The sequence below is a fragment of the Pseudomonas sp. 05N36 genome, from assembly GCF_056397385.1.
In genome coordinates, this window is record NZ_JBFTNH010000023.1 from 1 (window position 1) to 57,671 (window position 57,671).

General features: G+C 59.5%; 52 protein-coding genes, 1 tRNA gene and 1 pseudogene (1 of these 54 running past the window's edge). 18 read left to right on the forward strand and 36 right to left on the reverse strand.

Annotated elements, in window-relative coordinates:
* Positions 1–256: 256 nt before the first annotated feature.
* From moaA to AC1DIH_RS23985, 8 genes are all read right to left on the reverse strand, one after another.
* Positions 257–1,249: a GTP 3',8-cyclase MoaA gene (gene moaA / locus AC1DIH_RS23950; protein WP_477773526.1), complete on the reverse strand. Its 993-nt coding sequence runs from the start codon at positions 1,247–1,249 to the stop codon at positions 257–259.
* 25 nt (positions 1,250–1,274) lie between these two features.
* Positions 1,275–2,234: a peptidylprolyl isomerase gene (locus tag AC1DIH_RS23955; protein WP_477773527.1), complete on the reverse strand. Its 960-nt coding sequence runs from the start codon at positions 2,232–2,234 to the stop codon at positions 1,275–1,277.
* 10 nt (positions 2,235–2,244) lie between these two features.
* Positions 2,245–2,925, reverse strand: a complete 681-nt coding sequence (narI, locus tag AC1DIH_RS23960; RefSeq protein WP_216744473.1) for a respiratory nitrate reductase subunit gamma — start codon at positions 2,923–2,925, stop codon at positions 2,245–2,247.
* Positions 2,918–3,673: a nitrate reductase molybdenum cofactor assembly chaperone gene (gene narJ, locus AC1DIH_RS23965; protein WP_477773528.1), complete on the reverse strand. Its 756-nt coding sequence runs from the start codon at positions 3,671–3,673 to the stop codon at positions 2,918–2,920. Before narJ ends, narI begins: the two co-directional genes overlap by 8 nt.
* Before the next feature lie 2 nt (positions 3,674–3,675).
* The gene (narH, locus tag AC1DIH_RS23970; protein WP_477773529.1) at positions 3,676–5,214 is read right to left on the reverse strand and encodes a nitrate reductase subunit beta; all 1,539 of its coding nucleotides are present in this window, start codon (positions 5,212–5,214) and stop codon (positions 3,676–3,678) included.
* Between the two features lies 1 nt (position 5,215).
* A complete protein-coding gene (locus AC1DIH_RS23975) occupies positions 5,216–8,989 on the reverse strand; it encodes a nitrate reductase subunit alpha (RefSeq protein WP_477773530.1) in 3,774 nt (1,257 codons plus the stop codon).
* Between the two features lie 68 nt (positions 8,990–9,057).
* Complete coding sequence (locus tag AC1DIH_RS23980; protein ID WP_477773531.1) at positions 9,058–10,455, reverse strand: NarK family nitrate/nitrite MFS transporter; 1,398 nt, start codon at positions 10,453–10,455, stop codon at positions 9,058–9,060.
* Positions 10,433–11,737: an MFS transporter gene (locus AC1DIH_RS23985; RefSeq protein ID WP_477773532.1), complete on the reverse strand. Its 1,305-nt coding sequence runs from the start codon at positions 11,735–11,737 to the stop codon at positions 10,433–10,435. Before AC1DIH_RS23985 ends, AC1DIH_RS23980 begins: the two co-directional genes overlap by 23 nt.
* A 304-nt stretch (positions 11,738–12,041) precedes the next feature.
* Here AC1DIH_RS23985 and AC1DIH_RS23990 point away from each other — a divergent pair, with 304 nt between their 5' ends.
* From AC1DIH_RS23990 to AC1DIH_RS24005, 4 genes are all read left to right on the forward strand, one after another.
* Positions 12,042–13,844, forward strand: a complete 1,803-nt coding sequence (locus AC1DIH_RS23990; protein WP_477773533.1) for a HAMP domain-containing protein — start codon at positions 12,042–12,044, stop codon at positions 13,842–13,844.
* The gene (narL, locus tag AC1DIH_RS23995) at positions 13,841–14,488 is read left to right on the forward strand and encodes a two-component system response regulator NarL (protein WP_477773534.1); all 648 of its coding nucleotides are present in this window, start codon (positions 13,841–13,843) and stop codon (positions 14,486–14,488) included. Before AC1DIH_RS23990 ends, narL begins: the two co-directional genes overlap by 4 nt.
* Before the next feature lie 86 nt (positions 14,489–14,574).
* Positions 14,575–15,252, forward strand: coding sequence for a Crp/Fnr family transcriptional regulator (locus AC1DIH_RS24000; RefSeq protein WP_477773535.1), 678 nt, complete (start codon positions 14,575–14,577; stop codon positions 15,250–15,252).
* Positions 15,253–15,327: 75 nt separating this feature from the next.
* A complete protein-coding gene (locus AC1DIH_RS24005; protein WP_477773536.1) occupies positions 15,328–15,720 on the forward strand; it encodes a putative zinc-binding protein in 393 nt (130 codons plus the stop codon).
* Between the two features lie 129 nt (positions 15,721–15,849).
* Here AC1DIH_RS24005 and ubiT read toward each other — a convergent pair whose 3' ends face one another.
* The 7 genes from ubiT to norR form a co-directional block, all read right to left on the reverse strand.
* Positions 15,850–16,320, reverse strand: a complete 471-nt coding sequence (gene ubiT / locus AC1DIH_RS24010) for a ubiquinone anaerobic biosynthesis accessory factor UbiT (RefSeq protein ID WP_477773537.1) — start codon at positions 16,318–16,320, stop codon at positions 15,850–15,852.
* Positions 16,314–17,204 carry a U32 family peptidase gene (locus tag AC1DIH_RS24015; RefSeq protein WP_477773538.1) on the reverse strand — a complete coding sequence of 297 codons (891 nt, stop codon included), beginning with the start codon at positions 17,202–17,204 and terminating at the stop codon, positions 16,314–16,316. Before AC1DIH_RS24015 ends, ubiT begins: the two co-directional genes overlap by 7 nt.
* Positions 17,205–17,214: 10 nt before the next feature.
* Entirely contained in the window at positions 17,215–18,210 is a 996-nt protein-coding gene (gene ubiU / locus AC1DIH_RS24020; protein ID WP_054596865.1) for a ubiquinone anaerobic biosynthesis protein UbiU, read from the reverse strand.
* A 214-nt stretch (positions 18,211–18,424) separates the two neighbouring features.
* Positions 18,425–19,660 (reverse strand): molybdopterin molybdotransferase MoeA, encoded by a 1,236-nt coding sequence (locus AC1DIH_RS24025; RefSeq protein ID WP_477773539.1) that lies wholly within the window; start codon positions 19,658–19,660, stop codon positions 18,425–18,427.
* On the reverse strand, positions 19,657–20,211 hold the full coding sequence (gene moaB, locus AC1DIH_RS24030) for a molybdenum cofactor biosynthesis protein B (protein ID WP_103315272.1): 555 nt from the start codon (positions 20,209–20,211) through the stop codon (positions 19,657–19,659). Before moaB ends, AC1DIH_RS24025 begins: the two co-directional genes overlap by 4 nt.
* Positions 20,212–20,311: 100 nt before the next feature.
* On the reverse strand, positions 20,312–20,959 hold the full coding sequence (gene pdxH / locus AC1DIH_RS24035; protein WP_477766115.1) for a pyridoxamine 5'-phosphate oxidase: 648 nt from the start codon (positions 20,957–20,959) through the stop codon (positions 20,312–20,314).
* Between the two features lie 88 nt (positions 20,960–21,047).
* Positions 21,048–22,577, reverse strand: a complete 1,530-nt coding sequence (norR, locus tag AC1DIH_RS24040; protein WP_477773540.1) for a nitric oxide reductase transcriptional regulator NorR — start codon at positions 22,575–22,577, stop codon at positions 21,048–21,050.
* Between the two features lie 154 nt (positions 22,578–22,731).
* Here norR and ytfE point away from each other — a divergent pair, with 154 nt between their 5' ends.
* Entirely contained in the window at positions 22,732–23,406 is a 675-nt protein-coding gene (gene ytfE, locus AC1DIH_RS24045) for an iron-sulfur cluster repair protein YtfE (RefSeq protein ID WP_347929702.1), read from the forward strand.
* 75 nt (positions 23,407–23,481) lie between these two features.
* Here the strand turns inward: ytfE and AC1DIH_RS24050 are convergent, their stop codons facing one another.
* Complete coding sequence (locus tag AC1DIH_RS24050; RefSeq protein WP_477773541.1) at positions 23,482–23,919, reverse strand: hypothetical protein; 438 nt, start codon at positions 23,917–23,919, stop codon at positions 23,482–23,484.
* A 28-nt stretch (positions 23,920–23,947) separates the two neighbouring features.
* Positions 23,948–25,138, reverse strand: coding sequence for an NnrS family protein (locus AC1DIH_RS24055; RefSeq protein WP_477766119.1), 1,191 nt, complete (start codon positions 25,136–25,138; stop codon positions 23,948–23,950).
* A gap of 622 nt (positions 25,139–25,760) precedes the next feature.
* Between AC1DIH_RS24055 and AC1DIH_RS24060 the strand changes: the two genes are divergently transcribed.
* Both AC1DIH_RS24060 and AC1DIH_RS24065 read left to right on the forward strand, forming a co-directional pair.
* On the forward strand, positions 25,761–26,444 hold the full coding sequence (locus AC1DIH_RS24060; protein ID WP_054596857.1) for a Crp/Fnr family transcriptional regulator: 684 nt from the start codon (positions 25,761–25,763) through the stop codon (positions 26,442–26,444).
* Entirely contained in the window at positions 26,441–26,641 is a 201-nt protein-coding gene (locus tag AC1DIH_RS24065) for a protein DnrP (protein ID WP_081013795.1), read from the forward strand. The genes AC1DIH_RS24060 and AC1DIH_RS24065 overlap by 4 nt, the downstream gene beginning before the upstream one ends.
* A gap of 23 nt (positions 26,642–26,664) precedes the next feature.
* Here the strand turns inward: AC1DIH_RS24065 and AC1DIH_RS24070 are convergent, their stop codons facing one another.
* The 18 genes and pseudogenes from AC1DIH_RS24070 to AC1DIH_RS24155 all read right to left on the reverse strand — a co-directional run bounded on the left by AC1DIH_RS24070 (position 26,665) and on the right by AC1DIH_RS24155 (position 41,973).
* Entirely contained in the window at positions 26,665–28,506 is a 1,842-nt protein-coding gene (locus tag AC1DIH_RS24070; RefSeq protein ID WP_477773542.1) for a nitric oxide reductase activation protein NorD, read from the reverse strand.
* 78 nt (positions 28,507–28,584) lie between these two features.
* Positions 28,585–30,012 carry a cbb3-type cytochrome c oxidase subunit I gene (locus AC1DIH_RS24075; RefSeq protein WP_477773543.1) on the reverse strand — a complete coding sequence of 476 codons (1,428 nt, stop codon included), beginning with the start codon at positions 30,010–30,012 and terminating at the stop codon, positions 28,585–28,587.
* A 3-nt stretch (positions 30,013–30,015) separates the two neighbouring features.
* Positions 30,016–30,456, reverse strand: coding sequence for a c-type cytochrome (locus tag AC1DIH_RS24080; RefSeq protein ID WP_216744494.1), 441 nt, complete (start codon positions 30,454–30,456; stop codon positions 30,016–30,018).
* 97 nt (positions 30,457–30,553) lie between these two features.
* Positions 30,554–30,817 (reverse strand): cytochrome C oxidase subunit IV family protein, encoded by a 264-nt coding sequence (locus AC1DIH_RS24085; RefSeq protein WP_019690904.1) that lies wholly within the window; start codon positions 30,815–30,817, stop codon positions 30,554–30,556.
* Positions 30,818–30,828: 11 nt separating this feature from the next.
* Positions 30,829–31,416: a cytochrome c oxidase subunit 3 family protein gene (locus tag AC1DIH_RS24090; RefSeq protein ID WP_477773544.1), complete on the reverse strand. Its 588-nt coding sequence runs from the start codon at positions 31,414–31,416 to the stop codon at positions 30,829–30,831.
* On the reverse strand, positions 31,400–32,203 hold the full coding sequence (locus AC1DIH_RS24095) for a CbbQ/NirQ/NorQ/GpvN family protein (RefSeq protein WP_253912233.1): 804 nt from the start codon (positions 32,201–32,203) through the stop codon (positions 31,400–31,402). The genes AC1DIH_RS24090 and AC1DIH_RS24095 overlap by 17 nt, the downstream gene beginning before the upstream one ends.
* Positions 32,204–32,405: 202 nt before the next feature.
* Positions 32,406–33,794, reverse strand: a complete 1,389-nt coding sequence (hemN, locus tag AC1DIH_RS24100) for an oxygen-independent coproporphyrinogen III oxidase (RefSeq protein ID WP_477773545.1) — start codon at positions 33,792–33,794, stop codon at positions 32,406–32,408.
* Entirely contained in the window at positions 33,778–35,163 is a 1,386-nt protein-coding gene (locus tag AC1DIH_RS24105) for an oxygen-independent coproporphyrinogen III oxidase (RefSeq protein WP_477773546.1), read from the reverse strand. The genes hemN and AC1DIH_RS24105 overlap by 17 nt, the downstream gene beginning before the upstream one ends.
* Before the next feature lie 119 nt (positions 35,164–35,282).
* Positions 35,283–35,726: a CopD family copper resistance protein gene (locus AC1DIH_RS24110; RefSeq protein ID WP_477773547.1), complete on the reverse strand. Its 444-nt coding sequence runs from the start codon at positions 35,724–35,726 to the stop codon at positions 35,283–35,285.
* A gap of 54 nt (positions 35,727–35,780) precedes the next feature.
* A pseudogene (moaE, locus tag AC1DIH_RS24115) lies at positions 35,781–36,226 on the reverse strand (molybdopterin synthase catalytic subunit MoaE).
* 4 nt (positions 36,227–36,230) lie between these two features.
* Positions 36,231–36,476: a MoaD/ThiS family protein gene (locus tag AC1DIH_RS24120; RefSeq protein ID WP_477773548.1), complete on the reverse strand. Its 246-nt coding sequence runs from the start codon at positions 36,474–36,476 to the stop codon at positions 36,231–36,233.
* A complete protein-coding gene (moaC, locus tag AC1DIH_RS24125) occupies positions 36,473–36,958 on the reverse strand; it encodes a cyclic pyranopterin monophosphate synthase MoaC (RefSeq protein WP_477766130.1) in 486 nt (161 codons plus the stop codon). The genes AC1DIH_RS24120 and moaC overlap by 4 nt, the downstream gene beginning before the upstream one ends.
* Before the next feature lie 476 nt (positions 36,959–37,434).
* A tRNA-Gly gene (locus tag AC1DIH_RS24130) sits at positions 37,435–37,510 on the reverse strand.
* 63 nt (positions 37,511–37,573) lie between these two features.
* Positions 37,574–38,134: a CDP-diacylglycerol--glycerol-3-phosphate 3-phosphatidyltransferase gene (pgsA, locus tag AC1DIH_RS24135; RefSeq protein WP_123583870.1), complete on the reverse strand. Its 561-nt coding sequence runs from the start codon at positions 38,132–38,134 to the stop codon at positions 37,574–37,576.
* Positions 38,135–38,167: 33 nt separating this feature from the next.
* Positions 38,168–39,991, reverse strand: coding sequence for an excinuclease ABC subunit UvrC (gene uvrC, locus AC1DIH_RS24140; RefSeq protein WP_477773549.1), 1,824 nt, complete (start codon positions 39,989–39,991; stop codon positions 38,168–38,170).
* 2 nt (positions 39,992–39,993) lie between these two features.
* Entirely contained in the window at positions 39,994–40,635 is a 642-nt protein-coding gene (gacA, locus tag AC1DIH_RS24145; protein WP_019690936.1) for a response regulator transcription factor GacA, read from the reverse strand.
* Positions 40,636–40,770: 135 nt separating this feature from the next.
* Complete coding sequence (locus AC1DIH_RS24150) at positions 40,771–41,205, reverse strand: GNAT family N-acetyltransferase (RefSeq protein ID WP_477773550.1); 435 nt, start codon at positions 41,203–41,205, stop codon at positions 40,771–40,773.
* 9 nt (positions 41,206–41,214) lie between these two features.
* Positions 41,215–41,973 carry a carbon-nitrogen hydrolase family protein gene (locus tag AC1DIH_RS24155; protein WP_477773551.1) on the reverse strand — a complete coding sequence of 253 codons (759 nt, stop codon included), beginning with the start codon at positions 41,971–41,973 and terminating at the stop codon, positions 41,215–41,217.
* 626 nt (positions 41,974–42,599) lie between these two features.
* Between AC1DIH_RS24155 and AC1DIH_RS24160 the strand changes: the two genes are divergently transcribed.
* The 11 genes from AC1DIH_RS24160 (at position 42,600) to AC1DIH_RS24210 (ending at position 57,132) form a co-directional block, all read left to right on the forward strand.
* A complete protein-coding gene (locus tag AC1DIH_RS24160) occupies positions 42,600–43,679 on the forward strand; it encodes a 3-deoxy-7-phosphoheptulonate synthase (RefSeq protein ID WP_477773552.1) in 1,080 nt (359 codons plus the stop codon).
* Positions 43,680–43,941: 262 nt separating this feature from the next.
* Entirely contained in the window at positions 43,942–44,823 is an 882-nt protein-coding gene (locus tag AC1DIH_RS24165) for an esterase/lipase family protein (RefSeq protein WP_477773553.1), read from the forward strand.
* Between the two features lie 131 nt (positions 44,824–44,954).
* Entirely contained in the window at positions 44,955–45,236 is a 282-nt protein-coding gene (locus AC1DIH_RS24170) for a peptidylprolyl isomerase (RefSeq protein WP_100939307.1), read from the forward strand.
* Between the two features lie 137 nt (positions 45,237–45,373).
* The gene (locus AC1DIH_RS24175; protein ID WP_477773554.1) at positions 45,374–47,242 is read left to right on the forward strand and encodes an extracellular solute-binding protein; all 1,869 of its coding nucleotides are present in this window, start codon (positions 45,374–45,376) and stop codon (positions 47,240–47,242) included.
* Entirely contained in the window at positions 47,242–48,300 is a 1,059-nt protein-coding gene (locus AC1DIH_RS24180) for a microcin C ABC transporter permease YejB (RefSeq protein ID WP_477773555.1), read from the forward strand. The genes AC1DIH_RS24175 and AC1DIH_RS24180 overlap by 1 nt, the downstream gene beginning before the upstream one ends.
* Positions 48,300–49,322, forward strand: a complete 1,023-nt coding sequence (locus tag AC1DIH_RS24185; protein WP_477773556.1) for an ABC transporter permease — start codon at positions 48,300–48,302, stop codon at positions 49,320–49,322. The genes AC1DIH_RS24180 and AC1DIH_RS24185 overlap by 1 nt, the downstream gene beginning before the upstream one ends.
* A 40-nt stretch (positions 49,323–49,362) precedes the next feature.
* Positions 49,363–50,943 carry an ABC transporter ATP-binding protein gene (locus tag AC1DIH_RS24190; protein WP_477773557.1) on the forward strand — a complete coding sequence of 527 codons (1,581 nt, stop codon included), beginning with the start codon at positions 49,363–49,365 and terminating at the stop codon, positions 50,941–50,943.
* A gap of 127 nt (positions 50,944–51,070) precedes the next feature.
* Positions 51,071–52,486 carry a sigma-54 interaction domain-containing protein gene (locus AC1DIH_RS24195; protein ID WP_477773558.1) on the forward strand — a complete coding sequence of 472 codons (1,416 nt, stop codon included), beginning with the start codon at positions 51,071–51,073 and terminating at the stop codon, positions 52,484–52,486.
* A gap of 317 nt (positions 52,487–52,803) precedes the next feature.
* A complete protein-coding gene (locus AC1DIH_RS24200) occupies positions 52,804–54,195 on the forward strand; it encodes a GntP family permease (RefSeq protein WP_477773559.1) in 1,392 nt (463 codons plus the stop codon).
* 7 nt (positions 54,196–54,202) lie between these two features.
* The gene (gene hbdH, locus AC1DIH_RS24205) at positions 54,203–54,976 is read left to right on the forward strand and encodes a 3-hydroxybutyrate dehydrogenase (RefSeq protein ID WP_477773560.1); all 774 of its coding nucleotides are present in this window, start codon (positions 54,203–54,205) and stop codon (positions 54,974–54,976) included.
* Positions 54,977–55,176: 200 nt separating this feature from the next.
* Positions 55,177–57,132, forward strand: coding sequence for an acetoacetate--CoA ligase (locus AC1DIH_RS24210; RefSeq protein WP_477773561.1), 1,956 nt, complete (start codon positions 55,177–55,179; stop codon positions 57,130–57,132).
* 17 nt (positions 57,133–57,149) lie between these two features.
* Here the strand turns inward: AC1DIH_RS24210 and AC1DIH_RS24215 are convergent, their stop codons facing one another.
* Positions 57,150–57,671 carry the end of a PilT/PilU family type 4a pilus ATPase gene (locus tag AC1DIH_RS24215; protein WP_477773562.1) on the reverse strand. 597 nt of this gene lie beyond the right edge of the window, so only the last 522 of its 1,119 coding nucleotides appear in the window; the start codon falls outside the window, past its right edge; the stop codon is at positions 57,150–57,152.

Sequence of the window (57,671 nt, forward strand, 5' to 3'; positions counted from 1 at the left end):
CGGCCTTGCCGATGAATTCCTTATTATTGGCGCTTTTGGGTAGAAGGGGTGGGACGAAGTCTCCCACGGTCTGTACTGGCTAGAGTCAGAATCGGGCTTTTAGTCCCACCCACCCCTTCAAGTCTAAACATACAAGCGGGCTTGCTCGCGAAGAGGCCATCACATTCAACATCATTGTTGACTGATAGACCGCTTTCGCGAGCAAGCCCGCTCCCACATTGGATCATCTGTGTTCTTGCGAACCGTGCAGATCAGTTCAACCGCCGCTCATGTTCATGAACCGTACAATCTGCACCTCCCCTTCGGGGCCGAAGTCGTGGCGCAGCGGCTTGCCGCGCAAGGCCTTCTGCACCGCGTTGATCAGGGGCTGGTCATCCAGCGGGTAACGCCGCAGTAATCCGCGTAAATCCAGGGCATCGTCCTGCCCCAGACAGAGCAACAGCTTCCCCTCAACGGTCATCCGCACCCGGTTGCAGCTGCCACAGAAGTTGTGGCTGTTGGGTGAAATGAAACCGATCCGGGTATCGTCATGGCGTTCCAGGCGAACGTAGCGTGCCGGCCCGCCACTGTTTTCGGTGCTGTCGAGCAACCGATGACGACTGGCGATCAATGCCCGCACTTCGTCACTGGAGCAAAACGACTCGCCACGCGCGCGGCCAACATCACCCAAGGGCATTTCTTCGATAAAACTGATATCGATGCGTTGATCGATGGCGTATTGCACCAACGCCGGGACTTCATCGAAGTTGCGCCCCTTCATCACTACGCAGTTCAGTTTGATCCGCTCGAACCCCGCGCCCCGCGCTGCTTCAATGCCACCCAGCACCTGATCGAGATCGCCGTTGCGGGTGATCGCGCGAAACTTCTGCCCGTCCAGGCTATCGAGGCTGATGTTCATCCGCTTGACCCCTGCCTCCGCCAACGGCCTGGCCAAACGGCCCAGTTGCGAGCCGTTGCTGGTCATCACCAGTTCGCGCAAACCGGGTAAAGCGGCGATGTTGCGGCACAGCCCGACAATACCGGGACGGATCAGCGGTTCGCCGCCGGTGAGGCGGATTTTGCGAACACCTTGGCCGACGAACAGCGCCGCCAGACGCTGCAGCTCCTCCAGCGTCAGGACCTGCTGACGCGGCAGAAACGTCATGTTTTTCGCCATGCAATACACACAGCGAAAATCACAACGGTCCGTCACCGACATCCGCAGATAGTCGATCTGCCGTCCAAAACCATCCTGCATGACAGCGTTCATCACATCTCCCCGTTTACCCCAAGGCTCACTGCACTAGCGGTGAGTCGGCGCCCTGCAAGTGAATGCCGCGAATATCCGCCGCACCGATCAGGGTTTGCAGGTATTGCACCAGGGCTTTTTGCCAGACACCTTGCTGCAACTGCGTGCGGATCGCCGTCGACACCACTTCATAGGGCAACGGCATGCCTTCGATCCGCTGGTCGACACTGACCACATGCCAACCGTAACGGCTTTCCAGCGGTTTACTCGCCAGCCCCGGCGCCAGGGTGAACAGCTGACGCTCCAGTTCAGGTACGGTCTGACCCTTGCTGATCTGCCCCAAAGAACCGCTCTGGGCCTTCGACGGGCAGGCCGAATATTTCACGGCCATCTCAGCGAAACTGCYGGGAAAATTCTCCAGCCGCTGCAACAGAATTTCAGCTTGAACATGCGCAAGCGCGCGGGCCTCGGCATCGTCCGGCGCACATTCGAGCAGGATGTGCCGCACCGCCAGCAACGGCGCGCTATGAAAGCGCCCGCGATTGTTTTCGTAGTAACGAAGGCTGGTTTCCTCATCGCACTGAGGCACCTGCACCTCACGCTCAAGCAACAAGCGCGTGGCCGCTTCTTCTTCGTTCTCACCGGAGCCGATTTCCAGCGACACGCCGAGTTCGGCAATGCGTTGCTGCAACAACTCGCGGATCACCAGCGCCCTGGCGGCCAGGTAGACCGCCTCCTCACGGCTTTCCGCCGGGTGATATTGCAGCTCCTGAGCCATCGCTTCCGGGGTGATCGACACCGCGTTGACACTGATGATCGGCCACTCCTGCTCACTGCTGGCGATCAACTGCGCCGGGGCGTCATGGGCCGCCGGCGCAACCGGGAGTGCGTCAAACTGCACCGCCCCGGTCGGCGCGACATCCACAACATCGGGCTCCGCTTGCTTGGAAGAACCGCAGCCACCGCTGCCCCCGTTACCGCCACCACATCCACATCCACCTGACATGATTGTCTCCTCAGAACTTCTGACGAACGATTTGATAACGACGCCCCAAGTACCAGACCGGTGCACTGATCATGTGTACGAGACGGGTGAAGGGGAACAGCACGAACAGGGTCAAACCGAGAAACACATGCAGCTTGTAGGTCAAGCCGACCGGCGCGATGGACGCCGCCGCTTCCATCGGCCGCAACAGCACGGTGTTCTGCGCCCAATCGGCGAGCATCACCATCACCGAGCCGTCCATGTGTTCAGTGGACGCCACAATCGTCAGCAGACCGAGCAGCAACTGCGCCAGTAGCACCAGCAACACCAGAATGTCCGAAGTGCTGGAAGTAGCGCGTACCCGTGGATCGCTCAGCCGCCGATTGACCAGCATCAGTAGGCCAACCAGGCACAACAGACCGAAAAGCCCGCCTGAGACCATTGCCAGCAGTTGCTTGTTCTCAGTGCTGATCACATGGTGGTAAACCGACGCCGGGGTCAACAGGCCGACGAAGTGCCCGGCCAGTATGAACAACACCCCGATGTGGAAAAAGTTGCTCGCCACACGCATGCCGCGCTGGTTGAGCATCTGACTGGAGCCTGCCTTCCAGGTGTACTGCGACAGATCGAAGCGGGCCCAACTGCCAATCAGGCAAATAGCCAGGGCGATGTAGGGATAGATCCCGAACAACAACAGGTTCCATTTAGACATTGCCTACCTCCTTGGCCGGCACGGCGGCCAGCCCTTCATGCTGAAAATCCACCCAGTGCAACGGCACTGCGCTTTCTTCCCGGACCTTGCCCGGTGCGCTTGGCAGCGAACTGCAACGGTCCTGCTGTTCGGCCTGGAGAAAGTCCACGGCCTCCTCTTCCCAGATCTTGTCGAGGGCTTCGAGCGAGTCGTCACGCGGTTCGGCAGCCACCTGCGCCCGCAGGTCGGCCACTGCCTGATGCGGCTCGGAACCGGCAATTTGCAGCAGCGCGCGGAAGCAACTGGCGTACGCGCTTTCACGCTCATCCAGACGCGCCGCGAGCAAGGCCAGCAGGTGCGCAACATCCGCCAGGCCCTCGCGGGCCTCGATGTCTTCGCGAGTAGAAAGGAACTCCAGATACAGCGGGATATAGTCAGGAAGCTCTTTGACGCCGATGGCAAAACCGGCGGCTTCGTATTGCGCCATCATGTCGACCATCGCCTGACCACGGTCACGGGACTCACCGTGCACATGCTCGAACAGCAGCAGCGACAGCGAACGCCCCCTGCCGAACAGCGCACCGTAGTGCTCCTGTCCGTCCATCAGGTCATTGGCGCAGATCAGCTCCAGCAACTCGAACAACGCGCCGCGCTGCTTGGGGCTGATTTCCCTGGACTCAATGATCGCCTGCTCCAGCTCGTCGCGACCGCCAATCAATACATCGGTCGGGTAGTCGAGCAGCAGCGAAATCACTTTGAGAATTTGCATGCTCATTCCTCCCACAACTGGACGGTTTTCAGGATGTCGCGGCGGTTAGCTTTCTTGGCACCGAACATGTTGGTGTCGGAGCTGCCGCTACAGCCGCTGCCGAAACTGAAGCCGCAACCGGAGCGCTCGGCGAAAGCATCGCTCATGGCGTCTTCACGGTGGGCGCTGGGCACCACAAAACGGTCTTCATAGTTGGCGATCGCCAGGTAGCGATACATCTCTTCGACCTGGGCCACGCTCAAGCCGACATCCTTCAGCACTTGCAGGTCCTGGACGCCATCGACTTGCTCGGAGCGTTTGTAGGCGCGCATCGCCAGCAAGCGTTTAAGTGCACGCTTGACCGGTTTTTCATCGCCCGCTGTCAGCAGGTTCGCCAGGTACTTCAGTGGAATACGCAGGCTGTCGACATCCGGGATCACCCCGTTCATGCCCACGGTGCCGGCGGTCGCCGCATTCTGGATCGGTGACAGCGGCGGTACGTACCAGACCATCGGCAAGGTGCGGTATTCCGGGTGCAGCGGCAGTGCCAGCTTCCAGTCCACGGCCATTTTGTAGACCGGCGAACGTTGCGCAGAGTCGATCACCGACTGCGGCACACCATCGGCCAAGGCCTGACGGATCACCGCCGGGTCATTCGGGTCGAGGAAGATCTCCAGTTGTTTCTCGTACAGATCCTGCTCATTGGCGGTGCTCGCCACTTCGCTGATGCGATCAGCGTCATACAGCAGCACGCCGAGGTAGCGGATACGGCCGACACAGGTTTCGGCGCAAACGGTCGGCATCCCGGCTTCGATACGCGGGTAGCAGAAGATGCATTTCTCGGACTTGCCGCTTTTCCAGTTGAAATAGATCTTCTTGTACGGACAACCACTGATGCACATCCGCCAGCCACGGCATTTTTCCTGGTCGATCAGGACGATGCCATCCTCTTCGCGCTTGTAGATCGCCCCGCTCGGGCACGAGGCCGCGCAGGTCGGGTTGAGGCAGTGCTCGCACAGGCGCGGCAGATACATCATGAAGGTGTTTTCGTATTCGCCGTAAATGTCCGCCTGAATCTTGTCGAAGTTCTTGTCCTTGCGGCGCTTGGCGAACTCGGTACCGAGAATCTCCTCCCAGTTCGGGCCCCACTCGATTTTCTCCATGCGCTTGCCGGAGATCAGCGAACGCGGGCGCGCTGTTGGCTGGTGCTCGCCCAGCGGCGCGGTGTGCAGGTGCTGGTAATCGAAGTCAAACGGTTCGTAATAGTCGTCGAGGCTCGGCAGGTCAGGGTTGGCGAAAATGTTCGCCAACACCCGGAATTTCCCGCCGATGCGCGGGTTGATCGTGCCGTTGGCGTTGCGAATCCAGCCGCCCTTCCACTTGTCCTGGTTCTCCCATTCTTTCGGATAGCCAATCCCCGGTTTCGATTCGACGTTGTTGAACCAGGCGTATTCCACTCCTTCGCGGCTGGTCCAGACGTTTTTGCAGGTGAACGAACAGGTGTGGCARCCGATGCAYTTGTCSAGGTTCAGAACCATGCCGATTTGTGAGCGAATCTTCATCTCAGTTCTCCTCGATATCGGTCGGCAGGGGACGTGGCAGGTCATCGCCACTTGAACCATCGAGCCAGTCGACTTTGGCCATCTTGCGCACCACGACGAATTCATCGCGGTTGCAGCCGACCGTGCCGTAATAGTTGAAACCGTAGGCCTGCTGGGCATAGCCGCCGATCATGTGGGTCGGCTTGAGCACCACCCGGGTGACTGAATTGTGGTGGCCGCCACGGGTCTTGGTGGTTTCTGAACCTGGCACGTTCACGATCCGTTCCTGGGCGTGGTACATCATCACCATGCCTTCCTTGACCCGCTGGCTGACCACCGCCCGGGCGGTCAGTGCGCCGTTGGCGTTGAAGCACTCGATCCAGTCGTTGTCCTCGATGCCGGCGCGTTTCGCGTCGACTTCCGAGAGCCAGACAATCGGCCCGCCACGGCTGAGGGTCAGCATCAGCAGATTGTCGCTGTAGGTACTGTGAATGCCCCATTTCTGGTGCGGAGTGATCCAGTTCAGGACGATCTCGGTCTCGCCGTTGCTGCGCTTGCCTTTCACCCCTTCAATGGTCCGGGTGTTGACCGGCGGCCGATAGCTCATCAGTTGCTCGCCGAACGCCTGCATCCACGGGTGATCCTGATAGAACTGCTGACGACCGGTGATGGTGCGCCATGGGATCGCCTCGTGAACATTGGTGTAGCCGGCGTTGTAGCTGACGTGATCGTCTTCGAGCCCCGACCAGGTCGGGCTGGAGATGATCTTGCGCGGCTGCGCCTGAATGTCGCGGAAACGAATCGCCTCATGGGCCTTGGACAACGCCAGGTGACTGTGATCGATGCCGGTGAATTCCGACAACGCGGCCCAGGCCTTTACGGCGACATGGCCGTTGGTTTCCGGCGCCAGGGACAGAATCACTTCCGCAGCATCGATCGCCGTGTCGATTTTTGGTCGCCCGTGACTGATGCCTGCATCGCCTTCGCGATGGTTCAGCTCACCGAGGAATTTCACTTCGTCTTCGGTGTTCCAGCTGATGCCCTTGCCGCCGTTGCCGTGCTTTTCCAGCAACGGACCCAGCGAGGAGAACTGTTTGTAGATGTTCGGGTAGTCACGCTCGACCACATGCAGGTTCGGCGCGTTCTTGCCCGGTACCGGTGCCACGCCGGCGCTTTTCCAGTCGGTGCCGCCAAAGGGTTGGGCCAGTTCGCCGACGCTGTCGTGCATCAGCGGGATGGTCACCAGGTCTTTTTCAACGCCCAGGTGCCCTTCCGACATGCTGGAAAACGCCTTGGCGATGCCTTTGTAGATCTCCCAGTCGGAACGCGATTCCCACGCAGGGTCGATAGCCGCCGACAACGGGTGAATGAACGGGTGCATGTCCGAGGTGTTCATGTCGTCTTTTTCGTACCAGGTCGCGGTCGGCAAGACGATGTCGGAGTAGACGCAAGTCGAGGACATGCGGAAGTCCAGCGTGGTGACCAGGTCAAGCTTGCCGATGGCACCCTCGTCCACCCATTCGGCTTCTTCGGGTTTGCAATCGCCGACCTGGCCGATGTCTTCGTTCATCACTCCGTTTTTGGTGCCGAGCAGGTACTTGAGCATGTACTCGTGGCCCTTGCCCGAGGAGCCCAGCAAGTTCGAACGCCAGATAAACATGTTGCGCGGGAAGTTCACCGGGCTGTCCGGCTGCTCGCAGGAGAAACGCAGCGAACCGTCTTGCAGCGACTTGACCACATAGTCTTTCGGGTCCATGCCGGCCGCCGCGGCATCGCGGCAAATGTGCAGAGGGTTGGTATTGAGTTGCGGTGCGCTGGGCAACCAGCCGGCACGTTCGGCGCGGATGTTGTAGTCCAGCGCATGCTCGGGAAATTGCGACTTATCGGCCAATGGCGAGAGCACATCGTGCATGCTCATTTTCTCGTGACGCCATTGCGAGCTGTGGGCGTAGAAGAAGCTGGTGCCGTTCATTTGACGGGGTGGACGATTCCAGTCCAGGCCGAACGCCAGGGGCAGCCAGCCGCATTGCGGACGGAGTTTTTCCTGGCCAACGTAGTGCGCCCAACCGCCACCGGTCTGACCGACACACCCGCAGAGCATGAGCATGTTGATCAGCCCGCGGTAGTTCATGTCCATGTGGTACCAGTGGTTCATTGCCGCGCCGACGATGATCATCGAGCGGCCCTTGGTCTTGTCGGCGTTGTCGGCGAACTCACGGGCGATCTGGATCGCTTTCTCACGGCTGACGCCAGTGATCTGCTCCTGCCAGGCTGGGGTTCCCGGCACCGAAGCGTCGTTGTAATCCTTGGCGACGTTAGCGCCACCGAGACCGCGGTCGATAGCCAGGTTGGCTGCCGACAGGTCGAACACGGTGGCGACTTTAGCGACGCTACCGTCTGCCAGCACCACGTTATGCACCGGCACACGGCGGTATTGCACGGCATCGCCAGCAACGTGCTGGAAGTGCTCGTGGGATTCGCCGGCAAAATACGGGAACGCCACTTCGGCGACGTCATCGCCAATCAGGCTCAGCTTGAGATCAATCTCACGGCCTTCGCCGCCTTCACGAGGGAGGATGTTCCACTTGCCCTTCTCGCCCCAGCGATAGCCGATGGAACCTTGAGGGGATACCAGTTCACCGTTGACATCCAGGGCGATGGTTTTCCATTCAGGGTTGTTTTCCTGACCGAGGTTGTCGGTCAGGTCACTCGCGCGCAAGAAACGGTCCGGCTGGTAACCGGCACCCGGTGCCTTGTCGGGCATTTGCTTGAGCAGCACCAGCACCGGCAAATCGGTGAAGCGCTTGGCGTAGTCAGTGAAATAAGCGCTCGGTTTGTCCAGGTGGAATTCTTTGAAGATCACATGATTGAACGCCTGGGCCAGCGCTGCGTCAGTGCCTTGTTTAGGGTTCAGCCACAGGTCGGTGAGCTTGGCCACTTCCGAATAGTCGGGGGTGATGGCGACCGTCTTGGTGCCCTTGTAACGGACTTCGGTGAAGAAGTGCGCGTCCGGGGTGCGCGTCTGCGGGACGTTGGAGCCCCAGGCGATGATGTAGTTGGAGTTGTACCAGTCGGCCGATTCCGGCACGTCGGTCTGCTCGCCCCAGACCATCGGCGAAGCCGGTGGCAGGTCGCAGTACCAGTCGTAGAAACTCAGGCAAGCGCCGCCGATCAGCGACAGGTAACGCGAACCGGCCGCATAGCTGACCATCGACATGGCCGGGATCGGCGAGAACCCGACGATGCGATCGGGGCCATATTGTTTGATGGTGTAGACGTTGGACGCGGCAATGATCTCGTTGACTTCCTCCCAGTTGGAACGAATGAAGCCCCCCATGCCGCGCTTGCTTTTATAGGAGTCGGCCTTGACCTTGTCCTCGACGATGCTGGCCCAGGCTTCCACTGGCGCCAGGGTCTGCCGCGCATCACGCCAGAGCTTGAGCAACGGCTTGCGGATTTTCGGGTACTTGAGCCGGTTGGCGCTGTAGATGTACCAGCTATAGCTGGCGCCACGCGGGCAACCACGGGGCTCATGGTTAGGCAGATCGTTGCGGGTACGCGGGTAGTCGGTCTGCTGGGTTTCCCAAGTGATCAAGCCGTTCTTGACGTAGATTTTCCACGAACAAGACCCGGTGCAGTTCACCCCGTGGGTGGAACGCACGATCTTGTCGTACTGCCAGCGCGAACGGTAGACGTTCTCCCAGTCGCGAGACTCTTTGCGGGTCTCGCCGTGACCGTCGGAAAACTCGTTTTGCTTGCGATTGAAAAACCGCAGTTGATCCAGTAAATGACTCACGGTGTGTCCTCTCAGGCTTGCTGCGGAGTTCTGTGCCCCGCCCACGCAATGGTTGGATTCGGGTCGGCTTAGCAGGGGGTTGCGGCGCCTTTGCGCGCGTACCACCACCAGGTCACCACAATGCAGCTCAGGTAAAAGCCGACGAACATGTAGAAAGCCATCTCCGGGCCGCCGGTCTGGGCCATCGAAGTGCCGAAGGATTTGGGAATGAAGAACGCACCGAAGGCGCCGATGGCCGAGCTGAAACCGAGGACGGCGGCCGACTCTTTGCCGGCATCCTTGAGCGCTTGTTCGCGCACGGCGGACGGTTTTCCGGCAGAGGCTTTTTCATGCAGGGTGCGGAAGATCACCGGGATCATCCGGAAGGTGGAGCCATTGCCGACACCGGTGGTGATGAACAGCAGCATGAACAGGCCAAGGAAGCCGTAGAAGTTGCCGCCCGAACCGTTCTGGGGGAGGAAGTGCAATACGCCGAAGACCATCACGATCATCAGCATGAAGTTCCACAAGGTCACTTTCGCGCCACCGAGCTTGTCCGCCAACCAGCCACCCAGCGGGCGTACCAGCGCGCCGACCAACGGGCCGAGGAAGGCGAATTTCAAGGCAATGACGTCCGGAAAGGAAGTTTTGATCAGCAACGGAAACGCCGCGGAAAAACCGATGAACGAACCGAAAGTCGCCAGGTATAACCAGCACATCAGCCAGTTGTGCTTGCGTTTGAAGATCACGGCCTGGTCGCTGAACGAAGCGCGTGCACTGGACAGATCATTCATGCCGAACCAGGCCAGCACCGTCACCAACACAATGAACGGCACCCAGATGAACCCGGCGTTCTGCAGCCACAACTGACCGCCGTCCGGCAACGCTTGCGACGAGCCGCCCATAAAGCCGAACACACCGAAGGTAATCACCAGCGGCACACAGAACTGCATCACCGAAACGCCCAGGTTGCCCAACCCGGCGTTGAGGCCAAGGGCTGTACCCTGCTGAGACTTGGGATAGAAGAAGCTGATGTTGGACATGCTCGAGGCAAAGTTGCCGCCACCAAAACCGCAGAGCAAGGCGATCAATACGAACACGCTGTAAGAGGTGCTCGGGTTCTGCACGGCGAAACCCATCCAGATCGAGGGCAACAACAGCGATGCGGTACTCAGGGCGGTCCAGCGCCGGCCACCGAAAATCGGCACCATGAACGAGTAGAAGACGCGCAGGGTCGCCCCAGACAACCCCGGCAACGCCGCCAGCCAAAACAACTGGTCGGTGGTGAAGCTGAAGCCGATGGCGTTCAAACGCACAATGACCGTGCTCCAGACCATCCACACCGCAAAGGCCAGCAGCAGTGCAGGAATGGAAATCCACAGGTTGCGGGTGGCGGTCTGTTTGCCGCTACGCCCCCAGAATGCGGGGTCCTCGGGGCGCCAGTCATGAATCACCGGGCCTTTGTCAGGCTTTTGCAGAACGGACATGTTCTTCTCCTTGGGCAATGCTGGAAAACGGGGAAGTGGTCACCGGCAGTTCTTTACCGAACACCGGGGTCTTGCGTATTTCGCTGAAGTACATCCAGGTGAGGGAGACCCAGACCACGCCGTACATCAACATGAAGCAGGAAGAGCGCACCCCGGTGAGGTCCACCAGGGCGCCGAACAGAATCGGCAACACGAAACCGCCCAGGCCGCCTGCCAGGCCAACGATGCCGGACACAGCCCCCATGTTTTTCGGGTAGTCATTGGCGATGTATTTGAAAACCGAGGCTTTGCCGAACGCGAAGGCGATGCCCATGACGAATAGCAGCACGGTAAACAGCGCGGGATTCAGGCCGATGTGAAAATCCATCGGACCGTTGAGGGTCTGCACTTGCAGTTGGGTCTGTGGGTACGAGAGCAGGAACAGACAGATCCAGCTGACCCACAACACCCACCAGGTCACGCTTTGCGCGCCCCAGCGATCCGACATCCAGCCGCCGACGGCACGCAGGACCCCGCCGGGCAGGGAAAAACAAGCCGCCAGCAGCGCTGCGCTTTGCAGGCTGAAACCGTATTCCTGCACGTAGTACTTGGTCATCCACAAGGCCAGGGCGACGTAGCCGCCGAAGACGATCGAGTAGTACTGGCAGTAGCGCCACACCGCCGGATCTTTCAGCGAACGCAACTGTTCACGCAAGCTGGCGCCGGCGGCACTACGGTGGTCCTTGTTTTCGGTGCTGACGAACCAGAACAACAGCGCAGTAATGAACAGGATCGCGCTGAAGACCTTTGGCACCAATTGCCAACTGCCGACAGCGATCAGTGCCGGGGCGAGAAACTTGGTCACTGCGGCTCCCGCATTGCCGGCACCAAAGATGCCCATGGCGAAGCCCTGGTTTTCCTTGTCGAACCATTTGGCGACGTAGGCAATGCCCACTGAAAACGAGCCACCGGCCAGGCCGACGAACAAGCCCAGTACCAGGAATTGCCAGTAGGCGGTGGCGTGACTGATCAGGTACAGCGGTGCGACGCAGGACAGCATCAGCAGGAAGAACACGCTGCGACCACCAAAGCGGTCAGTCAGCAGGCCCAGCGGTAAACGCACCAGCGAGCCGGTCAGCACCGGGGTTGCGGCCAAGAGGCCGAACTGGGTTTCGTTGAGCTGGAGCAGTTCCTTGATCGGCACCCCGAGCACCGCAAACATCATCCAGACCATGAAACAGACGGTGAAGGCCAGCGTACTCATGCCCAGCACCAAGCCTTGTCGTATACGCGGTTGGATCACAATGCTCTCCAGTCAGTTAGCCATGGCGGCAGACTAGAGAGGCCAACCCCGCAAAAACTTGATCCACATCAACGAAGCCCATGAGGGCAAGGGGCTATCCTTGCCCGGCCTACCTCCAAGGAGGTAGTTCAAGAAAACCTTGAAACCCTTTATTTATCAGCTTCTTAAGGTTTTCCAGTAACGCCATTGCCGACAGGGAGACGTCGGCAACTCTTTAGAGGTAGCGCACCCGGGACTGGCTGCAAAACCGCACTCCGGGACGCCGTATGCTCAGTTTCCGTGTCTTTCCCCAGGATCAGTGCTGATGATGCGCTGGTTGCGCAGCTCCCTGCCCGCTCGCGCCGGGTTGGCGGTGATCCTCATCGCCATACTCGCCCTTGCCAGTTCATTGAGCGCCGGATTGATCGCCTGGTTCAGTCAGGGCGATGCCGCAGCGATCAACACCGCAGGCTCGGTGCGCATGGAGACTTACCACCTGAGCTGGAAACTGGCCGCTGGCGCAACCGGCGAAGAAATCGCCAGCATCACCGACAGCCTGCAAACTCGCCTCAACAGCCAGTCACTCAAAGCGGTACTGGAAGATGGTCCGACCACGGCTCTGCAAATCAGCTATGGGCAAATCCAGCAACACTGGAACGAGGATTTACGCCCGGCACTCGAACGTGGCGATGTGGCCTCTTTTCAGGCTCTGACCCAGCCTTTCGTTGAACAACTGAACCAGTTTGTCAGCCTGCTGCAGCGCGAAAGCGAACAAAAGCAAGGCTGGCAACAGGCGATCCAGGGCCTGGCCTTGTTCAGCACCATGATCGTCCTGCTGGTTGGGCTATATGAACTGCAGTACGGCGTTGTCACGCCCTTGAAAGAATTGGTGGACGCCACCCAGCGCTTTCGTCGCGGCGATTTCAAGGTGCGGGTCAACCATCAGTCCCAGGACGAACTGGGCCAGTTGGCCACGAGTTTCAACGCCATGGCGGAAACGATCGAAGAATCGCATCGCACGCTTGAGAGCCAGGTCCAGCAAAAAACCCTGAACTTGCAACAAGCCAATGCAGCCCTGGAGCTGCTGTACCAAAGCAGTCGAAACCTGGCCACACGCCTGGCCAACGCCGAAGGCCTGGATGAGTTGATCCGGCGCTTCCAGCAACGCCTGCCCGGCTTGCGTCTGTCGCTGTGTCTACAAGGACACTTGCAGGCACCCGCCCAGCAATTGATCGCCCTGCATGGGGCAAACAGTCGGGATGTTTGCGCCAGCAGCGATTGCGCCACGTGCCAGAAGCACCAAAAAACCAACCCGCAGACTTTCAGCATCAGCAACCAGGGCAGCGAACTGGGGGAGCTCAAGGCGCATTTTGTCGACGGGCATCCGGCGCAAGCCTGGGAAACCCAGTTGATCCAGGCCCTGGCCAACCTGATTGGCACCTCGCTTTCACTCAAACGCCAACGGGAACAGGATCATCGCCTGCTGTTGCTCGAAGAGCGCACGATCATCGCCCGCGAACTGCACGATTCACTGGCCCAGGCCTTGTCCTACATGAAACTGCAAGTCAGCCGCATGCAGACCCTGATGCGCCGTGGCGAACCAGTCGAAACCCTGGAAACCGTCACCGCCGAATTGCGCGAGGGACTGAACAATGCCTACCGCCAGTTACGCGAACTGCTGACCACCTTTCGCTTGCAGATTCACGATGCGGGACTGGTGCAAGAGCTCAAGGACACCGCCGAGGAGTTCTCCCGTCGCGGAGAATTTCAGGTGCACCTGCACGTCGATGCGCTGGCCTTTCAGCTCTCCGCCAGCGAGCAAATCCACATTTTGCAGATCACCCGCGAGGCACTCTCCAACTGCCTGCGCCACGCCCACGCGCAAAACGCCTGGTTACAACTGCGCCAGGACGGCGAAACCGTCAGGCTCATCGTCGAAGACGACGGGCGCGGCTTCAGCGGCAACGTCGACCAGCGTGAACACCACGGCCTGAACATCATGGACGAACGAGCTCGCAGCTTGCACGGCCAATTGCAGATATTTTCCAGGGAGCCGCAAGGCACCCGTGTCCAACTGGAATTCCAGCCGGAGTTTCTCGGGCAGCAAACAGAAGGTAGCGTCACATGAGCCCGTCACAACAACACACCATCCTGCTGGTAGACGATCATCCGATGATGCGTCACGGCATCCGCCAGATGCTCGAACTCGAAGATGATTTCAAGATCGTCGGCGAAGCCGGCAACGGCGAAGAAGCACTCAGCCTCATTGAGCCGCTGCAACCGGATCTGGTTTTGCTCGATAACAACATGCCGCAGATGAATGGCATTGAAACCCTGCGCCGATTACGTGCGATGCATTACACCGGCAAGGTGCTGCTGTTCACTGTCTCGGATGCTGAAGACGATATTCGCGATGCACTGCGCCTGGATGCCGACGGCTATCTGCTCAAGGACATGGAGCCCGAACTGTTGATTCAGTACATCCGTGATGCACTGAACGGCGCGTTGGTGGTCAGCCCGGGGCTGACCCAAGTCATGGCCCAGGCGCTGCGTGCTCCTGCGCGTCAGGCGGTGGTGGAACTGACCGAACGTGAGCGGCAGGTGCTGAAAATCATCGCCAGCGGCTTCAGCAACAAAGTCATCGGGCACAAGCTCGGCATCACCGAAGGGACGGTCAAGGTTCACGTCAAGAACCTGCTGCATAAACTCGGCTTGCGTTCGCGGGTCGAGGCGGCGGTGTGGGCCATGGAGCATCTGCGCAACGCCGGCTGACGGGTATTCCTCTTTGGAGGTAGGCCTGCAGAGGCATAGGTCATCCAGGCCGCGCCCTCTACTATGACCGTCAGCGGAGGTACGCCATGCTGACCCACCCTTCCATCATTTTAACGTTGCGCCGTCATCACCTGTTCAGCCAATTGCCGGAGAAAGTCTTCGAGGAAATCTGCAGCCTGGCCATGCTCAAGCACCTGAGTTGTCACTGCACACTCATGCACCAGGGGGACCCGGCCAAGCGTTTTTTCCTGCTGGTCAGCGGTCAGATCAAGTTGTACCGGCTCACCGGCGAAGGTCAGGAAAACCTCGTAGAGATCATCCAGCCCGGCCAGACGTTTGCCGAAGCCTTGCTGTTCAGCCAGGCCCGACTCTATCCAGTGAGCGCCACCGCGCTGAAAGACAGCGTGCTGGTCAGTATCGAGGGCAACCATTACCGCAACGCCCTGGAGGACCAGCCGAAGGTTTGCCTGGCGATTCTGGCCAGCATGAGCGTTCACTTGCACCTGCGTTTGCGGGACATAGACACGTTGACGCTGGCGAGCGCGAGCCGTCGGGTCATCAATTTCCTGCTCCAGGAACGCCATCCCGTCACTGGCCAGATCGTCTTGCAAGTATCCAAACGCCTGGTGGCGTCAAAACTGGGGATTCAGCCGGAAACCTTTTCGCGGATTTTGCATCGGTTGGTCGAGTGCGGCCTGATTGCGATGGAACGACGCAATATCCGCATCCTCGCCAAAGAAGAGGCGCTGGCGGCGTTCCAGTAGGCAGAATTGACCGCAATCAATTGAGTAACGTCATGCGCCTTGCACACTGTAAGAGACCATCAATGGAGAGTGTCAATGCCCCCCTCAACTTTGCCTTTGGTTTACTCCTGCTCAGGCTGCTCCAACGTCGCCCAACTGGCCAACACCCTGGCCGTGCGGCTGGATCGCAGCGGCCTGGCTGAAATGTCCTGCATCGTCGGTGTCGGAGGGCATGTGCCAGCGTTGCTCAACAAGGCGCGCTCGGGGCGCCGGATCTTTGCGCTGGACGGCTGCCCGCTGCGATGCGTCGAAAACTGCCTCAAGCAACATGGCCTGCATGCTGATGTGCACCTGATCCTCAGCCACCATGGGCTGCGCAAACGCCATGGCGAAGACTGCACGCAGGCGCAGAGTGATGAGTTGTTTGAGGGGATCAGGCAGTTGATTGCCAGTGATACTCGCCAGCATGAAACCGACAGGAAACGATAGTCTGAGGGCCAACGAAAATCCAATTGTGGGAGCGAGCCTGCTCGCGATGAGGGAGTGGCAGTCGACATCAATGTTGAATGTAACGGCCTCATCGCGAGCAGGCTCGCTCCCACACTTAATCTACGTTGGTCATCCCGCCGCCAGGCCCTTCCCCGCCCGCTCCAGATTGCGCCACAACCAAACAGGCAAAACATCGGGATCAAGACTGTCGATCAGGTTCTTCAGCGCCAGCCCCAGCTCGGTATCACCTTCGATGACCAGACGCCGGCGAAAAAACAGCGTGTCCGGATCTTCCTGGCGACTGGCCAGGAGCAGAAACTCTCGCCAATTGCCACTGATGGTCACGTGAGCCGTGGCCTGCCTGGCAATTTGCAAGCCCTCGCGGCCCAGGGTCAGGTACCAGGACAAACCCAGATCCGGAATCCGCAGGCACAGCCAACGCCCGCGCAATACTTCGAACTCCCCCTCGCGCAATGGCTCGGCGAGGCAGCGATTCAGTGCCTGTTGCAACGCCAGGCGCTGCACGGCAAAAGGCACCCGACGCACCAGCGGCAGTAAGCGGTCGGCCCCTTTCAACAGCCACTTTTTTCGGTTCAACACAGGCCAACCTCCTCGACGCGCAACATGCCGGCCTGGCCATGCCAGTAACCATTGCAGCCTTCGACGAACAGCGGCGGTGTCTCGCCCAGACGAACCCGTTGATAGGCGTCGATTACCTCGGCCATGCCTTGGGCACGCGGGCTCAGACGCAGCAGATCGGCACCGCAGGCCACCAGCCCGGAATAATCGGCCAGCAGATTGGTCACCTGCGCCGACATCGTTTGAATACCATTGAGGGTGAACAACGGCTGCCCTTCCTGGCTGGTCAGCGCGAGACCATCGGGGTAGTTGATACAGCAAAACTGGCAGTCGTCCTTGGGCCGGTTTTCCGCGCGGGCCGTAAAGCACCGTGCGGAATAGGCCAACGGCAAATGCCCATAGGCGAAGATTTCCACTTCCGGGACTTTGCCGCCGAGTCCGCGGACCTGCTCAATCACATCGCCAATCAACGCTGCCGAACATTCTACTGGCGGCACCCAACGGGTCATTCCGCAGTCCAGCAATTGCGTCAGCGCGTGCCCGTTGTACAAATTGAGCGCCGGACCACCCACGAACGGCAATTTGCGCTCGGCCAGGAACTGCACCGCGCCCATGTCGTTGGCCTCCACCAGCAATTGACCGTTGTCGCAGAGCCGGCGCAGGCTGGAGAGTTCGGACGCGGCTTCGATCAGTGTCAGGCTGGAGATCACCAACTGCGCCTGGCTGCAGGCCTGTAACTCGCGCCCCAACCCCAGCCATTGATCCAGTGAAAAGGCCCGGCGTTTCGAACACACGGTTTCCCCCAGGTAAATCACATCCAGGGGCAAGGCCGACATCTCGGCATAAAAGTGACTGAGTTGCGCTTTGTCCCAATAGAACAGGACCGGCCCAAGACTGAGCTTCATGTTCCGTCCCTCATTGCCATGATCGATGATAGGCACCCAGGGTGGTCTGGCTGCCTTCGGACAAGCCGGCCAGCACCTGACGCCATTCCTCCTTGACCCGAAAACTGCCCGGTGAACCACGATGGGCATCCAGTGCCGCCCGCCAGACGCGAGTGACTTGTTCGACATAGGCCGGACTGCGTTGACGGCCCTCGATTTTTACCGCTTCGACACCGATGGCCGTCAGCTCCGGGAGCAAGTCGAGGGTGTCGAGGCTGGTGGGTTCCTCCAGCGCATGAAAGCGTTTGCCGTCGACCAGGAAACGACCCTTGCACAAGGTCGGGTAACCGGCCGGTTCATCAGGGGTATAGCGGTCGATCAGCACTTCGCTGAGTCGTGCGCTCAAGCCTTGAGCGTCCTCGCTCCAGCGCACCGCCTTGGCCGGCGAACAGACACCGCACAGGTTCGGCGACTCGCCGGTAATGTAGGAGGACAGGTGGCAACGCCCTTCGGCCATGATGCACAAGCTGCCGAAGCCAAACACCTCGATGGGCACCGGGCTGCTGGCGGCAACCTGGCGTACTTGCGCCAACGACAACACCCGCGGCAACACGGCGCGTCGAATGCCGTAGCGCTGGGCATAAAACTCCAGCGCCGCGGCATGGGTTGCCGAGCCCTGGACCGACAGGTGCAACGCCAGTTGCGGATGTCGCTGGCTGGCATAGTCGAGCACCCCGGGGTCGGCGGCGATCAGCGCATCCACGCCGAAATCGGCAGCCCGATCAACTGCCCGCTGCCAGCGTTCCCAACCTTTGGGTTGCGGGTAAGTGTTGACCGCGACGTAGAGTTTGCGTTGATGCTGACGGATGTGCGCGACCGCAGCATCGAACTGCTTGTCGTCCATGTTCAGGCCCGCGAAATGCCGGGCGTTGGTGTCATCGCGAAAGCCGACATAGACGGCATCGGCGCCTTGGCGCACCGCCGCTTTAAGCGCAGGCAGATTCCCTGCCGGGCAGACCAGTTGCATGGGTAATCCTCATGAAAAAACGCAGTCCGGGGCCTGATCAGTCATGGTTGGAATGCGCTTGTGGCGAGCGAGCTTGCTCCGGGCGGCGTTCCGACGCTGGACTGCGCAGCAGGCCTGAATAACAGGGCCGCTTCGCGACCCAGCGGGAGCAAGCTCCCTCGCCACACAGTCTAGCCAGACCGGCAGGCACGGCCTTGACGGCAATCAATTGCCATCAATGCATCAGGTCGGCGAAGGACAGGAACATCACGTTGTCGTGCTTGAGCACTTGCTGCTCGCACTCGATCACCGCCAGCCCGTCGGCCCAGCAGGCAGCGGTCAACATCGCCGAGCTTTGCTGAGGGTGCAGCTCCACACTCAACTGGCCGTCAACACCAGGCGTCAGCCTTGCCCGCAAGTACTGCCGGCGCTTGTTGCGTTGCAACCAGTCGAATCCGGCCGGGACGGCTAATGGCACCGGCAGAACGTCAGTCACGCCCTGGGCCCTGAGCAGGAACGGACGCACCACCACCAACGCGGTAATCAGCGCCGCCGAAGGATTGCCCGGCATGCCGATCCAGGGTTTACCGGCGACTTCACCAAAAGCCAGTGGTTTACCCGGTTGAATCGCCAGCCGCCAGAAATCCACGCTGCCCAGTTCCTCGATTGCCTGTTTGAGGTGGTCCTCCTCGCCTACCGACACGCCACCGGAGCTCAGCAGCATGTCGCATTCCGAAGAAGCCAGGCTCAAGGCATGCCGACTGGCCGCCAACTCATCAGCCATGACGCCATAGTCGTGAACCTCGACGCCCCAACCGCGCAACAGCGCAGCCAGGCAATAGCGATTGCTGTTGTAAATCTGCCCCCGCGCCAATGCATCGCCCGGCTCACGCAGTTCATTGCCGCTGCTGAGCAAGCACACCTGCAACGGTCGATAGACCTCGACCCGCGCTACACCTGCGCCGGCCAGCAACCCCAGTTCTTGTGCGCGCAGACGCTTGCCGGCCTTGAGTAACAGATCGCCTCGACGAACCTCTTCGCCTTTCTTACGCACGTGATCACCCGCAATCACAGGCGGGAACCAGACACGCTCGCCCTCGATACGGCAGCGCTCCTGTGGCACCACCGTATCGGCCCCCGCAGGCAATGGCGCACCGGTAAATATCTGCACCGCCTGCTGTGCGATCAAGGGTAAGCAGGCCTGATCCCCCGCCGCAATTCGCCCGCCAATCGGCAGACAACCACCCTCAGATGGCAGGTCGGCCGCCCTGAGGGCATAACCGTCCATGGCACTGTTGTCCCAGGCCGGCAGGTTCACCTGGGAATGAAGGTCCGTCGCCAGCACTCGCCCCATGGCTTGATCCAGAGGGATCATATGCGCCATGGGAGGTGGCGGTGCCTGATCCAGCAAACGATCAATAGCCTCGTCGACGGGTATCAGGTTGCCGAGATCGCACACCCGACCGCTCATGAGCGTGTCTCGCAGGCGTCGATGACCCGCTGCGTTTGCGGCTTCAAATGCGGGGCGAAGTTGCACGGGCCGGTGCGACTGTCCAGTTGTTCCAACAGGATCATGTTCCAGGCTGTTCGGCAGGCCCCCGGCGATCCCGGAACGCAACACACCAGCACGCCGTTGCTCATCCCGGCCAATGCCCGTGACTGCAAACTGGACATGCCGATTTCCGCCAGGGAGACCTGACGGAACAGTTCGCCAAAACCTTCCACATGTTTGTCCAGCAAGGGCAAGACGGCTTGCGGCGTGTTGTCGCGAGCGGTGAAGCCGGTGCCGCCGGTCATCAGTACAACCTGCACCTTGGGGTCGGCGATCCAGAGGGATACCTTTGCGCGGATCTGATAAATATCATCCTTGACCAGATCACGATCGACCAGCACATGCCCGGCCGTTTGCAGCAAATCAGTCAGGGTCTGTCCCGAGGTGTCGGTCTCGAAGGTGCGCGTATCGCTGATGGTCAACACGGCAATGTTCAGGGGTTCAAACGTGCGTTGCGCCAAATGGGCCATATCCAAGCCTTCCCGTAGATGAGGGTTTGGCCAAGCCTGAACCGCAATCGCGGCCCGGCCTATTCCTCCAAGGAGGTACCTCGACAGGGCAAATAGAGGCTCAAGGCGCCAGGCGGCTGCGATACCACACCCTGTCCCGCAGGCGGTAGTCGAGACGGTCATGCAAGCGGTCGGCACGCCCCTGCCAGAACTCCAGGCGTTCCGGGTGCAGGCAGTAGCCGCCCCAATGCCCGGGTCGCGGCACGGTCTGGCCAACGAAACGCTTGATGGTGTCGGCCAACAGCGATTCCAGCGCTGCCCGACTGACCAGCGGCCGGCTCTGCGGTGAAGCCCAGGCACCCAGCCTACTGGCCATGGAGCGGGAATCGAAGTACGCGTCAGAGAGTTGCGGGTCGAGCCTGGACACCTGCCCTTCAATACGAACCTGACGCTCCAGCCCCGGCCAGAAAAACGTCATGGCGGCATTCGGGTTAGCGGCCAGTTGCAGGCCTTTGTCGCTCTGGTAATTGCCAAAAAACGTAAAGCCGTCGTCGCTCAAGCCTTTGAGCAGCAGAACCCGGCAATGTGGTCGCCCGTCACTGTCGACCGTCGCCAACATCATGCTATTGGCCTCGACAGGCGCGCACTCGGTATCGCGTGCCTGTTGCAACCACTGTCGAAACATGGCCAGGGGATCGTCCAGCGCAGCCTCATCCTGCAGGCCATTAAGGGTGTAGTTACGGCGCATCTGAGCCAGGGAAAGGGGCATGACGGTGATCTCCGGAAGGTTTTGCGCAGTGTGCGAGCCACTGCGCCAAGCCACCTTGACCGCCATCAACATGCTGCGCCGCCCGGGCTTACTTAAGGCGAAGACGCCGGGCCAGTTTGTGCAGATTGCTCGGATCGACTTCCAGCAACCGCGCGGCGCTGGCCCAGTTTTCCCCGGAAAGGCTCAGGGCATGGAGAATTTTTTGCCGCTGACAATCGTCGACAGCGTCGCTCAGGGCCTGGAATGGCACATCAGACGTCACTTCCCGTGGCGGTTCGACGCTCGCCCCTGCAGCGCTCATCGTACTGTCGAGATCGAGGACTTGCGGCTCCAGCGTCATGATCAGCGCGCGACTGGTGCCACGGCTGAGCTGCTTCAACGCGGCACGACTGATCACATGCTCCAGCTCGCGCACATTGCCCGGCCAGGTATACGCCAGCAAGGCCCGCTCGGCCGCAGGCGACAAGCGCAAACCACGCAGGCCGAGCCGCGCCCGATTGAGTTCCAGGAAGTGCCCGGCCAGCATCAACACATCGTGACCGCGCTCACGCAGGGACGGAATCGGCACCGGGTATACCGAGAGCCGGTGATACAGGTCCGCACGAAACAGGCCGTCGCGGATACTGTCTGGCAGATGCCGGTTGGTCGCGGCGATGATTCGCACATCGACATGCAACGGCTTGTCCGCCCCCAGTCGCTGGATCTCGCCGTTTTGCAAAGTTCGCAGCAACTTCGCTTGAACGCTTAACGGCAATTCACCCACTTCATCGAGAAACAGCGTGCCGCCGTTGGCCGCATCGAAACGACCCGCGCGGTCGCTGGTGGCGCCGGAAAATGCGCCTTTGACATGGCCGAACAACTCACTCTCTGCCAAAGACTCCGGCAAGGCGGCACAGTTGACCTGTACCAGCGGCTTGTGGCTGCGACGCGAAAGACGGTGCAGCCGTCGGGCGAACAGCTCCTTGCCGACGCCCGTTTCGCCCAACAGCAACACCGGCAAATCGGAATCGGCCAGTACATCCAGCTCATTGAGCAACTGGTGCAACACCTCACTCTGCCCGAGGATTTCACCTTCATCCGCAGGCATCCGCAGGTCTTGAAGATCGCTGCGGGACAAGCGCAAGCTGCGGTTTTCCTGTTCAAGCCGGGTGACGCGCACGGCGGCTTCGATCTGCAACGTGCAACGCTTGAGCTCCTCCCGCGCACGGCTGTCGAAGGTTCCGGCATGCAGCGCATCGAGGGTGATCGCGCCCCAGACGCGACCCTCCACATACAGGCTCACACCCATGCAGTCATGCACCGGCAACGGTTCGCCGACATGGTTGTCGAGCAGGCCGTCATAGGGGTCCGGCAGTCGACTGTCCGGCTCGAACCAGGTCGGTTCGCGCGACGCCATGATCGCTGCCAGCCGAGGATGCTGAGCAATGACAAACCGGCGCCCCAACGCCTCATGCACCAGTCCCACCGTCGCGACAGGCCTGAGACTGTCGTCGTCCAGACGCAGTAATCCCACGGCGCCACTGTTGAAGTATTCGCGCAGGGTCTGCACCAGTCGTTGCAAGCGTACGGCATTGGGCAACTCGACAATCAGGTCGGCTGCCAGGCTTTCTCGCAGCATGGTAGTAATTACCCTCTATGGTTGGATTCACCCTGAAGCGTCAGGGTATCTATCACCACAACTAAAAATTAATCCATATGAATCAGTCGTTTAAATATGGCATGCCGGATGCAATGAGCCTGGGGAACCGTTGAAACCCAAATAAGGAACCCCGATGAGCCAGACCCTACTGGAACAAAGCCTCGGCCAACTGGCCTGCGATATACCCGGTGCCACCCGGATATTTCATACCTTCAAACTGGACTTCTGCTGTGGCGGCCATAAAAGCCTGCGTGAAGCAGCCCAGGGCAAAAACCTCGACCCGATGCTGATTGCCGATGCCCTGCACACTCTGCAAGACGCCGGTGAAACCCAGCACGACTGGCGCAACGAGCCGTCGGAACTGTTGATCGCCCACCTCCTCACGCGCTATCACGCCCGCCACCGCGAGCAACTGCCGGAACTGATCCGTCTGGCCCGCCGGGTCGAGCACGTCCACGGCGCGCGCAGCAGCTGCCCCAATGGCTTGGCCGATCTCCTGACCGACATGCAACAAGAACTCGAAGGCCACATGCTCAAGGAAGAACAAGTGCTCTTCCCGATGCTGCAAAAGGGCATCGGTGCTCAAGCGGCTCCGCCGATCCAGGTGCTGCGCTTCGAACATGATCAACATGGCGAAGCGCTGGAAAAGATGCTCGCCCTGACCAATCACATAATCCCGCCCGCCGATGCCTGCAACACCTGGCGTGCGCTCTATCGCGGACTGCTGGAGTTCAAAGACGACTTGATGCAGCACATCCACCTGGAAAACAACGTGTTGTTCATTAACGCCCTGAACCCCCGCCATTGATCGCTTGCCGGCCACACCCAACCCGCGCCATCCCACCGGTTGACGCGGGTTTTGTTTATGAAGGACGTCTTGCGATCAACCATGCCAATAGAACATGGCCTTGGCCAGGATCACGATCAACAGCATGTGCCCGAGGATGCTGCGGCGAATCCAGCTTGCGCGGATCGCGGTCAGGCGCGCGTGGGTCAGCCAATAGGCCAGCAGCAAGTAATGACCAATGATGCTCAGGGCCAACAGGATTTTCAGGCTCAGCAACGTACCAAAACTGCTGGCCAGCGGCTGACTCAATGCGCCCCGGTACTGCCATGCCAGACCGATGCCGGCGCCATATAACAGCAACACCACGCCGTGCAGCACCTTGCGCGAACGCACTGCAATCGTCTGGTCCGCGGTCAATTGCGCGGCCGCCATCAAATGCTGGCGGGCGTGATGCCAGATCACCACCTCGAAAAACAGCGTGCCGATAAAGGCAATTGCCGCCAACAGGTGTGTGACCAACAGATAGGGATACATCAGCGTCCGCCTCCTTCAGTTTGCTGGCTCATCCCGGATGACCGTCAACTCGGGTGCGCAGCAGCATCGGCCCATAACGCCAGGCGTACAACGCAAACGCCAGCGTCCAGCACAGACCGGCCAGCCACAACGCCGGCAATGGGAAAAACAGGATCAACACCACTCGGCTCAGACACGCCAGGTTGAGCACGATGAACGCCAGGGTCATGCCCGACGGCGGCTCCAGTGCACGGCCGGTGTGCCCGAGGCTGACCCGCGCGATCATCGCCAGCACCAGGCCGCCCATGGCCCCAATGGTCAGACAGTGCACCGCCAGGCTCGGGTTGACCGGCACACCAAAATGCCAGAACGCCATCCCGAGACACGCCACCGCCAGCCAGCCATAGGCCAGGTGCAACGACCACAACAACGGCACGCGCCAGAGTGCCCGGTCATGCCAGCGCACCAGACGCACCAGATGCCCTGCCGCCAGCACCGCGAACAGCAGACCTACCCAGACATTGGGAACGAGCGCAGGTCCTGCGGCATACAACAACGCCACCAACGGCGAACCGACCAACAGCAGTCGATCCAGCCAGGGCCAGGCAGCAACACCTTCCACCCGACCAAGGCCACGCTGGGTGAAGAACGGAATCACCCGCCCGCCGATCAACCCCATCATAGCCGCCACCAGCCAGATGCCGGTCAGCACGCCCTGGCGCTGCCAGCCTTCATGCCCCTCGACCAAGCCATACAGGGACAACCCATCGGCCACGGCCAACAACAGCAAAACCAGCACAATCGGGTAGTTACGTTTCTGCCGCACCTTCCACAAGGTGAAGCCCATGAGGACCGCCACCGCCAACGGGAACGCCAGCTCCAGCACCGCGAGCAACGGCCACGGTGCGTTGGCCAGCCAGGCCACTCGCGCCAATAACCACAGCAGCGCCAGCGCAGCCAAAGGTTTGCCGCTGAGGCCGGGGCGACCGGTCCAGGTCTGCACGGCCGTCAGCAGAAAGCCCGCGATAATCGCCAGCGCAAACCCGAACAACAGCTCATGCCGATGCCAGCCCAGCCAACCGCCTGCCGGCTGCCAGCCGGAAATCCCACCACTGAAGGCGGCCAGCCAAAGCGGTATGACCAGCACCGCCAACAGGCAGCCCGCGAGGAAAAATGGCCGAAAGGCCAGCCGTAACAGCGGTGGGATCGCCAACGCTTTACGGCGTTCAAGCACTTGCATAAAGCCACTCCTCTGCCTTGTTGCGGACCTGGCACCAACCCGCAGGCGCCGAGGTAAATCCTGGGGCCATCATCGGGTATTACCGATCCATTGCCTTTGTCGCAGATCAAGTGTGCAAGGGGCGTGCCCCGATGCTCATTCGAACCTGTTTGGACCGGGAGAATGGTGGTTCCTGTGGCGAGGGGGCTTGCCCCCGTTGGAGTGCGAAGCGCTCCCAGAACCGGCATCCGTGGCGCGTCAGATAGAACGCATCAGCCGGTTTTACGACTGCTGCGCAGCCGAACGGGGGCAAGCCCCCTCGCCACAAAGGTGATCGGCTCCAGGGTACAAATGACCATTTAAGGGTTATTTAAACCCTAGACGGCATAGTCTTTTTTACCCTCACACCTGAGAACCCAGGTAAACAAGAGCCTCCGAGCCTGGCCCGCGTCTTGCTCTGCATGGGCAACCTCATAGAAATCCTGGATCCCTCTCGATTGCCCGGAGTCGTCATGAAAAAAATCATCCAGCCACTGGCCTGGTTTGTGGTGTTGACCTCAGTCCTGGCCTTGGCCAGCAGCCTCTCCCTGGGCCTCGTCTGACGGGACAACCGCTCCTTCCTCTATCTTCAGGATGAATTTCCATGGTGCTTCATCGCGTCCATCACCAGATTCTGCGCAGTCATCACTTGTTCGAGCCGTTGAATGAAGAACAGCTGGATGAGTTGATGAGTACCAGCCACTTGCTGAGCATCGACAAAGGCGAGCCGTTGTTCCGTCAGGGTGAGCCGGCAGATTCGTTCTATTTCATAATTGCCGGGGCGGTGAAAATCTACCGGTTGACACCCGATGGGCAGGAGAAAGTGTTTGAAGTCATCGGTGATCGACAAACCTTCGCCGAGGCGATGATGTTGATGGACACACCCAATTATGTAGCCTCGGCCGAGGCGGTCTGCCCCACCCAGCTCTACCGGCTGTCCAACAGCACCTACATGCGCCTGCTCCAGAGCAACAGCCGGTTGACCTTTGCGTTGCTCGGCAAGCTCTGCGTTCGCTTGCATCAACGGGTCAATGAAATCGAAACCTTGTCCCTGAAAAACGCCACCCACCGGGTCGTGCGTTACCTGCTGACGCAACTGGTGCGCCAGCAAACCGTCAACAGCCATTTCGAGCTGCCGATGGCCAAGCAATTGATTGCCGGGCATCTGTCGATCCAGCCGGAAACCTTTTCGCGGATCATCCGGCGCCTGATCGATGAAAACATCATCACTCAGGACGGCCGCCAGATCGCCATTCTTGATCGTCTGCGCCTGGAGCAGTTTGAGTGAGCACCTTGCCCGTCTGCCTGTATTGCCAACACCCTAACCCGCCAAAACAATCCGAATGCCTCCAATGCGGCATGCCCCTGCCGGCGATGGCCGAACGTGCTCAGGAACGTCGACTGCGCCGGTTCAGGTGGTTCTGTATCGGCCTGACAATCTTTTGCATAGCGATGTTTTTCGGGTTGCCGCGCGGCATCAGTTGATGCCGCTTGAGTCAGACCGGGGCTCAAGGCTGAGTCAGTTGGCGATACAACTGCGGCAAGCGCAGCGGTAATTGCTCAGGCTGGCGGATCACGGTGTAGCCATTGGCGCCAAACATGTACGGCAGGTAATCCCCGGCCTCACGATCAATGGTGATACAGAACGGCGTCAGTCCTTGACGCCGTGCCTCCAGCACCGCCTCGCGGGTGTCTTCAACACCGTAGCGGCCCTCGTACAAATCCAGATCATTCGGTTTGCCATCTGTCAGCAACAGCAACAGTTTACTGCGCCGTTTGCTGCTGCCCAGCAGGCGCGTGGCCTGGCGAATCGCAGCACCCATGCGCGTGTAATACCCCGGCTTGAGCCCTTGAATACGACCGCGGGTGTTGTCGTCATAACGCTGGGTGAAGGACTTGAGTTCCTGCATGCGCACTTGCTGACGACGCAGTGAGGAAAACCCGTACAGGGCGAAATCATCCCCCAGCCCCGACAGGGTTTCGCCAAACAGCAACAGCGTGTCGCGGATGACATCAATCACACGATGCTCATCGTTCAGGTGTGCGTCGGTGGACATCGACACATCGGCCAGCAACAGGCACGCCAGGTCGCGGCGTGTCTGGCGTTGCTCCATGAACAGACCGCGCTCGGCACACTGGCCATGCTCGCGTTCAACGTGAAAATCCAGCCAGGCCTGCATGTCCAGTTCCGAGCCCTGAAGTTGCTGGCGTAACCACTGACGGTCATTGCGCAAGTGCTCGAATTGGCGTCGCAGGCGCTGCGCCGAAACCTTCAACCGTGGCGGCAGCGGCTGCGCTTCACAGTCACGGGGTACCATCATTTGCAGATTGACGAAGGCGCCCTGCATCTGCTGTTTTCGATAGTCCCACTCCGGCAACTTGATGCCCTCGCCCAAGGGAATATCGTCGACATCGGCCGGTGGCAAATCCAGGTGCAGCTTCAGCCCGCCACCCTTGCGCAGCCAGGTGCGCGACAGGGTCAATTCGTCCAGATCATCAGCGACCCTGGCGGCGTCCTGGTCTTCGCTGTCGTCTGACCAGCGATCCAGGTCCACGTGTTCGGTCCAACTGAACAGGTTCTCCAGGCGGACCACCAATAGCCCGCCGTCACGGCTGCTGTCGTCAATGCGTTTGGCGCGTTTGCGCCCGCCTTTCTGCTCGCCGGGAGACGTCGTCAAAGACTCTTCGGATTCATCGCCCAGATCGGCAGCCTGCGGGCTGGCGAGATGTTGCGGTGGGTACAACCACAGCGGCAGTGGCCACGCCGCCCGTTCGCTGCGGGGAAAATGCTCGACACTGCCCGGCTCGCGTAGCGCCTGGCGTAACGCCCGTTCCAGTGCGGCTTCATTGCTGTTCAACGATGCCGGATCCGGGCGCAATTGCAGGTGGGCCTCGACCAATCGCTGGTAGCGCGCGCGTAGCGCTGGATAGCGCCGCAACAGCAATTGCGTCCAGCGCTGGTTGTCCCGCCCCCAATGCCGCATCTGACCGGCCTGCGCTGCCAGCAACGCGAGCCAACGATAGAGTTCCTCATTCAGTGCGACTTCAGGGAACACCGCGAGGCTCGACGGCAGCCGCAGGGTATTCTCGTCACACCACGCCAAGGGCACTTGCTTGCAGGTACCAGCGATCTGCTGCAACACGCTGCGCCGCAGTAGCAGATCGCGGTCGCTGGCCGCTTCAAGCCCGATGCCATTCGCACCACCCGTGGCGCGGAACAACAGCGCCAGCGGGCGTTGCTGGTTGATCAGCTCAACCCGTGCTTCGGGGAAATCCGGGCTGGCGCGCCGGGTGATGAAGCGGTGCCATGCACTGCCTACCCACTCTTCCAGTTCGACGGTAAAGGCCATGCTGTTTGCCCTTCTTGGACACCAAAAAAACGGCCCGCTGTATCAGCCGGGCCGACCTTTTCTAGCCGTTGATCCGGCTCATGAAGGCACCACCGCCGCCGGGGCGCGCAAGGCGGCGCGCCCCCGCTGCTTGAAGCTGAACAAATAGCAGAGCAGCCCGGCGAGGAAACCAACCCCAGCCCCCAGACGCGCCCAGAACAACACCTGCAAATGTTCGACCGTGGCCATGAACGGCAAGGCAATTCCGTCGGCGTGCCAGCGTTGCAGGTAGATCTGTACAACACCGGCAGCAGTGAGCAGCAGCGTGATCATCACCATCGACAGGGTCATCAACCAGAATCCCCAGATCTCCAGAGTCTGCGAGCGCTCGTCACCGGCCTCACCCAACCCGCGCAAGCGTGGCATGGCGTAGCTGATCAACGTCATCACGATCATCGCGTAAGCCCCGTAGAACGACAGGTGGGCGTGAGCGTTCGTCAACTGCGTGCCATGGGTGTAGTAGTTGACCGGTGCCAGGGTATGCAGAAAACCCCAGACACCAGCGCCGAAAAAGGCGGTCACCGTGGTGCCCTTGGCCCATAGCGTCGCGGCGCGGTTCGGGTGTTGCCGACGCCGGTTCTTCACCATACTGAAGGCGAATATCACCATCGCCAGGAAGGGCAGCGGCTCCAGTGCGGAGAAGATTGAACCGACCCATAACCAGACCTCTGGCCCACCGATCCAGAAGTAGTGGTGACCGGTGCCGATGATCCCGGTAATCAACGCCATGGCGATGATTACATAGAGCCATTTCTCCACCACTTCCCGGTCTACCCCGGTGATCTTGATCAGCACGAAAGCCAGCATCGAGCCCATGATCAACTCCCATACACCTTCCACCCAAAGATGCACCACCCACCACCAGTAGAACTTGTCGCGGACCAGGTTTCCGGGGTTATAGAAGGAGAACAGGAAGAACACTGCAAGCAGGATCAGCCCGGTCATCATGACCACGCTCACCGTGGTCTTGCGACCTTTAAGCAGAGTCATGCCGATGTTGTAGAGAAAGCCCAGGCACACCAGCACAATCCCCATCTTGGTGATGGTCGGCTGCTCCAGATAAACGCGGCCCATGGTCGGTAGCAGCTCATTGTGGGTCAACTTGGCCAGGCCCGCATAAGGCACCAGCAGATAACCCAGGATCGTCAATACACCGGTGGCGGCGAATACCCAGAACAGGATGAGTGCCAGCTTCGGACTGTGCAGTTCACGGTCGGCCTCTTCCGGAATCAGGTAGTAAGCAGCGCCCATGAAGCCGAACAGCAACCATATGATCAGCAGGTTGGTGTGCACCATCCGCGACACGTTGAAGGGAATGGTCGGGAACAGAAAGTCCCCCACCACGTATTGCAGGCCCATGATCAAACCGAACACCACCTGACCGAGAAACAGTATCAGTGCAAACACGAAGTACGGTTTGGCCACGGCTTGCGAGGCAAATTTCAGATGTGGATTAGTCACGCTCATCTCTCAGCCCTCCTTGTTTGGCGGCCAGCCATTGGTGTTGATTTTCGAGCTCCACTTGAGGAACTCGGCGATGTCATCCACCTCCTGGTCACTCAAGTTGAACTGCGGCATCGCTCGCCGACCCGGTACGCCCAGCGGCTGCATTTTCATCCAGGCATGCAGAAAAGGTTTGAAGCCCGCCTCCCCGCCACGACGCTGGAACACGTTGCCCAGTTCAGGCGCAAAGTAGGCGCCCTCACCCAGCAATGTGTGGCAGCCGACGCAGTTGTTTTGCTCCCAGACCAACTTGCCGCGCACCACTGATTCGCTTAGCTGCGCTTCATTGCTACGGGCGGGAAAGGTCTGTTCCGAGTGATAGGTCAAGGCCAGGAATATCAGGAAGAAGAAGACGCTTCCCCCGAAGTAGATATTCCTGGCCATGCCTTTGGTGAAGGTCTCTGACATGGTCGCTTCCTCTTTGCTTGACCCGTCCATTCTAGGAAGCGCAGGGTTGAAACCGGCTTGATGGCGATCAAGAAAACCAGATGGTTTTGGTCGGGTATTATCCAGAGAGGACTGACAACAGACTCAGCCCCACAAGTGCCGCCAATACCAGCGCCCAGCTCAACATCAATCGGCGCCATAGTCTGGGCGCGCGGCGCAGCTCCATGAAACCATCGGTGATCAGGCAGGCCTTGCCGACCGCTACCCCCAAGATGGCAATGGACAGCTGCCAGGTCACCCCCACCTGTGCCAGCACCACCGTGCACACGCTTAACGTGGCCAGCGCGGCCCAGCAGACCAGCAGTAACCTGGAAGCGGACATAAAACCTCCCGTCAATTCAGCACGTAGACCAGCGGAAACAGCACGACCCAGATCAGGTCGACCATGTGCCAATACAGCACGCCGGATTCAAACCCGCTGCGGTTGTCTTCGCTGTACAAGCCACGACGACACCGCTCGGCCAGCCATCCAAGAATGACCATGCCGAGCAATACATGGAGGAAATGAAAACCGGTGAGGATCCAGTAAAGGGTGAAAAAAGTGTTGTGCTCCATGCCCAGCCCCGAGGCCAGCAAGTGCTGGTATTCGGTAAGTTTCAACACCACGTAGACGCTACCGGCAAGCAACGCTGCCAGCAAAAGCACGGCGCCTTGGCGGGACCGAGAGCGCCTGACTTGCTCCTGAGCCAGCGCGGCGAACAGCCCGGCGGTGAGCAGGCTCAGGGTCATCGCCAGGCCGGTAGAGGTGTTGAGCAACAGGCGGCTTTCGCCGAACAGCTGCGGCTTGAGCGCCTGGGTCACGGCAAACGCCAGGATCAAAATCGCAAACACCGACAGCTCGGCCAGAATGAAAAACCACATCGCCAAGTCGCCCGGCAGGTGACCATGCGCAACGCCCCTGGACTCAGCCGAAGTGGACATCAACCACGTCCATCAGCGCCGCAACCGTCAGCGGATCATCGCTCAACGGCTCGGCCAGGCAGGCCATGCACGCCTCACGCGGACTCATGCCGGAGCGGATCATTCGCGCCGTGAAAATCAGCAGCCGCGTCGAGGCGACCTCTTCCAGATCATGCTGATCGAGCCGGCGCAGCGCCTGCCCCAGCCTGACCACTTGCGCCGCCAGGGCGCAGTCCACCTGCGCTTCCCTGGCGACAATGCGCTCTTCGTCAGCCACCGGCGGATAGCCGAAACGCATCGCCACGAAGCGTTGCCGGGTGCTGGGTTTCATGCCTTTGAGCAGGTTCTGATAACCGGGGTTGTACGACACCACCAGCATGAATGAGGGCGGCGCCTTCAACACTTCGCCGATGCGTTCCAGAAACAATTCCCGACGATCATCGGCCAGTGGATGCAGTACCACCACGGTGTCCTGACGGGCCTCGACCACTTCGTCGAGGTAGCAGATACCTCCTTCTCGCACCGCGCGGGTCAACGGCCCATCCTGCCACCATGTGCCCTGGGCGCCGATCAGATGCCGGCCGATGAGGTCGGCAGCACTCAGGTCGTCGTGGCAAGCCACGGTGTAGAGTGGCAGTTTCAATCGATGGGCCATGTGCTGGACGAAACGGGTCTTGCCGCACCCGGTCGGGCCTTTGATCAGCACCGGCATGCCGTGACGCCAGGCTTGCTCGAACAGTACCTCCTCATTATTCAGCGGTTGATAGAAGGGGTCGACCTTGTGTTCGCAAGACGGGATACGGTCCATGGGCTGTCTGTTCCAAAAGCGGATTCAAGCAACACGCTACGGGCGCCTGCGACAACCTGGCAAGTGACATGGCCGACAAACTTGATCGCGATCAAGCGAGTAGTCGACTTTCCAGTCCTGACCGTAGACACCCCGAGCACCTTGGGACAGTTGAAAAACAATCACGTTGGCCACCGCTGACGCGTCCCCGGAGCCGGGGACTTCAAACGGTGCGTGAAAACCGGCCTTTTTGATCACCGTCCAGATAGGCGTCAAACGCCATCGCCACGCTGCGCATCATCAAATGCCCGTGGGGCAACAACACCAACGCATCTTCGTGAATCTGCAGCAATCCATCGCGAACATGCTCGTCCAGTTGCATCAGCGCATCGGCAAAATATTCGGTAAAGCAGATGGCATGACGCGTTTCAAACTTGCCGAAGTCGATCCGGCCATGACACATCAGATCGCTGATCACTTCACGGCGAAGCTGATCGTCGGCGCTCAAGCGGTAACCTCGATGGACCGGTAACAAGCCTTGATCGAGTCGCGCGTAATACTGCGAAAGCTCCTTGACGCTCTGGCTGTAGCTATCGCCGACCTTGCCGATCGAAGACACCCCGAGACCGATCAAATCGCAGTCGGCGTGGGTGGAATAACCCTGGAAATTACGCTGCAACGTGCCATTCGCCCGGGCCAACGCCAACTCATCGTCCGGCAAGGCGAAATGGTCCATGCCGATATAGACATAACCGGCCTCGGTCAGACGACGGACAGTCAGTTCAAGCAACTCCAGCTTGCGCTCAGGTGGCGGCATATCGGCCGGACGAATCAGCCGTTGCGCGCGCACCAACTCCGGCAAATGGGCGTAGCTGTAGGCTGCAATCCGGTCCGGGCGCAACGCGATGATCTTGCCGAGGGTGACGTCAAAACTGTTCATGGTTTGCAAAGGCAGGCCGTAGATAAGATCGACGCTGATCGACTTGAATTTCGCCTGACGCGCAGCAGCGACCAGTGCGTAAATTTGCCCTTCACTTTGCTGACGATTGACCGCGGCCTGCACGTCGGGATCGAAGTCCTGCACGCCGAAGCTCAGGCGATTGAACCCCAACCCGCGCAGCGACTGGATCTGTTCAGTGCTGATGGTGCGAGGGTCGACTTCAATGGAAAACTCATGGTCATCGCTGTCATCCATGTCGAATGCCTGATGCAGGCAGTCCATAAGGTCAGCCAGTTGCTCGCTGGTCAAATAGGTCGGCGTGCCACCACCCAGGTGCAGTTGTGTGAGTTTGCGGGTGCGGTCGAACAAGGCAGCTTGCATCGCGATTTCGCGCTTGAGGTACGTCAGGTACTCGACGGCGCGGTGGGTTTTGCGGGTAATGATTTTATTGCAGGCGCAGTAATAACAAAGGCTCTCGCAGAACGGGATGTGGATGTACACCGACAGCGATTTTGGCGTTGCCGCCTGGTTGCTGTCCGAGGCGGCACGCTGATAGTCATCGACGGCGAACGCCTGATGAAACTGCGGCGCAGTCGGGTAAGAGGTATAGCGCGGCCCCGGGCGGTCATACTTTTCGACCAGGGCGCGATTGAAATCAAACGAAGTTGTCATGATCAATCCACTCGCAATGGGGTTCACGCCCCGCCCTGCCCGAATCCTTTTCAAACAGGTTGCAGATGGCATCCACGTGCGGCCGACCGGCCGGAAGAATACTGATGAAACGATCAGACAACTCAATCAACCCCTCACGGGTCAATCGCTCCAGCACAGGACAGACGGCGGAAAAGTACTGACGAAAAATAAGTCCATAGCGCGTCTCGATTGCCTGGATATCCAGCTCCAGATCACATGCCAGGCGCTCCACGACCATGTGCCTGACCTGACTCCCTGCCTCACAGCGCCAGCCACGGCTCGTCGGCAATTGATCCATGTCCAGTTGCTGCTGATACAGCTCCAGCTTGTCGGTGTTTTGCGCATACAAATTGTCGATCTGACTGATAGCGCCCAAACCGAACCCGATATGGTCGCAATATCCGTGACGGGTAAACCCCTCACTATTGCGACGTAATCGGCCGCGCTCCTGAGCAATCGCCAAATCGTCATCGGGCCGGACAAACTGCCCCAGCCCAATGTAGTGATAACCGGCACCGATCAATTGTTCAAAACAGATCTGGCGCATGGCGCCTTTATCTTCCTCACTGCAAAACGCCCTGATTTCGCCTGCGGCCTTTGGCCGATAGCGTTGAGGTGGCCGGGCATAATCAAACACCAGCAGCCGGTCCGGCTCCAGTTCGATGATGGTTGCCAGTTTCAACGCAAAACTTTCTGGCGTCTGCCAGTCATGGCCATAACCCAGATCGACATTGATGGATCGATAACCGAAGGTACGAGCGGCATCGATAAGCGAATGGATCGGTGCCGGGTTCTGGTAGCAGGCCACCGACATCGCACTGTCGGCACCGATGTCTGGAACTCCGATGCTGACATGGTTGAATCCCAGATCACGTAGCACGCCCATGGTCGACCAATCGGTATGGTGAAGGTCCACTTCTACGCTGTAGTCAGCGCACTCATGTCCAAGAAAGTTGAATCGACCACGAAGGTGATTCATCAGCCGTCTCAGGTGGGTGATGGCAGGTGTTCCGCCCCCCAGATGAAACTGCTCGACCCGCTGTCCGGTCCCCAGGTGACAACCGACGAGGTCGATCTCATGTTGCAGATGCTGAAGATAGTGTTCGACACCACTGTGCTCGCATGAAATATCGCGAGGGGAACACAAGGAAGGCTTCAGGTTAGAAGGCAGTTGCACATTCAGCGACAGCGGACGGCACTTCTGTCGGCTGACACGCAAGGCACGAAGCAAGTCCAGAGAGCCGATACCGTCATGGAACTTTTCAGTGTCGACATGGCCGTTGGGATCGAGCACGCCTTGATCGCAACGAACGTTCAGCTCGCCGGAGTTGCGGAATAAATTGAGCATGACGGGTCTCAGAGACTGACTGCGGACCGCCAGTGTCGGGGTTTGGCGATCAATGCTCCTTGATTTGTATCAAGCGCGAGCAAGGTGCTTGTCGCGCAACAGACACCCGTTACGTACAGTCACCACGTCAGGTAAAACATCCACTTGGCCAACAGTACGATGACGATCATGTGGCAGAACAGGCTGCCATGGATGAAATGCAGGTATCGGGCACTCATCCGGCCACTTTTGAACAAACACATGGCGACCAGGAAATGCAGCAGTACGCTGACGGCCATCACGATCTTCAACATCAGCAATGTGCCGAACGATGAGGTCATCGGCGTTGCAAGGGCCGGCAAATAACGCAGCCAGACCATCCCCAGTCCGGCGCCGAACAATACCAGCAGAACCCATGGAATCAAGGTGCGGGCACGTCGGCCGACCCCCTGTTCGACCAGCAACATGACCTTGACGGGCAGCTGCTTGCGGATACTTTCAAGGAACAGGACTTCGAAGAACACCGTGCCGATAAAAATCAGCGCGGCAAACAGATGCAACGTCAGAAACAGCGGATAGAGCATGGGATTCTCGCTCTCAATACAAATGAACACGATTCACTCACAGCGAGGGAAACGTCAATCCCATCGTTGCGCCGCCTCGCGATCACTGTTGCGAGCTTCGACCCAATGGGAACTCTCGCCGTCTGTTCTTTCTTCCAGAATGGCGCGCGGGTTTTCAGGTAATCCATCACGAACGCGCAGGCCTCGAAAGCCGCCTGACGATGACTGCTGCTGATGCCGACAAACACAATAGGCTCTCCCGGTTGCAACGCTCCGATTCGATGGATCAACACCCATCCAAGTAACGGCCAGCGCTGTCGAGCTTCGTCGGCGATCTTGCCAAGCACCTTTTCGGTCATCCCGGGGTAATGCTCAAGAAACAGGCCGGCGACTTCCCGTCCGACGTTGGAGTCACGCACATACCCTACACAGCTCACCACCGCGCCGACATCAAGGCTCAAAGCATGCAGCGTGTTGATTTCGGTACCGGGGTCGAAGCTGCCTGTCTGAACTCGAATCATCGACTCACCCTCCCGTTACGGTCGGGAAAAAACCCACTTCATCACCGTCTATCAACGGCTCATCGAGCCCACACATGTCCTGGTTGCGGGAACACATGAGGTTCTGTTCGGCCAGCACCCGCCAGACACCGGAACRATGTATCAGGTGCAGACGCAACTGATCGACAGAAGTGAAATCACCTTCAATCGTTTCATCGTCACGGCCCAGCGTTTCGCGGTACCGCGAGAAATACAAAACATTCAGTTTCATTGTTCCAACGCCTGATACCAACCGCTTTTACCACCCCGTTTCTCCAACAGCCGCACCGATTCGATACTCATGCCCCGGTCCACGGCCTTGCACATGTCATACAGGGTCAAGGCCGCCACACTCGCGGCGGTCAGTGCCTCCATCTCGACACCGGTCTGTCCGGACAACTTGCACCGAGAAACAATGCGTACGCGTTGGTCTCCTTCAAAACTCAACTCAACGTTAACACTGCTCAAAAGCAGCGGATGACAGAGCGGAATCAACTCGCTCGTGCGTTTGGCCGCCTGAATGCCAGCGATCCGCGCTACCGCAAATACATCACCTTTAGGGTGAGCCCCACTGGCAATCAGTTGTCGGGTCTCGGCAAGCATATGAACCCATGCCTCAGCCACTGCTTCTCGAGACGTCACGCCTTTATCCGTAACATCGACCATTCGTGCACGTCCCAGTGAGTCGAGGTGAGTCAGTGTCAATTCAGTCATAAGCGATAAGCCTTGCGCTACCAACAGTCGGTTTCAGCGCAGAATACAGAGCGGGCCGACACATACGGTTGACGTCAATCAAGTAATCCAGACAAGGCCATTGCTACAACCTTGCGTAAATCTGGATGTCGAGCACGGCACATGCTTACAGGATCTTGGCTGCCGGCATTTCGACCAGACGCAGGTAACGCGTCACCGATCAGGCAATCCTTCTGGTCGAGGCAGCGCAAGGGCCATCGTACAGTCCCCGACATGTATGGATGGGTGGAGGTGACCTGTACGGTTTCCAGTGAGGCGGGCACCAAGAAAAAGTGATCTGCCAAGCGCCGACGATGTACTAAAAAAACGTCGCTGGTAGTGGTTTCGAGTGGAACCTGTTGAAACGTAAAAAGAGGCAAAAGCCTCTTCTTTCAATGCTGACAACAAAATAACGCGCAAAAAAAAACGCCACTCATTGAGTGGCGTTTTTCTGTATTTGGAGCGGGAAACGAGACTCGAACTCGCGACCCCGACCTTGGCAAGGTCGTGCTCTACCAACTGAGCTATTCCCGCGTCTTGGTGTGGCGCATTTTATAGAATTTGGAAGTCTCGTCAACCCCTTGATTCAAAAAAGTTTTATTTTTTTTCTACATCGGTTTTCAGATGCGGCCAGGCAGCACGCAGATACTGCACCATGGACCACAACGTCAGGCCTGCGGAGACCATCAGCAAGGTATAACCCACCAGAACCCAAAAGCTGAAGTCCGACGGATTGGCCAGCAGGATCACCAGCGCCAGCATCTGCGCAGCGGTTTTCCATTTGCCCAGGTTCGAGACGGCAACATGCGCACGCGCGCCCAGTTCGGCCATCCACTCTCGGAGAGCGGAAACGACGATTTCACGACCGATGATGACCGCTGCCGGCAATGTCAGCCACACGTTACCGTGCTCCTGTACCAGCAGCACCAGCGCCACTGCGACCATCAGCTTGTCGGCTACCGGATCGAGAAATGCCCCGAACGGTGTGCTTTGTTCCAGGCGGCGGGCCAAATAACCGTCCAGCCAGTCCGTAGCCGCAGCAAACGCGAAGACCGAGGCGGACGCCAGGTAACTCCATTGGTACGGCAGGTAAAACAGCAAAATGAAGATCGGGATGAGCAGAACGCGTAGAACGGTGATCAGATTAGGGATATTCATCGGCACAACTGGCTACGAGGTGAGTTGGGCATTCTACTCGCTGTGCAGGTTTGCATAAATCAGCTCAGCGAGCTTTTTACTGATCCCCGGTGCTTTGGCGATCTCTTCGATGCTTGCACGAGACAGCTCCTGCAATCCACCAAAATGTTTCAACAGGTCACGTCGCCGCGTCGGCCCTACCCCGGCAACACCTTCGAGCGTTGAAGTGCGGCGGGTTTTGCCACGTCGTGCGCGGTGACCGGTAATTGCAAAACGGTGGGCTTCATCGCGGATCTGCTGGATCAAGTGCAGCGCCGGAGAATCCCCGCGCAAGGTGAACTCATGGGCGGCGTCATTGAGATACAGCGTTTCAAACCCGGCCTTGCGCGTCGCGCCCTTGGCCACGCCCAGAAGAATCAGGTCAGGCACGGCCAACTCGTTGAGCACATCACGCGCCATGGACAACTGCCCCTTGCCGCCGTCCACCAGCAGGATGTCCGGCAACTTGCCCTCGCCGTCCTTCAGCTTGCTGAAGCGTCGAGTCAGCGCCTGATGCATCGCCGCGTAGTCATCGCCCGGCGTGACACCCTCGATATTGTAGCGGCGGTAGTCGGACTTCAGCGGTCCTTCCGGGCCAAACACCACGCAAGACGCCACTGTCGCTTCGCCGCTCGAGTGACTGATGTCATAGCATTCCAGCCGTTGCGGCGGCTCATCCAGGTCAAGCACTTGCGCCAAGGCTTCAAACCGTGCGGCAACATGCTGACGATTGGCCAGACGCGCCCCGAGCGCCTGCTCGGCATTGGTCACGGCCAACTGCTGCCAGCGAGCTCGCGTACCACGGACCCGATGGCTGATGGTCAACTCGCGACCGCGCAGCTCTTCAATGGCCGTGATCAGGGTCGGAAAGTCTTCGTGGACCACATTGACGATCAACTCGCTCGGCAAGTCGCGTTCGGGACTGCTGATGAAGTACTGGCCAAGAAACGCCGCCATCACCTCGGCAACATCCTCTTCAATACCCACCTGCGGGAAAAAGTTCTTGCTGCCCAGTACCCGTCCGCCGCGCACACTGATCAAATGCACACAGGCACCGCCCGGGTTGATGAACGCCGCGATAACATCGACATCCCCCGTTCCGCCTTCCATGCTCTGTTGATCCTGCACCCGGCGCAGCAGGGAAATCTGATCCCGCAGCTCGGCCGCCCGCTCGAAATCGAGGGTGCTCGCCGCCTGCTCCATACCTGCGGACAGCTCGTCTGTCAGCGCATTGCTGCGACCTTCGAGGAACATCACCGAGTGACGCACATCCTCGGCGTACACCTGCGGTTCGACCAGGCCGACGCAGGGCGCCTTGCACCGTTTGATCTGGTACTGCAGGCAGGGTCGCGTGCGGTTCTTGTAGTAGCTGTCTTCGCACTGACGAACAAAAAAGGTCTTTTGCAGCAGGCTCAGGCTTTCACGAATCGCACCGGCACTCGGGTAAGGGCCGAAGTACTTGCCCTTCAGCTTTTTTGCACCGCGATGGATGCTCAGGCGTGGAAAGTCGCCATCCGAAAGAAATACATACGGATAGGACTTATCGTCTCGCAGGAGGATGTTGTAAGGCGGCCGCCACTCCTTGATCAGCGTCTGCTCAAGCAGCAGCGCTTCGGTTTCGTTGGCGGTGATGGTGGTTTCAATTTGGGCAATCCGGCCAACCAATGCAGCCGTTTTGGGTGCCAGGCCGGTCTTGCGGAAATAACTCGCCAGACGTTTCTTCAGGTTCTTGGCTTTGCCCACGTACAGCAGGCGCGCATCGCTGTCGAACATGCGATACACACCGGGGCGCCCACTGACGGTCGAAAGAAAGGCGCTTGGATCAAACGGGTCGGTCATTGTCAGAGGCTGGCATCGACCATGCCGTGACGAACCGCCAACAGCGTCAACTCAACATCGCTGCTGATCGAAAGCTTCTCGAAAATGCGGTAACGGTAGGTGTTCACGGTTTTTGGCGACAGGCATAGTTTGTCGGAAATGATCTGGACCTTCTGGCAGCCGACAATCATCAGGGCGATCTGGATCTCCCGCTCGGACAGCGCGTCAAAAGGCGAATCATTGCTCGGCTGGAACGATTTTATCGCCAACTGCTGGGCAATTTGCGGACTGATATAACGCTGTCCGGCAAATACCTGGCGAATCGCCTGCACCATTTCATTAAGCCCTGCGCCCTTGGTCAGATAGCCTGCGGCACCTGCCTGTAACAGTCGGGTAGGAAACGGATCTTCCTCGCACACGGTTACGGCGACGACTTTGATGTCCGGGTGGCTGCGCAACAACTTGCGCGTGGCTTCAAGACCGCCGATCCCGGGCATCTTGACGTCCATCAGCACCACATCCGGTTTCAACTCACGCGCTTTAAGCAGGGATTCCTCCCCCGACTCAGCCTGGCCGACTACTTGCAGACCATCGATGTCAGCCAACATTCGTGTAATACCTGTACGAACGAGATCATGGTCATCGACTACTAGCACCCTAATCAAGCAGACACCTCGCGATAATGGTCTTATTGGTTGCCGAACACCTTAGCAAAAAGCATCCGGCAGACCTAGCAGCAAGCGCTATATAAAAGTTTCAATTCGTCTTGAATGGCTTGAGCTACAGGCTTTACAGAGGTTTCAGCGGGAACATTTGCGCTCCATCCTCAGGAAACAATCGTCCTGCCCGACAATCTCCAGGCCCATGCGCTGATAAAGCGCTTGGGCGGGATTGTCCTTGAACACAGTCAGACGCAGCGCCGGACGTCGCTCCGCACAGGCGTTCGAATACACCTGTTCGATCGTCCAGGCACCCGCGCCCTGATTGCGAAATGTCTCGATCACATGCAACTCGCGAATGTACAGGGCCTTTGAATCGCGGCTCAGGCTGGTAAAGCCCAGGACTATTGAATTTTGGCAAATAAGCCAGTTTTCCCGGCCTGCCCAAGCCACATCGAAAGCCTCGTCGATCCACGGCAGGTCATGCCGGATGTAGTAGCCAAGCATGGCTTGGCAGGTCAACGCTCGCGCAAACGACAAATGTTCCGACGAGGCCGGCCGCAGTTCAAAAGCCATCTGCCCTCCTCATACACTGGCCACGGGCACGACCTCGCCGCTCCACTCACCGGTATTTCGGCGGGCAATCACCAGTAAATCCCCGGTTCCCGGGGCAGCTGTGATCAGCGAACCGTCCGACGCCCAGATCGCGCTACGCCCTGCCGACTCCCAGCCGCCCGTCGCACCGCCATGATTGGCCATCAGCACCACCATCGAGTGCTCGCTGGCATAACCCTGCAGCAATGCAGTGTCCGGAGCATAGCCACCTTCGGTAATCAGCACGCCGGCGGCGTAGAGGTTTGCCCCCTTGTCGGCGGCCGCAGCGGCATGACTGGCATGCGAAAAGTCCGCGCACACCGCCAACGCGATCGTATCGTTACCCATCGTCAGCAGCGAACCGCCCGAACCCGGCGCAAACGCCACCTCCTCGCCCGAATGCAGATGTTGCTTGCTGTAGACCCCCAGCGAACCATCGGCAGCCAGTACCAGCGCGCCAATCAGTACCGGCGAATTGGCCGATAGACGAATCGGCATTCCGACGACGGTGGTGATACCCAGCTCTCGAGCCAGATCCCGCAGTGGCTGCAAAACCGCTGCATCCGGCGTGATCGCCAATTGCGCCGCCAATCCACGCTCATACCCCGTAAGTGACAACTCGGGGAACACCAACAGTTGCACGCCCTGCTCGGCGGCGACCTGAATGAAATGTTGATGCCGAGCGATATTCGCGTGAACGTCCCCGGCAACCGAGATCGATTGCGCGGCGGCGATGGTCAGTGTCGTCATCTGTGTTGTCCTTGATGAATGTCCGCGAGCAATCACGAAGTGTGGCACAAAGCTTCGCCGTGCTTAAGCCATAGAAATTGACCTGCGAGCCGATAGCATTTACTGATTGAATCTGCACGCCCGCCTCTAGTAAGCTCGGCGCATTCATCGGAGACAGACCATGCCGCATACCCCTTCACAGCTTCGCATCGCCAGCGCCCCGCGCTCGGTTGCTGCTGCACGGGTGAATGGCGTCTGCGCACCGGTAAACTTTTATTTTGGGTATTGGTTTAGCCACTGGCGCGCCTGATACCCACACGGCGCCCACTACTCAAGGGGTCGCCTACCAGAGAATTCTCAACCCCCGGTCGGCTTCCCGACCGGGGTTTTTGTTTTTTCAGCCCCAAACATTTTTAGCGACATCACTGACTTCAAGGAATCACGACATGAACTACGCCACTTATTACCGTTACGACAGTTTTTCCGCCTGGCGATTTACCAGCCTCCGCTCGGGACAGCCTGCCGCCTCCGATCGGTCACCCACAGGTGGCATGCACACACTCGAAGCCAACCCGGCCAATTGTCGAACACCCCAGTAGGGCCGAGCGCGCGGGACCGAACCCGCCGCCAGCCCAGGAAGCCTGAATATGAACTCGTCCATCTCTGCTCTGCCGCTGTCCACCTTGAGCCCGGCCAATGAAGCGCTGACCCAGCGTTTGCCCAGCTCGCTGCAACTCAAGCACCAATTGCCGCTCACCCACACGCTGACCCAACAGGTCGCTGCCCACCGTGAAGCGGTCCGCGCGATTCTCAACGGTGAAGACTCCCGTCTGCTGGTCGTCGTCGGCCCTTGTTCGATTCACGATCCGCACTCCGCCCTCGAATACGCTGGCAAGCTCGCCCGACTTGCGGCCGACGTCAGCGATGAAATGCTCGTGGTGATGCGCGCCTACATCGAAAAACCTCGCACCACGGTGGGCTGGAAAGGCCTGGCCTACGACCCGCACCTGGATGGCAGCGACGACATGGTCGGCGGCTTGACCCTCTCTCGCGAATTGATGCGCGAAATGCTTCGCCTCGGTTTGCCGATTGCCACTGAACTACTGCAACCCATGGCCGCCAGCTACTTCGACGACCTGTTGAGTTGGGTCGCCATCGGCGCGCGCACCACCGAATCACAGATTCACCGTGAGATGGCCAGCGGCCTGGGCATGCCGGTCGGTTTCAAGAACGGCACCGATGGCGGTGTCGGCGTCGCCACCGATGCCATGCGCTCGGCAGCGCATCCCCACCGGCATTTCGGTGTCGACAGCCAGGGGCACCCGGCAATCATTCAGACTCAGGGCAACCCGGATACGCATCTGGTGCTGCGCGGCGGGCATCGCGGGCCAAATTATGACGTCCAGAGCGTCGCGCACATACAGGCCGACTTGCAGAAGCTGAAGATTGCCTCGCGGATCATGGTCGATTGCAGTCATGCCAACAGTGGCAAAGACCCATTACGCCAGCCGGCCGTGTTCAACGAAGTGCTTGAACAACGCCTGAGCGGCAATCGCTCGCTGATCGGCATGATGCTTGAAAGCCATCTGTTCGAAGGCTGCCAGCCGTTGAGCCAGTCGCTACGCTACGGCGTTTCGGTGACTGACGGCTGCCTGGGGTGGGAGGCGACCGAACAGTTGTTGCGCAACGCCAGCCTAAAGCTGCGCGGGCCTGAAACGGGCATCTGAGCAACCGGCAGACAAGTACTCAGCGATCAATTGCCCGGAACTGCCGTTCCAGTTGCACCTCTGGAACGGCAACGCCAGGCAATCACTGACGAAAAGATCTCAAAATGTTCCGAGCAATTCCTCGCAATAATCTGATCTTTCCCGCTATTTCTATTCCGCTTTCAACCGTTTCTAGCGGTTTTTTCCCACACCGCTCGCCTGCCACCCTGCTTTAGAGTGAGGACGTGAACCCCACTCGAACTTACGGAATACAGGTACGCACATGCAACGGAATGCAATCACGCAGCACCCTATCCTGCTGGTCCACGGCCTCTTCGGTTTCGAAAGCATCGGCAAACTGGAACTCTTCCATGGCGTGAAACAGGCACTGAGGAACACTGGCGCGCAAGTGTTCATACCCCACCTATCGGCCGCTCACTGCAATGAGGTTCGTGGCCAGCAACTGCTGGCGCAAATCGACCGGGTGCTGGCCGGCACCGGCGCGAGCAAAGTCAATCTGATCGGCCATAGCCAAGGCGCACTGACCGCTCGTTATGCCGCAGCGATAACGCCCCAGAACGTCGCTTCCGTGACCTCGGTCAGTGGGCCAAACCATGGCTCCGAGCTCGCCGACTGCTTGCGCAAGGCATTGACCCCCGGGCACCTGCCAGAACACGTCGCGGTGGCAGTCTCGACATTGTTCGTCGAGTTCCTGTCGTTTATCAGTGGCAACCCGAAAATCCCGCAGAACGCCGTCGCCGCCCTCAACGCTTTAACGACTGAAGGCGTCGCGGCCTTCAATGCCAAATACCCTCAAGGCCTGCCGAAGGCCTGGGGTGGCAACGGCGAAGAACAGGTCAACGGCGTTCGTTATTACTCCTGGAGTGGCACATTGCAGGGCAACCTGCTGGATGCAGGGCTGCATGCGCTCGATCCACTGCACGCTTTTTGTCGAGGGTTTTCCAGGTTTTTCACCCGCGAGACTGAGCAAAATGACGGGATGGTCGGCCGCTACAGCTCGCACCTGGGCACCGTCCTGCGCTCCGATTACCCGATGGACCATCTGGATGCGATCAATCAAACGGCTGGTCTGGTACGCAAGGGTATCGACCCCATCGAGTTGTATCTGCTGCATGCCGAACGCTTGAAAAGCGTTGGCCTTTAAACAGGTCTTTTTCGAACAACGGCAAGATGAGGTGAAAACCGGCAATCGATTGACCGAACTTTGACGAGAAATAGGTCACTGAATCCGGTAGGCTCAGCACCTTACCTGAACATTGAATGGAGATTTTTCCAATGGCCAAAGCCACTGCCCGTCACATCCTGGTTGCCAGCGAAGCCAAGTGCAACGAACTGAAAGCCCAAATCGAAGGCGGCGCTGATTTCGCCGAAATCGCCAAAGCCAACTCCACTTGCCCGTCGAGCCGTGACGGCGGCAACCTCGGTTCGTTCGGTCCTGGCCAGATGGTCAAGGAATTCGACACCGTGGTCTTCAGCGCACCGGTCAATACCGTGCAAGGCCCGGTCAAGACCCAGTTCGGTTACCACCTGCTGGAAGTGACCAGCCGCCAGGACTGATCATTCCGCGATTTGCTCAAACAACGGCCCGCCTTCTGGTGGGCCGTTGCGTTTGTATCGAATGATTATGGCTGGCGAGTCACGCGCCGCTAGCGTACAAATTGTGCTTATCGATCATCCGGCTCTTAAGGCTGACAATGCGACTGGCTTTCCCCTCATTGATCTTCACGGCCCTGGCTTTGCTACTGAGCACTGCAGGCGTGAACGCTGCGCCACAACACGCCTTGACCGTATATGGCGAACCGGCCAAATACCCTGCCGGTTTCAGTCACTTTGCCTACACCAACCTGCAAGCCCCCAAGGGCGGCAGCATGCGCCGCTCGGCGATTGAAATCGGCCACTTCGACCACGTGCTGCCGTACATCGACAAGGGCATTGGCGTGACCCAGGTCGACGGGATGATTTACTCGCCGCTGGCCCAGCGTTCGCTGGATGAGCCCTACACCGTGTATGGGCTGGTCGCCGAGAAGATCGAGCGCGCCGACGATGGCCTGTGGCTGCGTTTCTACCTGAACCCCAAGGCTCGCTTCGCCGATGGCACACCCATCACCGCCGAAGACGTGCGCTACACCTACGACCTGCTGATGACCCAAGGCAGCCTGCGCTATCGCACCCAATTCGCCGACGTCAAAGGCGTCGAAGTCGAGTCGCCGCGCACCATTCGTTTTGACTTCAAGAACAACGAGAACCGCACCCTGCCGCTGGACATCGCGACCTTGCCGGTGTTTCCCGAGCACTGGTGGAAGACCCGCGACTTCGCCAACGGCGGCGGTTATGAAGCACCGCTGGGCAGCGGCCCGTACCGCGTCGGCAAGGTTGATTCGGGGCGCAGCATTACCTTCGAACGCAACGCCGACTGGTGGGGCAAGGACTTGCCTGTCAGCCGTGGCCTGTACAACTTCGACCATTTCAGCATCGAGTACTTCGGCGACACCGACGTCGCTCGTCAGGTCTTGCGCGGTGGCGCCTATGACTACAACCGCGAGTTCTCGGCCACCGCGTATTCCATCGGTTACGAAGGCCCGGCGTTGAACGACGGCCGCCTGCAAAAAGCTCATCTGGCCAAAGAGGCACCACAACCTTCCCAGGGTTTTGTGTTCAATCTGCAAAAGCCGATGTTCCAGGACCGCCGCGTCCGTCAGGCCCTGGCAATGCTCTGGGATTTCGAGTGGAGTAATCGGCAGATGATGCGCGATATGTACATTCGCCAGCAGAGTTACTTTTCCAATAGCCTGTTGGCAGCCAGGCAACTACCCGATGCCGGCGAACTGGCGATTCTCGAACCCTTGCGCGGGCAGGTTCCGGACGAGGTCTTTAGCCAGGTTTTCGAAGCACCGAAGACCGACGGCAGCGGCCTGATCCGTGGCAAGCAGTTGCAGGCACTGGCGCTGCTCGAACAAGCCGGCTGGAAACCCGATGGCGATCGACTGGTCAACGCCGAGGGCGAGCCACTGGCGTTTACTTTCCTGATCAGCCAGAACGGCATGGACCGTCTGCTACTGCCGTACAAGCGCAACCTGGCGCAGATCGGGATCAACCTGGACATCCGCCGGATCGACTCGTCGCAGTACGTAAACCGCTTGATGAGTCGTGACTACGACATGATCGTCACCGGCTATCCGGTGACCACCTCGCCTGGGAGCGAGCTGTACAACTACTTCGGCTCGGCCGCCGCCACCGACCCCGGCTCCAATAATTACATGGTGCTGAAAAATCCGGCCGTCGATACGCTGATTACCGGCCTGGTCAAAGCTACCACCCAGGCCGACATGCTGCGTTATGCCCACGCACTGGACCGGGTGCTGCAATGGAACTACTACTGGATTCCCAACTATTACCCGCCTGGCTCCTCGACCGTGTGGTGGAACCGTTTCGGCATTCCGGCGATACAAGCGAGCAATGACGAAGCCATCGAGAGCTGGTGGGAAATGAGCCCGACGCCGCTGACCAACGAACAGATGGCCGTCGAACGCATCAGCCGTGGCAAACCCGGAGGGCCTCATTGATGCTGGCTTATGTATTTCGACGCTTGCTGCTGATCATTCCGACGCTGGTGATCATTCTGCTGGTCAACTTCGTGATCGTGCAGGCCGCACCGGGTGGCCCGGTCGAGCAGGCCATCGCGCACCTGCAAGGCATCGGCGGCGCAAGCATCGGGTCTTCCGGTGACGCCATCAGCCATGGCTCGCGGGCCAGCCGCGGGCTTGATCCGCAACTGATCAAGGACATCGAAAAACAGTACGGCTTCGACAAACCGGCACCGGAACGCCTGTGGCTGATGATCACCAGCTATGCCCGGCTGGACTTCGGCAAGAGCTTCTTTCGCGGTGCCACGGTCACCGACCTGATCCTTGAAAAGATGCCGGTGACCATCTCCCTCGGGCTTTGGGCGACACTGATCACCTACCTGGTATCGATTCCGCTGGGCATTCGCAAAGCCGTGCATCACGGTAGCCATTTCGATATCTGGAGCAGCACCGCAATCATCATCGGGTACGCGATGCCGGCATTCCTGTTTGCGATGTTTCTGATCGTGGTGTTTGCCGGTGGTACATCGTTGAACTGGTTTCCGGTCCGTGGATTGGTCTCGGAAAATTTCGATCAGCTGTCGACACTGGGGAAAGTGGCCGACTACTTCTGGCACCTGGTACTGCCGGTGACGGCGCTGGTGGTCGGCGGTTTCGCCACCTTGACCATCCTGACCAAAAACTCGTTCCTCAACGAGATCACCCGTCAGTACGTGGTCACCGCCCGCGCCAAAGGCCTGAGTGAGCGCCGGGTGCTGTACGGCCATGTGTTTCGCAACGCAATGCTGCTGGTGGTTTCGGGCATTCCCCAAGCGTTGATCAGCGTGTTTTTCGCCGGTTCCCTGTTGATCGAAGTGATCTTTTCTCTCGATGGACTGGGGCGGATGAGTTATGAAGCGGCGGTGTCCCGGGACTACCCGGTGGTGTTCGGTTCGCTGTTCATCTTCACCCTGTTCGGTCTTTTGATAAAAATCATCGGCGACCTTTGCTACACCCTGGTCGACCCGCGCATCGACTTCGCCGCGAGGAATGCCTGATGCTCAATCTCTCGCCCCTGGCGCGCCGACGCCTGGAGCGCTTCAAGAAAAACCGCCGTGGCTGGTGGTCGCTGTGGCTGTTCATCGGTCTGTTCGTCCTGACCCTCGGCGGCGAACTGATCGCCAACGACAAGCCACTGGTACTCAGTTATCAGGGTTCGTTGTACTACCCGGCGTTCAAGCGCTACACCGAGCAAGAGTTCGGCGGACAACTGCCATTCCAGGCCGATTACCGCAGTGAGTACGTGCAGAAACTGATCCATAAGGACGGCGGCTGGATGCTGTTCCCACCGATCCCGTTCAGCGACGACACGCCAAACTACGACCTCAATCAGCCGGCGCCGAGTCCGCCGTCGAAGGTCAACTGGCTGGGCACCGATGATCAGGCGCGCGATGTGTTGGCGCGGGTGATTTTCGGCGCCCGGGTGTCGATTTTGTTTGCGCTGGCGTTGACCTTCATCAGCGCGCTGATCGGCATCGCCGCCGGCGCCTTGCAGGGCTACTACGGCGGCTGGGTCGACCTGCTCGGCCAGCGATTGCAGGAAGTCTGGTCGGGGTTGCCGGTGCTTTACCTGTTGATCATCCTGTCGGGTTTCGTCGAGCCGAATTTCTGGTGGCTGCTGGGGATCATGGCGCTGTTTTCCTGGTTGGCACTGGTGGACGTGGTGCGCGCCGAGTTCCTGCGCGGGCGCAACCTGGAGTACGTCAAAGCAGCGCGCGCACTGGGCCTGACCGACCGTAAAGTGATCGTGCGGCATATTCTGCCCAATGCGATGAACGCGACCTTGAGTTACCTGCCGTTCATTCTCACCGGGGCGATCTCGACCCTCACCGCCCTCGACTTCCTTGGCTTCGGCATGCCCGCCGGCAGCGCCTCGCTGGGCGAGTTGATCGGTCAGGGCAAGCAGAATCTGCAAGCACCGTGGCTCGGGCTGACGGCGTTTTTCACCCTGGCGCTGATTCTTTCCTTACTGGTGTTTATCGGTGAAGCATTGCGTGATGCATTTGATCCGCGCTCTTGAGCCGCGATCTTGAGCCGCGATCTTGAAACGGACATTGAATATGAGTGACAACCTGATCGAAATCCGTGACCTCAGCGTGGCCTTCAATGGCCAGGCTGCGGTGCGCAACCTGTGCCTGGACATCCGCCCCGGCGAATGCCTGGCGCTGGTCGGCGAATCCGGTTCGGGCAAATCGGTGACCGCCCATTCGATCCTGCAACTGGTACCCGATGGCGGCACCGAAACCCGCGGCAGTATTCGCTATCGTGGCCAGGAGCTGGTCGGCGCGGACGTCGGGACGTTGCGAGCCTTGCGCGGCAATCGCATCGCGATGATTTTCCAGGAGCCGATGACCTCTCTCAATCCGTTGCACAGCGTCGAAAAACAGATTGGCGAAACCCTGCTGGTGCACAAGGGACTCGGTGGCAAGGCAGCGCAAAAGCGCACCCTTGAGCTGCTCGAACTGGTGGGCATCCAGAAACCCGCAGAGCGCCTGAAAGCCTATCCGCACCAGCTCTCCGGTGGCCAGCGGCAACGGGTGATGATCGCCATGGCGCTGGCCTGCGAACCCGAGTTGCTGATCGCCGATGAGCCAACCACCGCGCTCGATGTGACGGTGCAGCGCAAGATCCTGCTGCTGCTCAAATCACTGCAACAACGCTTGGGCATGTCGCTGCTGTTGATCAGCCACGACCTCAATCTGGTACGCAGTATCGCCCAGCGTGTCTGCGTGATGCGCGGCGGCGAGATCGTCGAGCAAGCCGCTTGCGAGACGTTGTTCAACCAACCGCAACATCCCTACAGTCGCCTGCTGTTGAACGCCGAGCCGGAAGGCGAAGCCTTGCCTCGTGACGAGCGCGAAGCCGTGCTGGAGGTCAACGATCTCAACGTGCGCTTTCCGCTGGTTGGCGGATTATTCCGGCGCAAAACCTGGTTGCATGCGGTCGACGGCATCAGCCTGAGCATTCAACGCGGCAAGACGCTGGGCATCGTCGGCGAATCCGGTTCCGGCAAGTCCACCCTCGGCCAGGCGATCCTGCGCCTGCTCGACTCCGACGGCAGCATCCGCTTTCAGGGCGAGGCGCTCGACAGCCTGAACCAGAAACAGCTGCGGCCCTGGCGCAAGCAGATGCAGGTGGTGTTCCAGGACCCGTTCGGCAGCCTCAGCCCGCGAATGTCGGTGGCTCAGATCATCAGCGAAGGGCTGGAAGTCCACAGCCAGTCGAGTGCTGCCGAGCGCGAAGCCCAGGTCATTCAGGTGTTGAAAGAAGTCGGCCTTGACCCGCAAAGCCGTCACCGCTACCCGCACGAATTCTCCGGTGGCCAGCGCCAACGGATCGCCATCGCCCGCGCCCTGGTGCTGAAACCGGCATTGATCCTGCTCGACGAACCGACCTCGGCGCTTGATCGCACGGTGCAAAAACAGGTGGTCGCCCTGCTCCGCCAGCTTCAGGAAAAATACGGTTTGACCTACCTGTTCATCAGCCATGACCTGGCGGTGATTCGCGCCCTGGCCCATGACATGATCGTGATCAAGGACGGCAAAGTCGTGGAGCGTGGCGCCAGCCATGACGTGTTCGCCGCACCGCAGCATCCCTATACCAAAGAGCTGTTGGCCGCGGCGCATCCGGGCTGGGCATGATTGCGCATATGTCGTTGGACCGCGTCGCGTCCATCGCGAGCAGGCTCGCTCCCACAGTGACTTATGTGGGAGCGAGCCTGCTCGCGAAGGGGCCAGCACAGACCATGCACATTCTGGAAATGAAGCCATGAACACCACCGAAAGTCTCAAGGACTACCAACGTGTGCGCATGCTGGCGATCCGCTCGCTGTTCGAGATCATCGAGCAGTCCAGCGAAGGCACGGTGATCGTCGATCGCGACGCGAATATCGTCTGGATGAACGAACGGTATGCCAAGCGCTTTGGCTTGGCGTCTGCCGAAGGGGCGATCGGCAAGGCATGTGAAAGTGTGATTCCCGGCAGCCTGTTGCGTGAGGTGGTGCGTACCGGCCGACCGATCCTGCTGGACATGCAGGACACGCCCAAAGAGCCGCTGGTGGTGATGCGCCTGCCGATTCACGATGACGCCGGCGCGGTGATTGGTGCCATCGGGTTCGCGCTGTTCGATGAATTGCGCAGCCTGTCGCCGATGCTCAAGCGTTACCAGAGCATGCAGGAAGAGCTTGCGTCCACACGTTCGCTGCTGCGGGCCCGGCAAGCCAAGTACACCTTCGCCCACTTCATCGGCACCAGCGCCGCCAGCCTGGAGGTCAAACGCCGCGCCCGACGTAGCGCCAGCACCGAGTCCCCGGTCTTGTTGCTGGGTGAAACCGGCACTGGCAAAGAGCTGCTGGCCCAGGCGATTCACGGTGCTTCGCCACGGGCGCACAAAGCCTTCGTCAGCATCAACAGCGCGGCGATCCCCGAAGCGCTGCTCGAAGCCGAGTTTTTCGGCACCGCGCCCGGCGCCTTCACCGGCGCAGACCGCAAGGGTCGCTCCGGCAAGCTGCAGATCGCTCAGGGCGGGACCTTGTTTCTCGACGAGATCGGCGACATGCCGCTGCCGTTGCAAAGCAAACTGCTGCGGGTATTGCAGGAAAAAGAATTCGAACCGGTCGGCTCCAACGAAGTGATCCAGAGCGATGTGCGGGTGATCGCCGCGACCTCCACCGACCTCGAAGCGGCGATCAAACGCGGCGAATTTCGTGCCGACCTGTATTACCGCCTCAACGTGTTGCCCATCCAGGTGCCGCCGCTGCGCGAGCGCCTCGATGACCTGCCGGCCCTGAGCGAAGCAATCCTGGAAGAACTGCGCAGTCAGCATGAACTCGACAGCCAGGCGCTGGAATTGCTCAGCCAACACGCCTGGCCGGGAAACATTCGCGAACTGCGCAACGTGCTGGAACGGGCCGCGCTGCTCAGCGATGACCTGATCCTCAATGCTGCGGAAATCCGCGCGGCGATTGGCAGTTTTGTGCCGGTACAGCGCTCCGCGCCATCGGCCATTGAAACGCCCGCCAATGAGACTTTCAGTGCTGCACGCGAACGCTTCGATCGGCAGTTGATTGAAAGCACGCTTGCGCACTGTGGCGGCAAGGTGATCGAAGCGGCGGCACGGCTGGGGCTTGGGCGTTCGACGCTATACAAGAAGATGGTCGCATTGGGGATTGCCGAGTCTCTATAAAGAGATATCGGTCTCTATTTATAGACATTACTTGAAACCGCATTACGGCCATCGCGAGCAGGCTCGCTCCCACACTGGATTGCATTAGACCCACATTTGCGGGTCACCCCTGAACAAATGTGGGAGCGAGCCTGCTCGCGATAAGGCCATCCAGGCCACCATAAGTCTCCAATCTGAGACAAATTATTTCCCTATCAGCGAAATAACAAGGAATATCCATATATTTCAACAAGTTACTTGAATGGCACGAAACTCGCTAACGCCCTCTCCTACAAAAGATCCACCCCAAAAAAAAATAACAATCCAGGAGACACACCATGAGTGTGATCATTGCCTTGGCAGCCCTCGCGCTGCTGATGCTGGCTGCTTACCGTGGCTACAGCGTCATTCTCTTCGCTCCGATTGCCGCCCTTGGCGCGGTCCTGCTCACTGACCCTTCTGCCGTTGCGCCCGCCTTCACCGGCGTGTTCATGGAGAAAATGGTCGGGTTCGTCAAACTGTACTTCCCGGTGTTCCTGCTCGGCGCGGTGTTCGGCAAGCTGATCGAGTTGTCGGGCTTCTCACGCTCGATCGTCGCCGCAGCGATTCGTCTGCTCGGCACCCGCCAGGCGATGCTGGTGATCGTGCTGGTCTGCGCCCTGCTCACCTACGGCGGCGTGTCGCTGTTCGTCGTGGTATTCGCGGTGTATCCGTTTGCCGCAGAGATGTTCCGTCAGAGCAATATCCCGAAACGGCTGATCCCGGCGACCATCGCCCTCGGCGCGTTCTCCTTCACCATGGACGCCCTGCCCGGCACCCCGCAAATCCAGAACATCATCCCCAGCACCTTCTTCAACACCACCGCCTGGGCTGCGCCGTGGCTGGGTTTGATTGGCACGATTTTCGTCTTTTGCGCCGGCATGCTGTTCCTCCAGCGTCAGCGCAATAAAGCCCAGCGCAACGGTGAAGGCTACGGCACAACGCTGCGTAACGAGCCGGAAACCGCCGAAGACGTGAAGCTGCCCAATCCGTGGATCGCGCTTTCGCCATTGCTGCTGGTGGGCATCATGAACCTGCTGTTCACCCACTGGATTCCGCTGTGGTACGGCAAGACCCACAGCCTGAGCCTGCCGGGCATGGCCGCGCCGGTGACCACCGAAATCGCCAAGCTCACCGCGATCTGGGCGGTCCAGGCCGCGTTGCTGGTCGGCATCATCATGGTGCTGGTGTTCGGATTCCAGGCGATCCGCGGCAAGCTCGCCGAGGGCAGCAGAAGCGCGGTCAGCGGCGCCTTGCTGGCGGCCATGAACACCGCATCGGAATACGGTTTTGGCGCGGTCATCGCCTCGTTGCCCGGCTTCCTGGTGCTGGCCGACTGGCTCAAAAGCATCCCTAACCCACTGGTCAATGAAGCGATCACCGTGACCCTGCTGGCGGGCATCACCGGTTCGGCCTCGGGCGGCATGAGCATCGCCCTCGCGGCGATGGCCAATGACTTCATCGCGGCGGCCCATGCGGCGAACATTCCGCTGGAAGTGCTGCACCGGGTCGCGGCCATGGCCAGTGGCGGCATGGACACCCTACCGCACAACGGCGCGGTGATTACCCTGTTAGCCGTGACAGGCCTGACCCACCGCGAAGCTTATAAAGACATTTTCTGTATTACGCTGATCAAGACCCTGGCGGTCTTCGTAGTCATCGGTACTTTCTACGCCACCGGCATTGTGTGAGGCATTCATGACAACTCTTTCGGGCAAAACCGCATTGGTCACCGGCTCCACCAGCGGCATCGGTCTGGGCATCGCACTGAGCCTGGCCAAGGCCGGCGCCAACCTGATCCTCAATGGTTTCGGCGATGCTTCCAGCGTCATCGCGCAGGTGCAACAGTTCGGCGGCAAGGTCGGCCATCACCCGGCCGATGTCAGCGACCCCGCGCAAATTGCCGAGATGATCGCCTATGCCGAACGCGAGTTCGGTGGTGTCGATATCCTGGTGAACAACGCGGGCATCCAGCACGTGTCTGCGGTGGAAGACTTCCCCGTGGAGCGTTGGGATTCGATCATTGCGATCAACCTGTCGTCGGTCTTCCACAGCACTCGCCTCAGCCTGCCAGGCATGCGCGCCAAGGGTTGGGGACGGATCGTCAACATCGCCTCGGTACACGGCCAGGTCGGCTCGGTGGGCAAGGCCGCCTATGTCGCTGCGAAGCACGGGGTGATCGGCCTGACCAAAGTGGTCGGCCTGGAAACCGCCACCAGCAACGTCACCTGCAACGCCATTTGCCCAGGCTGGGTACTGACCCCGCTGGTGCAGAAGCAGATTGATGACCGCGCCGCCGCCGGGGTCGACCCACAGCAGGCGCAACATGATTTGCTGGCCGAGAAGCAACCTTCGCTGGAATTCGTGACCCCGTCACACCTGGGCGAACTGGTGCTGTTCCTGTGCAGTGAAGCCGGCAGCCAGGTGCGTGGCGCGGCGTGGAATATTGATGGTGGGTGGCTGGCACAGTAAAAAGGCTAATCAGCGGCTGTGGCGAAGGAGCTTGCTCGCGTCGGCCGGTCCGCATTCGGGCGCAGCTGTCGTAAAATGATGAGCGCGTTGCCATTGGAAGAACGCGCCAGCCAGTTTGGGCTCGCTTCGCGGCCCAGCGGGAGCAAGCTCCCTCGCCACAAGAGCCAGTGAGCGGGTATTAAGAAAAAAAGAGGCCAATCATGTCAGAAGTTCTTTGGCAACCCAGCGCCGAACGCATCGGCAAGACCCGCATGGATGCCTTCCGCCGCTTCAGCAATCAGCGGTACAACCTGGCACTCGCGGACTACCCCGCCCTGCACCAGTGGAGCATCGATCAGCGCGAAGATTTCTGGCAGGCCATCGTCGACTTTTTCGAGATCAAGTTTCACCAGCCACCGAGCACGGTGCTGCGTGAAGGCCCGCAGATGCCCAGCGCCGAGTGGTTTCCCGGCGCCACGCTGAACTTCGCCGAACACCTGCTGCGTCGTCGCGATGACGCAACTGCCGTAATTGCCATCGCCGAGAATGGCCAGCGCGAAAGCTTGAGTTACCGTGAGCTGGCCGAACACGTCGCCGGCCTGCAAAAAAGCCTGACAGCCGCAGGTGTCGGCTTGGGCGACCGGGTGGCGGCGTGCATGCCGAACACCTGGCAGACCCTGGTGGGCATGCTCGCGACCACCAGCCTGGGCGCGATCTGGTCATGTTCGTCACCGGATTTCGGCACGCACGGAGTGGTCGACCGCTTTGGCCAGATCGAACCGAAAGTGCTGATCACCTGCGCCGGTTATCGCTACGCCGGCAAAGAGATCGACCAGACGACCAAGGTCAACGAAATCCTCGAACACCTGCCATCGCTGCAGCAACTGATTATCGTGCCTTATGCCCGGCCACAGGCCCGCGTTGACGATTACAAAACCCAAGCCAACGTTGCGTTGTGGGACAGCTTTTATCGTCCGGGCGGCGAGCCCTGGTTCGTCGCGGTGCCCTTCGCGCATCCGCTGAACATTCTCTACTCCAGCGGCACCACCGGCGTGCCGAAATGCATCATCCACAGCGTCGGCGGCGTATTGCTGCAACACGTCAAGGAACACGGTTTGCACGTCGACCTCGGGTCTGACGACCGACTGTTCTACTACACCACCTGTGGCTGGATGATGTGGAACTGGCTGGTCTCGGCATTGGCGGTCGGCAGCAGCGTGGTGCTGTATGACGGTTCGCCTTTCCACCCCGGCCCGCAACGCTTGATCGACCTGATCGACAGCGAAGCCATCAGCGTCTTCGGCACCAGCCCAAAATACCTCGCGACACTGGAAAGCAATGAAATCCAGCCGCGCCTGAGCCACGACCTGGGCAGCCTGAAAGCCCTGCTCTCGACCGGTTCGGCACTGTCGCCGCAAAGCTACGAGTACGTTTATCGCGAGATCAAAAGCGATCTGTGCCTGTCGTCGATGTCCGGCGGTACCGACATCATTTCCTGCTTTCTGGCCGGTAATCCGGTCCTGCCGGTCCGCCGTGGCGAGATGCAGTGCAAGGGACTGGGCATGGCGGTTGAAGTCTGGAATGAGGCCGGTCAGCCGGTGATCGGTGAAAAAGGCGAGCTGGTCTGCACCCGGCACTTCCCGGCGATGCCGATCGGCCTGTGGAACGACCCGCAGCAGGAAAAACTCCGCGCCTCCTATTTCAGCCAGTTTCCGGGCGTCTGGGCTCAGGGCGACTACGCCGAACAACGGCCCAATGGCAGCTGGCTGATCCACGGGCGCTCTGACGCAGTACTCAACCCCGGCGGCGTACGCATCGGCACCGCGGAAATCTACCGTCAGGTGGAAAAAATCCATCAGGTACTGGACTCGGTCGCCATCGGCCAGCAATGGCAGGATGACGTGCGCGTGGTGTTGTTCGTGCGCCTGCGTGACGGCGTAACGCTGGACGAAAAACTTGAGCAGGATATTCGCCAGGTCATCCGCGCCAATACCACGCCTCGGCATGTGCCGGCGAAGATCGTCGCGGTGACGGATATACCGCGAACCATCAGCGGCAAGGTGGTCGAGCTGGCCGTCAGAAATGTCGTGCACGGCAGGCCTGTGAAAAACACCGATGCACTGGCCAACCCCGAAGCGCTGGAGCAATTTCGGGATCGACCGGAATTGCAGAGCTAACGCCTACGCAGGATGGGTCAATCCATCAGCCCCCATTCACCGGTTTCGGTGGATGGGGCGGCGGCATTCGGCACACTGTCCGCGTGCAACTTCAGACGCAAGCGCAAGTTATTCACCGAATCGGCGTTTTTCAATGCCTCCTTTTCATCGATCGCACCCTCGACAACCAAATCGAACAACGCCGTATCAAACGTCTTCATTCCCGACTCTGCCGACTTTTCCATGATCTCCTTGAGCTGGTGAAGCTCATTGCGCCGTATCAGATCGCCAATGGTTGGCGTACCCAGCATCACCTCCACCGCCGCCCGGCGCTGCCCATCGCGGGTGCGTACCAGACGTTGGGAAACGAAGGCCTTGAGGTTGTTACCCAGATCATTGAGCAACTGCCCACGGCGTTCCTCCGGGAAAAAGTTGATGATCCGGTCCAGTGCCTGATTGGCGTTGTGAGCGTGCAAGGTGGAGAGCACCAGGTGCCCGGTGTCGGCGAATGCCAATGCATGCTCCATGGTTTCGCGGTCGCGAATTTCGCCGATCAGCAC

What these genes read in the sequence shown, in the direction of transcription:
- AC1DIH_RS24110 (WP_477773547.1), bottom strand. Translation starts at nt 35,726, where the DNA reads ATGCTCTATCCGCTGTTTCTGACGTTGCATCTGTTTGCCGCGCTGATT.
- uvrC (WP_477773549.1), bottom strand. Translation starts at nt 39,991, where the DNA reads ATGACCGACCCGTTTGATCCAAGCGCCTTTCTTTCGACCGTCAGTGGG.
- moaC (WP_477766130.1), bottom strand. Translation starts at nt 36,958, where the DNA reads ATGACTGAATTGACACTGACTCACCTCGACTCACTGGGACGTGCACGA.
- AC1DIH_RS24105 (WP_477773546.1), bottom strand. Translation starts at nt 35,163, where the DNA reads ATGCTCAATTTATTCCGCAACTCCGGCGAGCTGAACGTTCGTTGCGAT.
- pdxH (WP_477766115.1), bottom strand. Translation starts at nt 20,959, where the DNA reads ATGCCCCTTTCCCTGGCTCAGATGCGCCGTAACTACACCCTTAATGGC.
- narI (WP_216744473.1), bottom strand. Translation starts at nt 2,925, where the DNA reads ATGTCTAAATGGAACCTGTTGTTGTTCGGGATCTATCCCTACATCGCC.
- norR (WP_477773540.1), bottom strand. Translation starts at nt 22,577, where the DNA reads ATGCTGCGAGAAAGCCTGGCAGCCGACCTGATTGTCGAGTTGCCCAAT.
- AC1DIH_RS24080 (WP_216744494.1), bottom strand. Translation starts at nt 30,456, where the DNA reads ATGTCAGAGACCTTCACCAAAGGCATGGCCAGGAATATCTACTTCGGG.
- AC1DIH_RS24200 (WP_477773559.1), top strand. Translation starts at nt 52,804, where the DNA reads ATGAGTGTGATCATTGCCTTGGCAGCCCTCGCGCTGCTGATGCTGGCT.
- AC1DIH_RS24025 (WP_477773539.1), bottom strand. Translation starts at nt 19,660, where the DNA reads ATGAGCGGTCGGGTGTGCGATCTCGGCAACCTGATACCCGTCGACGAG.
- hbdH (WP_477773560.1), top strand. Translation starts at nt 54,203, where the DNA reads ATGACAACTCTTTCGGGCAAAACCGCATTGGTCACCGGCTCCACCAGC.
- AC1DIH_RS24155 (WP_477773551.1), bottom strand. Translation starts at nt 41,973, where the DNA reads ATGACGACACTGACCATCGCCGCCGCGCAATCGATCTCGGTTGCCGGG.
- AC1DIH_RS24075 (WP_477773543.1), bottom strand. Translation starts at nt 30,012, where the DNA reads ATGAGCGTGACTAATCCACATCTGAAATTTGCCTCGCAAGCCGTGGCC.
- narJ (WP_477773528.1), bottom strand. Translation starts at nt 3,673, where the DNA reads ATGCAAATTCTCAAAGTGATTTCGCTGCTGCTCGACTACCCGACCGAT.
- AC1DIH_RS24000 (WP_477773535.1), top strand. Translation starts at nt 14,575, where the DNA reads ATGCTGACCCACCCTTCCATCATTTTAACGTTGCGCCGTCATCACCTG.
- hemN (WP_477773545.1), bottom strand. Translation starts at nt 33,794, where the DNA reads ATGACAACTTCGTTTGATTTCAATCGCGCCCTGGTCGAAAAGTATGAC.
- AC1DIH_RS24165 (WP_477773553.1), top strand. Translation starts at nt 43,942, where the DNA reads ATGCAACGGAATGCAATCACGCAGCACCCTATCCTGCTGGTCCACGGC.
- AC1DIH_RS24175 (WP_477773554.1), top strand. Translation starts at nt 45,374, where the DNA reads ATGCGACTGGCTTTCCCCTCATTGATCTTCACGGCCCTGGCTTTGCTA.
- pgsA (WP_123583870.1), bottom strand. Translation starts at nt 38,134, where the DNA reads ATGAATATCCCTAATCTGATCACCGTTCTACGCGTTCTGCTCATCCCG.
- AC1DIH_RS24170 (WP_100939307.1), top strand. Translation starts at nt 44,955, where the DNA reads ATGGCCAAAGCCACTGCCCGTCACATCCTGGTTGCCAGCGAAGCCAAG.
- AC1DIH_RS24150 (WP_477773550.1), bottom strand. Translation starts at nt 41,205, where the DNA reads ATGGCTTTTGAACTGCGGCCGGCCTCGTCGGAACATTTGTCGTTTGCG.
- moaB (WP_103315272.1), bottom strand. Translation starts at nt 20,211, where the DNA reads ATGGCCCATTTGGCGCAACGCACGTTTGAACCCCTGAACATTGCCGTG.
- AC1DIH_RS24095 (WP_253912233.1), bottom strand. Translation starts at nt 32,203, where the DNA reads ATGGACCGTATCCCGTCTTGCGAACACAAGGTCGACCCCTTCTATCAA.
- AC1DIH_RS24005 (WP_477773536.1), top strand. Translation starts at nt 15,328, where the DNA reads ATGCCCCCCTCAACTTTGCCTTTGGTTTACTCCTGCTCAGGCTGCTCC.
- AC1DIH_RS24060 (WP_054596857.1), top strand. Translation starts at nt 25,761, where the DNA reads ATGGTGCTTCATCGCGTCCATCACCAGATTCTGCGCAGTCATCACTTG.
- AC1DIH_RS24195 (WP_477773558.1), top strand. Translation starts at nt 51,071, where the DNA reads ATGAACACCACCGAAAGTCTCAAGGACTACCAACGTGTGCGCATGCTG.
- AC1DIH_RS24090 (WP_477773544.1), bottom strand. Translation starts at nt 31,416, where the DNA reads ATGTCCACTTCGGCTGAGTCCAGGGGCGTTGCGCATGGTCACCTGCCG.
- AC1DIH_RS24190 (WP_477773557.1), top strand. Translation starts at nt 49,363, where the DNA reads ATGAGTGACAACCTGATCGAAATCCGTGACCTCAGCGTGGCCTTCAAT.
- moaA (WP_477773526.1), bottom strand. Translation starts at nt 1,249, where the DNA reads ATGAACGCTGTCATGCAGGATGGTTTTGGACGGCAGATCGACTATCTG.
- AC1DIH_RS23980 (WP_477773531.1), bottom strand. Translation starts at nt 10,455, where the DNA reads ATGTCCGTTCTGCAAAAGCCTGACAAAGGCCCGGTGATTCATGACTGG.
- AC1DIH_RS24160 (WP_477773552.1), top strand. Translation starts at nt 42,600, where the DNA reads ATGAACTCGTCCATCTCTGCTCTGCCGCTGTCCACCTTGAGCCCGGCC.
- narL (WP_477773534.1), top strand. Translation starts at nt 13,841, where the DNA reads ATGAGCCCGTCACAACAACACACCATCCTGCTGGTAGACGATCATCCG.
- AC1DIH_RS24185 (WP_477773556.1), top strand. Translation starts at nt 48,300, where the DNA reads ATGCTCAATCTCTCGCCCCTGGCGCGCCGACGCCTGGAGCGCTTCAAG.
- AC1DIH_RS23990 (WP_477773533.1), top strand. Translation starts at nt 12,042, where the DNA reads ATGATGCGCTGGTTGCGCAGCTCCCTGCCCGCTCGCGCCGGGTTGGCG.
- AC1DIH_RS24210 (WP_477773561.1), top strand. Translation starts at nt 55,177, where the DNA reads ATGTCAGAAGTTCTTTGGCAACCCAGCGCCGAACGCATCGGCAAGACC.
- ytfE (WP_347929702.1), top strand. Translation starts at nt 22,732, where the DNA reads ATGAGCCAGACCCTACTGGAACAAAGCCTCGGCCAACTGGCCTGCGAT.
- ubiU (WP_054596865.1), bottom strand. Translation starts at nt 18,210, where the DNA reads ATGCAACTGGTCTGCCCGGCAGGGAATCTGCCTGCGCTTAAAGCGGCG.
- AC1DIH_RS24050 (WP_477773541.1), bottom strand. Translation starts at nt 23,919, where the DNA reads ATGTATCCCTATCTGTTGGTCACACACCTGTTGGCGGCAATTGCCTTT.
- AC1DIH_RS24085 (WP_019690904.1), bottom strand. Translation starts at nt 30,817, where the DNA reads ATGTCCGCTTCCAGGTTACTGCTGGTCTGCTGGGCCGCGCTGGCCACG.
- AC1DIH_RS24070 (WP_477773542.1), bottom strand. Translation starts at nt 28,506, where the DNA reads ATGGCCTTTACCGTCGAACTGGAAGAGTGGGTAGGCAGTGCATGGCAC.
- AC1DIH_RS24180 (WP_477773555.1), top strand. Translation starts at nt 47,242, where the DNA reads ATGCTGGCTTATGTATTTCGACGCTTGCTGCTGATCATTCCGACGCTG.
- AC1DIH_RS24055 (WP_477766119.1), bottom strand. Translation starts at nt 25,138, where the DNA reads ATGCAAGTGCTTGAACGCCGTAAAGCGTTGGCGATCCCACCGCTGTTA.
- AC1DIH_RS24015 (WP_477773538.1), bottom strand. Translation starts at nt 17,204, where the DNA reads ATGAAGCTCAGTCTTGGGCCGGTCCTGTTCTATTGGGACAAAGCGCAA.